Raw genomic sequence first — 57135 nt, 5'->3', positions numbered from 1 at the left:
CGCTCGTGCCGGAGCTGATCGCGAAGCATCAGCAGAAGATCGTCGAGCGGCTGCAGGAAGCGCTCGGCGTCGCGGCGCCGGAGGGCGGCGCGCCCGTCGTGTCGCGCGAGGAGGCGGCCGAGCGCATCCGCCAGGAAGTGACGATGTACGGCATCCGCATCGACATCGCGGAAGAATTGTCGCGCCTCACCGCGCATCTGAACGAGACGCGCCACGTGATCGAGAAGGGCGGCCGCGTCGGCAAGCGTCTCGACTTCATGATGCAGGAGCTGAACCGCGAGGCGAATACGCTCGGCTCGAAGGCGGCGGCGAAGGAGCTCGCCGACGCGTCGATGGCGCTCAAGCTGTTGATCGAGCAGATGCGCGAGCAAGTGCAAAACCTGGAGTAACGCAACATGACCGATTCGAACCACGACGGCGCGGTGGCGCATTCGCTGCACGCCGGCGTCTATCCCGGCAATCTCTTCATGGTCGTCGCGCCGTCGGGCGCGGGCAAGTCGACGCTCGTCAACGCGCTGCTGTCAAAGGATCCGGACATCTGTCTGTCGATTTCGTACACGACGCGCAAGCCGCGTCCGGGCGAGCAGGACGGCCAGCACTACCACTTCACGACGGTCGAGGACTTCCGCGAGCGTCACGCGCGCCACGAGTTTCTCGAGAGCGCCGAAGTGCACGGCAACTACTACGGCACGTCGCGCGTGTGGATCGAAGAGCAGATGAAGAACGGCCACGACGTGCTGCTCGAAATCGACTGGCAGGGCGCTCAGCAGGTGAAGAAGCAGTTCCACAACGCGGTGGGCATCTTCATCCTGCCGCCGTCGCTCGCGGCGCTCGAGGAGCGGCTGAAAAAGCGCGGACAGGACGAGCCGAACGTGATCACGCGGCGCCTGCTCGCCGCGGGCAGCGAGATCGCGCACGCGGCGGAAGCGGAGTACGTCGTCATCAACGAGACCTTCGCGCGCGCGCTCGCCGAGCTCGAGTGCATCGTCGCCGCGACGCGCCTGCGCTTCACGTCGCAATATGCACGGCATGCCGAACTATTCGTCGAGCTCGGCATTCATCTGCCGCATGCGGAGTGACGGCGGCGAACAAGGCACATAAGGTAGAATAAGCAACATATTCAGAAGGAATGACCCAACATGGCTCGCATTACCGTTGAAGACTGCCTGAAGCAGATTCCGAACCGCTTCGAACTGGCGCTCGCCGCCACCTATCGCGCGCGGCAGCTCGCGCAAGGCCATACGCCGAAGATCGAAAGCCGCGACAAGCCGACGGTCGTCGCGCTGCGCGAGATCGCGGCCGGCCAGGTCGGCGTGGAAATGCTGAAGAAAGTGCCCGTTTAAGGCGCACCCGGTTTCTTCAGCCATGTAGTCCCCCGCGCAACCGACGAGCGAACCAAGGAGGCGAAAATGAGCACTACACCATCGTCCGCCTCCTCGGAGGCCGGGCACGCCGAAGCCACCGCTGCGTCGCACGCGCGTCAATATATCGACGCGGTCCTCGAACAGTCGTTTCGCCATCTGTTCGGGCCGACCGCGACACCCGAGCAGCCCCGCAAGCACGGCGTCGTTTCCATCGCGAAACTGACCGCCGCGCTTGCCGATTACCTCAGCCCCGAGGAAATCAAAGAGGTCAAGGCGGCGTTCCACTTCAGCGACGAAGCCCACCTCGGCCAGTATCGCCAGAGCGGCGAACCCTACATCACCCATCCCGTCGCCGTCGCGGAAATCTGCGCCGGCTGGAAGCTCGACGCGCAGGCGATCATGGCGGCGCTCCTGCACGACGTGATGGAAGACCAGGGCGTGACGAAGAGCGAGCTCGCCGAGCGCTTCGGCCCGAAGGTCGCCGAGCTCGTCGACGGCTTGTCGAAACTCGACAAGATGGAATTCCGCAGCCGCGAGGAAGCGCAGGCGGAGAACTTCCGCAAGATGCTGCTCGCGATGGCGCGCGATGTGCGCGTGATCCTCGTGAAGCTCGCCGACCGCCTGCACAACATGCGCACGCTCGGCGCGGTGCCGATGGAGAAGCGCCGCCGCGTCGCGCGCGAGACGCTCGACATCTATGCGCCGATCGCGCACCGCCTTGGCCTGAACAATACGTATCGCGAGCTGCAGGACATGAGCTTCGCGAACTTCAATCCGCATCGCTACGCGACGCTCGAAAAGGCCGTGAAGGCCGCGCGCGGCAATCGCCGCGAAGTGATCGGCAAGATCCTCGAGTCGGTGCAGCGCGCGATGGCGGACGCGAAGATCGATGCCGAAATCACCGGTCGCGAGAAGACGATCTACAGCATCTACAAGAAGATGCGCGACAAGCAATTGTCGTTCTCGCAGGTGCTCGACGTGTACGGCTTCCGGATCGTCGTCGAACATCCGCTCGACTGCTACACGTGCATCGGCGTGCTGCACGCGCTTTACAAGCCCGTGCCCGGCAAGTTCAAGGACTACATCGCGATTCCGAAGGTCAACGGCTATCAGTCGCTGCACACGACGCTCGTTGGCCCGTTCGGCGCGCCGATCGAGTTCCAGGTGCGCACGCGCAAGATGCACGAGATCGCGGAAGCGGGCGTCGCCGCGCACTGGCTGTACAAGAACGGCGGCGCGGATCTGAACGACGTGCAAAAGCGCGCGCACCAGTGGCTCAAGTCGCTCCTCGACATCCAGAGCGAGGCGGGCGATTCGAGCGAATTCCTCGAGCACGTGAAGATCGACCTGTTCCCGGATGCGGTCTACGTGTTCACGCCGAAGTCGAAGATCATGGCGCTGCCGCGCGGTGCGACCGCGCTCGACTTCGCGTATTCGATCCACAGCGATCTCGGCAATCAGTGCGTTGCCGTGAAGATCAACAACGAGTTGCTGCCGCTGCGCACCGAGCTGAAGAGCGGCGACATCGTCGAGGTGATTACCGCGCCGTACTCGAAGCCGAACCCCGCGTGGCTCGGCTTCGTGCGCACCGGCAAGGCGCGCTCGGCGATCCGGCATTACCTGAAGACGATGCGCCTGAACGAATCGGTGCAGTTGGGCGAGCGGCTCGTCGATCAGAGCCTGAAGGGCTATGGGCTCGCGCTCGCCGACGTCGCGCCCGAGGTATGGGAAAAGCTCGTGCAGTGGACGGGCAACAAGAGCCGTCAGGAGATCTTTGCGGACATCGGCCTCGGCCGCCGCGTGGCCGCCGTGATGGCGAAACGGATCGAGGTGCTGACGAGCGGGCGCGATGCGGACGACGATCTGCCGCGCGCCGAGCGTCATGCGGCGAACCATGCGCCGCCCGTCGTCATCACCGGCACGGAAGGCATGTCGGTGCAACTGTCCGCGTGCTGCCGGCCGATTCCGGGCGACGACATCATGGGCTACATCGGCATCGGGCTCGGAATGGCGATCCACACGACCGCCTGCCGCGTCGCGCAGCGCATCCACCGGCGCGATCCGGGCCGCTGGATCGACGTCGCATGGGCGCCGCAGCCGGGCCGCCTGTTCGACGTCGCGGTGAAGGCGCTCGTGAGCAACACGAAGGGCATCTTCGCGCGCGTCGCGGCCGACATCACGTCGGCCGACGCGAACATCGTCCACATCGCGATGGACGAGGATCTGACGCACGAATCGACGGTGCTGCGCTTCGTGATCCAGGTGAGCGATCGCGTGCACCTCGCGAACGTGATGCGCCGCGTGCGCACGAATCCGGACGTGATGCGGATCATGCGTGAGCGCTCGAGCGACGATGTCGTGCATGCGCGCCACGATGGCGGGATGCGGATCGATCGCGAGCGGCAGGACTACTAGTGCGTGGGCGGCGCCCGGCGGTGGGGCGCATGCGCCGCGCTTGCCTCGGCGTGATGCCGGCGGGGCAGCGGGGTGCGTTTGTCCGAGAATGGGCAAAAACAAAGGGCCTTCCCGGAGGAAGGCCCTTCATAAATGGCGCGGCTGGCAGGATTCGAACCCACGACCCCTTGGTTCGTAGCCAAGTACTCTATCCAACTGAGCTACAGCCGCACGCAAAGCGGTACAACTTCAACTGAAAGGGCCTTCTCGGGAGAAGGCCTCGAAAAAGTGGCGCGGCTGGCAGGATTCGAACCCACGACCCCTTGGTTCGTAGCCAAGTACTCTATCCAACTGAGCTACAGCCGCACGCAGAAGTGAGATTATAGCAAACAAATTTGAAAAGGAAAGCCTTTCGTGATGATTTATCGGATGAGGCCGTTCGTGTAACCTTGCAGCATCCGATAGTCGTTGAAATTGCATCATGAACAAGGCGTTTGTGAAGGAGTCGGACGGAGACGACGACGACCTCGAACACGCGCAGGCGGCGATTCCGCCTGGCGCGAAGAACTACATCACGCCGGCGGGCCACAAGCGTCTGCGCGACGAGTTGCTGCACCTGATCGACGAAGAGCGTCCGGAGGTGGTGAAGCTCGTGTCGTGGGCGGCGTCGAACGGCGATCGCTCCGAGAACGGCGACTACATCTACGGCAAGCGGCGTCTGCGCGAAATCGATCGCCGCATCCGCTTTCTGACGAAGCGCCTCGATCTTGCCGAAGTCGTCGACGCGAGCCGCCAGGAGAACGCGGATCAGGTGTTTTTCGGCGCGACCGTCGATTACGCGACGCAGGACGGCACCGAGCACACGGTGACGATCGTCGGCGTCGACGAGGTCGATCTCGATCGCGGGCACGTGAGCTGGATCTCGCCCGTCGCGCGTGCGCTGCTGAAGGCGCGCGTCGGCGACACGGTCACGCTGTTGACTCCCGTCGGTCCTGAGCCGATCGACGTGCTCGACGTCCGCTACCCGTCGCCGGGTGCAGCGTGAGCGCCGCCGTGGGGCGCGCTTTGATTTCGTCGCGCATCGCAAGGGCGAGAATTCGCTCGGCGCGCGTGCCTGGATAAGCTTGCGAAGGCGCGAACGATCGTCGCGACGGCAGCACGCAAGACGCGCGGCGCAATAACGCGCGCGCGACCGGCTGGATACGATCGGATATAAAAAAAGCGCCCCGGGCGGGGCGCTTTGGATCGGTGCCGAAGAACCGATTAGAAGCGGTGGCGCAGGCCGGCCGTGACGGCGATCTGCTTTTCGCTCGACGACATGCCGCCGACACCGTTGATGTAGGCGCCGAGGCCCGTGCCGTCGCTGTTGACCTTCTGATACACGCCTTGCAGGTACACGTCCGTGCGCTTCGACAGCGCGTAGGCCGTTTGCAGGTTGAACTGGTTCCAGCCCGGGTGATGGTTCTCGATGAAGCCGGCGGTGTACGTGTACGAACCCGCTACCGTCCATGCCGGCGTGATCGCGTAGCGCCCGTTCACTTCGTAGTTGTTGAAGCGCATGAACGTGCCGTCGAGCGCGATGCCGCTCGAGATGCCCGATGCGCCCGCGCTGATCGCCGTCGCGCGGTTGACGCGCGATTGCGTGAACACGAAGCCGGCCGTCGCCGGGCCGTACGTGTAGTTCAGGCCGCCGCCGAACACGCGCTGGCGCTTGCCGACGAACGTGTTGTCGAGCGCGACCGCGCCGGCCGCGTTGGAGACCGTCGGGCCGAATTCGTTGTTCAACTGCAAGTAGCCGGCGCCGACGTTGAAGCCGGCGTAGCTGTACGATACGCCCGCGCTATATGCGCGGTTGTTCGTGAACTGATTGTTGTTCGAGAAGCCGTACAACGCGCCGAACTTCAGGCCGGCCCAGTTCACGCTCGTGTACTTGACCGCGTTGTTGATCCGGAACGAATTGTTCAGGTTGTCGTTGTCGAACGGGTGGGCGAACTGCGTGCCGCCGAACTGCGTGCCCGTCAGCGACAGCGGCCCGATGTAGTCGACAACGCTATCGTATTGGCGGCCGAGCGTCAGCGCGCCGTATTGCTCGTGCGACAGTCCGACGAACGCCTGACGGCCGAACTCGCGGCCGTTCTGCTTCAGCGTGCCGTTATTGATGCCGAAGCCGTTTTCCAACACAAAAATCGCCTTCAGGCCGCCGCCGAGATCTTCGGCGCCGCGCAGGCCCCAGCGGCTGCCGTTGACCGAGCCGGTGGACTGCGACCAAGCGCTGTGGCCGCCTTGGTTGTTCGTGTAGGTGATGCCGGCGTCGATCAGGCCGTACAGCGTCACGCTGCTTTGCGCGTGAGCGGCCGTCGCGAAAACGCCAGAGAGAGCGGCAACGATGAGGGTCTTTTTCATTGGGTTTATCTCCGTCCGAAACAGGGTGGATGACGATATCTGACCTGTCCTTCGATGTACCCGGCCGCTGCTGCGAGAAACGGAGCCGGGGTATGTCTCGGGCGTGTACCGACGCCCGTCATCACAAGCTATCCGCAGTGTAAAAGAGCGTTGCCGAAAGTCGATGAATTCAGTTTAAGAAATAATATATTTGCGTTTTAGAAATAATTGGGGTTGCGACGGAAACCCTTGTGGAGCAAGGCTTTGGCCCGAATCGAGGGAATATTTTTCCGTTTCCGAACCTGCCGTAGCGTTGCGTGACAGCGACAATCTGTTGGGGGAGGCGGCCGAGCTGCGTGCGTGGGAATGGGATTATTGACGCTTCGGCAATAGAGGTTTGTGGGGAGTATGACTAATGAAAGGGAGTCAACTCGTTATACTGCAACTTCTGCTTACCTAAGCAGACTTTTTCGTTGACGGAAAAGATCTCCAAACCTTTGTCAGCGCGACTTTCCGGTCGCGCTTTTTTTTGCCTGCCTATTGTTCATACCAGCGCGTGCGTCGCTTGGGCGGCGACGTGTCCGCCTGTTTGTCTCGCTCGGGCATGGCGGGTTGCGCCCAATCTTCCATCACGTAATGACGCGCATCGAGCGGCGAGGCGAGCAGGTTCTGCCAATGATCGCCGTGCCAAGTGGAATCGAATTCGCTGGCGAACATGTCGGATGCCGCCGGTGCGCGACCTGCCGCATTGCTGCGGCGCACAATACCGAGCCGGTGTGCGAAACGTTTGATGCCGTTCAGCATGACAGTCTCCAGCGCCTTTCTGGGCGAGGACCAGCATTGCAAAGCTTGTTGCGCACCGCAACCCGGACAAATACTGAGCCGTGGTCGATTCGCTTGATTGCGGTAGATTTTTCTTTTGCGGATTTAATTGATCGTTTTCCCCGGTAATAATGACAGGTGTTGTTGCGGTTAATTAATTTCTTGGCCCTAGTGTACCGATTCCAGTTGTATTCGTATCAAATCGCATAAGCGGTCATCAAAAATTTTCTTGACTGGATTGGATTTTCCAATTTATAAAAGCAACACCAAGCTTGCGGTGCTTCCAGCAGATCGTATGAGGGGTGGAGGAAGCGTCGGAGCTTTGTGTGACGGTATAAGGGCGTAGCCCGTGTGTTATTTTTATTTAGTGGGGAACTAGGAATATGGATACCGGTATCGTGAAATGGTTTAACGATGCTAAGGGCTTCGGCTTTATTACGTCGGACAATGGCGGCGAGGATTTGTTTGCCCATTTCTCCGAAATCAAGATGGAGGGGTTCAAGACCCTTAAAGAGAATCAGCGTGTGTCGTTCGAAGTGAAAACCGGCCCGAAGGGCAAGCAAGCCGCGAATATTCAGGCGCTTTGAACGCCTGAAACGCGCCGAGGGCCGTGCAAACCCCCGCTTCGGCGGGGGTTTTGGTTTTCCAGGCGGGTAGAATAAGGACTGCCAGTGCCGGGAGCCGCTCTCCCGGCTCCGTCCGACACAATACGAAGCGCCGTCCGCCCATCCATGTCCGCCTCGCCGCTGCTTCATCCCGCGATCGACACGCCGCTCGCGTTCGTCGACCTCGAAACCACCGGCGGCTCGGCCGCCGAGCATCGCATCACCGAAATCGGCGTCGTCGTCGTGAATGCGAACCACGTGTCGACGTGGACGACGCTCGTCGATCCGCGGCAGCCGATTCCACCGTTCATCCAGCAACTCACGGGCATCACCGACGCGATGGTGCGCGGAGCGCCGACGTTCGCCGACATCGCGTCCGCGTTGTTCGAGCGGCTCGACGGCAAACTCTTCGTCGCGCACAACGCGAGCTTCGACCGCGGCTTCCTGCGCGCGGAGTTCGAGCGCGCGGGCGTCGCGTTCAATCCCGACGTGCTTTGCACGGTGCGGCTGTCGCGCGCGCTTTTTCCGCGTGAGTCGCGCCACGGGCTCGACGCGCTGATCGAGCGGCACGCGCTCGCGCCGTCGGCGCGCCACCGGGCGCTTGCCGACGCCGATCTCATCTGGCAGTTCTGGCAAAAATTGCACGACGCGATACCCGCCGAGCGGCTGCGCGAGCAGATCGCGCGCACGACGCGCCGGTTCAGGCTCGCCGGGGAGTTGACGGAAGCGTATCTGGAAAGCGCGCCCGCCGGCTGCGGCGTCTACGCGCTGTTCGGCGACGACGATGCGCCGCTCTATGTCGGTCGCAGCGTTCGGGTCCGCCAGCGGTTGCGCGCGCTGTTGACGGGCGAGCGACGCTCGGCGAAGGAAATGCGGCTCGCTCAACTGGTTCGGCGCGTCGAATGGCGCGAGACGGGCGGCGAGCTCGGCGCGCTGCTGGCCGAGGCGGACTGGATCGCGTCGCTCGCGCCGTCGTTCAACCGGCGGCCGGACCGGAGCGCCGCGGGCGAGGCGCACTGGCCGTTCGATGGGCCGGTCGCGTTCGAGGAGCGCGGCGAGTCGAGCGTCTTCCATGTGGTCGACCGTTGGCGCTACGTCGGCGCGGCATCGTCGCTCGAGCAGGCGGCGGCGCTCGCGGCCGATGCGCGCGCGGCGGGCGAGGGCGTGTCGGACGCCGCGCCGGCGGTGCGCCGCATTCTGCAGACGCATCTCGCGCGCGGGCTCGAGCTGATTCCGCTCGCGGGCGCCGCGCCTGCCGCAGCCTAGCCGACGGCGCTGGCGCTGCCCGCCGTGCAGACGTGCGACAGTGCGGTGCCGAGCGCGTCCTTCTGACCGGAGTCGTAGCGCGTCAAGGTCTCCCAGTTCGCGATGCTGCGTGCGAGGCGCGACGGACAATCCGGCGCATCGCGCAGCGGCGCGACGCGCGCGAGCGCGGCGATCAGCGATTGCGTGAGCCGGTCGAGCTGCGGCCGCGTGCTCGTCGCCAGATCGGGCGCCGGGCCTTCGGGGCCGTGCGTTGCGCGCCATGTCGCGAAGAGCGTGTTCTGCACCTGCTTGCTCGCCGCGATCTGGTCGTCGAAGAACGCGCGGGCGTACGCGGGATCGACGCCGTTCGCCGTCGCGCGCTTCTCGACGTCGGCCAGGAGCGCCGCTTCGCGTGGCGGGTCCGAGATCGGCTTCCTGTTGATCCATTTCCAGTGAGCGACGGGTTCGGCAAGCGCAAGGCGCTGCGACGCGAGCGCGACGAGGTTCGTGAGCGCGGTGTCGTCACCGTCGGCGGCGGCGATGCGGGGCGCGCTCAGCACGGCGCAGCCGAGCAAGGCGGCGGCCAGGCTTGCGCGAAGCGACTGTTTCATGGCGAAAAATGACAATGCCGGCGTGCGGGAACCGGGCGATGGAAAAAACAGAAGAATAAGCGAAGACGTTGCGCAGCGACGTGGCGCAAGCGGGAGATCAGCGGACGCAACAACCTCGACCCGGCTCACGATGGCGGGCCGGATTCCGTGCGGCTTGCCGGGACGGCGAAGTGGTGGGGCACACGAAAGCGTTCGCGGACACGCGACGATTCACCGGCCCGCACGTGCCGCCAGCGGATGCACGGTCATTTCGGTGAGCACAGCTTGCGCTGCTCGTCGAAGAACGCGCGCACGTGCTCGGGCAACTCGGCGAGAAACTCGACGGCCACGGGCTCAGGGTCCGGGCTCATCACTTTCTCGGGAGGCGGAATGCGGGTGGGCCTTTCGTCCATGATTTCTCTCCTTGGTGAGACGATTATCGAACGCGAGCTTTGCTTTATGCCAGTGTTCAATCGTTAGATTTTGTCTCTGTTGCTTAAACAGCACATGCGTTTGCGTTGATGTGCAGCAACGCGTGATCCCGCACGGATGCGCCTCCTTCGAAGCGCGATCGCGAACCGCCTTGTTATACTGCGCGCCTCTTTTCCCCAAACTGCGATGAAACGTTCGACGCGATGGTTGAGCCTCGTCTGGCTGGCGCTGGTACTCAATGTACTGTCGCCCGTCATCGGCTATGCGCGCGCCGCCGCGAACGCGCACGACGTGCCGTTCGCGCTCGAATTGTGCAGCGCAGCGGGCGCGCAGCGCGTCGTCATCGGCAGCGGCGGGGCGACGCGCCAGGACGACGGTTCGCTCGCGCACGCCGCGCATTGCGTCTACTGTCCCGGCTTCGCCGCGAATGTCGCGCTCGGCTCGAGCGCGCCCGTGTTGCCCCGCTTCGTCCGCGCGTTCGTGTATGCAAACCGCGCCGAGCGGCCCGCCGTCTTCTTTCGCCGCGGCGTGCGCATCGCGCAGCCGCGCGCTCCGCCTGAAACCGTCCCGGTCTGATTTCCGCAGCCCGCTCGCGCATCGCCACGCGTGAGCGTCGTCGTGCGCGCGACGTCCGGCGTCGTGCCCGTTCTTCCTTGAAGACAGGCGCGGCGCGCGTTCGCCCGCGCGGCGATCCGCCGACCACGTTTCAGGATTCGCTTTTCCATGTCCCATGAACTTGCCGCGCATGTCGCGCGCAGGCGGCTCGCGGCCGCGTGCGCTGCGGCGTTCGCCTGGCCCGCCGCCCACGCCGCCACGACGGGCGCCGCCGTCCCTGCCGATTCAACGTCCGCCGCCGCCGAGCCGGCCGCATCCGGAAAGACCCTGGATGTCGTCAGGATCACCGCGCCGCGCCCCGCATTCGCGCCCGGCACGCCCGGCGTCGTCGAGACGCTCACGCGCGAGCAGATCGATTCGCACGTCAACGTGACGACCGAAGACGCGCTCAAGTACGCGCCGAACCTGATGGTGCGCCGGCGCTATATCGGCGATCGCAACTCCGTGTTCGCCGGCCGCGACTTCAACGAGTTGCAGAGCGCGCGCGGACTCGTCTACGCGGACGGCATCCTGCTGTCCAATCTGCTCGGCTCCAGCTATTCGTATCCGCCGCGCTGGTCGTTGATCCAGCCCGACGACGTCGCGCGCGTCGACGTGCTGTACGGCCCGTTCTCCGCGCTCTACCCGGGCAACGCGATCGGCTCGACCGTGCAGATCACGACGCGCAAGCCGGATCGGCTCGAGGCGTCGGTGTCGACGCAGTTCTTCACGCAGCGCTATCACGATGGCTATGGTTTTGCCGACAGCTTCGGCGGCAATCACCAGACCGCGCGCATCGCCGACCGCGTCGGGCGCTTCTGGTACGCGCTGTCGCTCGACCGGCTCGAAAACGATAGCCAGCCGATGCAATACGCGAGCCCGAACGGCGCGTTCGATCCGAGGCTCGGCGCGAGCGTGCCGGTGACGGGCGCCGTTTCCGACATCGGCCCGAACGGGCGGCCGCGGACAATCGTCGGCGCGCAGACGATCGAGCGCACCGAGCAGCTCAACGAAACGCTGCGCTTCGGCTATGCGTTCACCGACCACGTCGACGCGACGGTCACGCTCGGCCATTGGGAGAACCACTACCGGCAGCACGGCGACACGCTGCTGCGCGACGCGGCGGGTAATCCGGTGTACGGCGGCAACGTGTCGTTCGGCGGGCGCAATTACACGGTGTCGCCCACCGCGTTCGCGCCGCAGAACGGCGATCAGGAGAACTGGCTGTACGGCCTCGGGCTCGACGCGCGTCTCGCGTCCGGCTGGAAACTGTCGGCGACCGCGTCCGCATACGAGGTGTCGCGCGACGTGCTGCGCAGCGCGTCGAGCGCGCCGCCCGGCGCATGGGACGGCGGGCCTGGAACGGTGTTCCGCGGCGACGGCACCGGCTGGCGCACCGTCGACTTGCGCGCGGAGTCGCCCGACGCGCGTGGGCACCGCTTTTCGTTCGGCTATCACTTCGACGCTTATTTCCTGCGCAACGCGACCTACAACACGGCGGATTGGCAAAACGCCGTGCCGACGACGCTCGCGAACCGCTATCGCGGCAACACGCGCACGCAGGCGCTGTATGCGCAGGACGCGTGGCGTTTCGCGCCCGGCTGGCTCGCGACGCTCGGCCTGCGCTACGAGCGGTGGGACGCGTATGGAGGCGAGCTCGGCAACGCGAGCGCGACGCTCGGCTATGCGGACCGCGGCGCGACCGCGTTCTCGCCGAAGCTCTCGCTCGAATGGCAGCCGGCGGATGCGTGGCGCTTGAGGTTGTCGTTCGCGACGGGCACGCGTTTTCCGACCGTCGCCGAGCTGTTCCAGGGCACGATCTCGAACAACGCGATCGTCAACAACAACCCGAACCTGCAGCCGGAAAAGGCGATCGACTGGGACTTCACGGCCGAGCGCGACGTGGGCTTCGGCGTCGTGCGCGCGAGCGTGTTCCAGAGCGATCTGCGCCAATCGATCTACAGCCAGACGACGCTCGCGGGCGCTTCGACGTACACGAACATCTCGAATGTCGACCGCGTGCGGGTGCGCGGCGTCGAGCTCGCGTTCTCGGGGCAGGACGTCGCAATCAGGGGACTCGACGTCGACGCGAACGTGTCCGCGACGAATGCGCAGACGCTCGCCGACGCGGCGAACCCGAACTACGTCGGCGCGCGCTGGCCGAGGATTCCGCGGATGCGCGCGAACCTGCTCGCGTCGTACCGCTTCGACGAGCACTGGATGACGAGCGTCGGCGTTCGCTATTCGGGGCGGCAGTACAACGCGCTCGACAACAGCGACGTGAATCCGAACGTGTACGGCGGCACCAGCTCGTATGCGGTCGTCGACCTGAAGGCGCGCTACCGGTTCGATCGGCACTGGCTCGCGTCGTTCGGCATCGACAACGTGACCGATCGCCGCTACTACGTGTTCCATCCTTATCCGGGCCGCACTTTTTATGGAGAGTTGAAATGGTCGCTATGAAGCATCGATCGGCGGGCGTCGCGCTCGTCGTGCTTGTTGCGTTCGCGCGCGGTGCGCTCGCGCACGACGCGCAGCCGGCCGCGGGCGCATCGTCCGCGCATGCTGCGCACATGGAGATGGACGCTGCGCCGGCCGGCGCGGCGCAGAAGGCGCCGCTCGCGACGGGAGCCGCATTCGATGCGCGTCATCGGCTGTGGGTCGCGTGGGTCGAAGGGCAGCATGTCGTCGTCGCGCATTCGGACGACGCCGGGCGCACGCTGAGCGCGCCCGCGACGGTCAACGCGCTGCCCGAACCGGTCTACACGAGCGCCGAGAACCGGCCGAAGATCGCCGCGAGCCCGGACGGGCGCGCGATCTACGTCACGTGGTCGATGCCGCTCGATGCGCCTTACACCGGGATGGTGCGCTTCTCGCGCTCGCTCGACGGCGGCGCGACGTGGTCGGTGCCCGTCACCGTGCATCGCGACCGGCAGGCGATCACACATCGTTTCGACATGCTGACGATCGATCCGCAAGGCCGCATCTTCGTCGCGTGGATCGACAAGCGGGATCTCGTCGCGGCGCACCGGGCGGGGCGTTCGTACGACGGCGCGGCGATCTACTACGCGGTGTCGACCGACGGCGGCGCGACGTTCGAGCCGGAACGCAAGGTGAGCGACCACACGTGCGAATGCTGCCGGATCGCGATGGCGATCGATGCCGACGGCCGCGTGCAGGCCGCGTGGCGCAACGTGTTCCCAGGCCAGATCCGCGATCATGCGGTGGCGGTGCTGCCCGCGTCGGCGGACCGCGCGGTCGAGCCCGTGCGCGCCACATTCTCGAACTGGCATGTCGAGGCGTGCCCGGATCACGGGCCTGCGCTCGCGATCACGACGGATGGCGTGCGGCATCTCGCATGGTTCGGCGTCGTCGACGGCAAGGCAGACGTGTTCTATTCGCGACTCGATGCGAGCGGCGCGCCGCTCGGCACGCCGCTCGCGTTCGGCGACGATCCGGCGGCGCCGAACGAACAGGCGTCGCATGCGGCACTCGTCGCGCAGCGCGACACGCTATGGCTCGCGTGGAAGGCGTTCGACGGCGACACGATGCGCATCAGGCTGCGCCGGTCGGACGACGGCGGCATGCACTGGAGCGCGCCGCGCACGCTCGCGTACACGTCGGGCGCGAGCGACAACCCGCAACTGCTGGCCGACCGCGGACGCATCTATCTGTCATGGCGCACGCGCAACGACGGCTATCGATTGATCGACGTGGAGGCGCAGCAATGAAACGAATGGTTTTCGCACTCGCTGCGTTCGCGATTGTCGCGTCGGGCGTCGCGGGAGAAGTGCCGGCGCCGCAGCCGCTGCGCGCGTCGGAGGTCGCATCGCTCTATGCGAGCGGAAGCGGGGCGCCGCTCGTCGTCGAAGTGTGGTCGCTCGACTGCGGCTACTGCCGCGAGAACGCCGTGCATCTCGTCGAATGGCAGCGGCGGCATCCGCAGGTGCGCATCGCACTCGTCGCGCTCGACTCGCTCGACGAGCACGCGCAGGCGCTCGCCGGCGCGCTCGCGCAGATGCAACTGCCCGCAACGGTCAGGCAATACGCGAACGCGGAGCCGATGCCGGAACGATTGCGCGCGGCGCTCGATCCGGCGTGGCGTGGCGAACTGCCGCGCACGCTGTGGATCGGCGCGGACGGCACGCGGCGCGCGAAGAGCGGCTTGCTCACGCCGGCCGTGCTCGATGCTTGGCTGCAACATCGGGATTCCTGACGATCGGTGGGGAGGCGAAGGTCGTCGGCGCGAGTAAGCGATCCGGAATGCAGAAGAACGCGGCGCGCGGCCGCGAGAAAGGCGGGGGGAAGGCGAGAAAGCGCCCGGCGGCCATGCGGCGCGCCGGGCAACGTCGTTATACGTCAGGCTCGCTTGAATAGCCGGATCACGAACAGCAGGATGACTGCGCCGATGACGGCGACGATCACCGAGCTGATGAAGCCGCCGCCGATGTGAATGCCGAGAATGCCGGCGAGCCAGCCACCGATGACGGCGCCGACGATGCCGACGATGATGTCCACGAGCAGCCCGAAGCCGCCGCCCTTCACGAGCAGGCCGGCGAGCCAGCCGGCGATTGCGCCGATGATGAGCCACATAATCAAGCCATGAGCCATGGTGGTCCTCTCCTTTGTTAGTTCCCACGAATGAGCCGACGTCGGGCGCTGCCTGTGACGTGACGCGGATCGCACGCCGATCCCGGAGCGTCGCACACGCAATTTACTGCAATAGGCGGGTCAGGATCGTTAAGTAATGTTACGCATCCCGTCCGGATTGACCAAATATTTTTTGCCGGACGAATGCCGATGCGCGCATTGAAATAAAAGCGTAAGAAAACGTGTGCCCGATTGGCTTGCGATGACGCGCTGCGTTGCGAGCGGCGCGTGCGGCGGCGCAGCGAATGGTTTTGACGGTAGCCGACGGTGGGCATGCGCACAGTGCGGTACGGCACCGTTCAGGCGGACGAATGAACGCGCAAGTGCGCTTGAGTCGAAACATGTCGAAGGCGTGGCGATCGATTGCGATCGCGCTGGCATCGCGCCAACGACGTCGAGCCACGTGACGGTGCTGCTTTATTCGGGACCGTTATCGGCGATTGGTTCGGACTGCTGTCCGGTATCGCTTGGAGCGCGACGACGGTTGTCGTGAGGAGAACGCGGCTGTCGATCCTGCCGCTGCTCGCGACCGTGACATGCGGATGACGCGCGGCTTCGGCGAGGCTGTCGCCGCGCGCGGACGCTTCGAATGTGCGCAACGCCGACAGAGGCGGAAGCTTCGACGTGTCTTGCGGATCGGGCCGCATGGGCGGGCTTGATCGGATCGATAAATGAAAAGGGCTGCGATGCTTTCGCATCGCAGCCCTTGAATCTGTTGGTGCCGGAGATAGGAGTCGAACCTACGACCTTCGCATTACGAATGCGCTGCTCTACCAACTGAGCTACACCGGCAACAAAGAAATGAAATTATAGGGAGCTACTGGAGGCTTGGCAAGAGGGTTGGCGAAAAAAATTCGATGTTTTTTGCCGCGCGGATAACGGCCCGATTCGTCGATATTTCGCGCAACCGATTCGCGCCGGTTCGCCGTCATTCGACGAGTGCACATCGAACGGAGCGCGCCGGATGCGGCAGGGCGGTGCCGGCGGCGGCGCCCCGGCGCCCGCGGTCGTGCGTCAAGACTGCGCTTCCTGGTGATAGCGCGCGACGCGCTCGACTTCGTTCTTCGAGCCGAGAATCACCGGCACGCGCTGGTGCAGGCCCGTCGGCTGCACGTCGAGGATCCGCTGCAGGCCCGTCGTCGCCGCGCCGCCCGCCTGCTCGACGATGAACGACATCGGATTCGCCTCGTACATCAGCCGCAGCTTGCCCGGACGATCCGGCGTGCGCTTGTCGGCGGGGTACATGAAGACGCCGCCGCGGTTCAGGATCCGGTGCACGTCGGCGACCATCGACGCGATCCAGCGCATGTTGAAGTTCTCGCCGCGCGGGCCTTCGACGCCTGCGTTCAGCTCGTCGACGTAGCGCTTCACCGGGTCGTACCAGTGGCGCGCGTTCGACGCGTTGATCGCATATTCGCGCGTGTCCTCCGGAATCCGCAGGTTGCTCTGCGTGAGCACCCACGAGCCGACTTCGCGGTCGAGCGTGAAGCAGTTCACGCCGTTGCCCGTCGTCAGCACGAATACGGTCTGCGGGCCGTACACCGCGTAGCCTGCCGCGACCTGCTCGGTGCCCGGCTGCAGGAACGACTGCTCGGTCGCCAACTGGCCGTCCGGGCAGCGCAGCACCGAGAAGATCGTGCCGATCGACACGTTCACGTCGATGTTCGACGAGCCGTCGAGCGGATCGAACACGAGCAGGTATTCGCCGCGCGGGTAATTTTCCGGGATCGGGAAGAACGTCTCCATTTCCTCCGACGCCATCGCGGCGAGATTGCCGCCCCATTCGTTCGCGTCGAGCAGGATCTCGTTCGACAGGATGTCGAGCTTCTTCTGCACCTCGCCCTGGACGTTCTCGCTGCCGGCCGTGCCGAGCGCATCGCCCAGCGCGCCCTTGCTCACGTTGTAGCTGATCGCCTTGCACGCGCGCGCGACCACTTCGATCAACAGGCGCAGGTCGGCGGGGAGGTTGTGGGTCTCACGCTGCTGCTCGATCAGATACTTGGACAGCGTGGTGCGTCGGGTAATGGACATGGGGAACTCCGAGAGGCTGAAGAATGCGTTGGATGTTGGGATAGGAATAGGCTCGATTTTACCCGTCGCGACCCGTGGCAGACGGTTTTTCGGCGAAAACGGGCCGCAAGCGGCGGGCGGCGCGCCGCCTACAGCAGCTCGATCTCGGGCAGCGACGCCGCGCTCGTCTCGCGCATCGTCGCGACGAAGTCGGCCGCGTACGCGCGCGTCGAGAACGCGGGCAGCGTCGCCGCGTAGAGCTCGCCCGACAGCGTCGAGCCGTCGGCGCGCAGCACCGGGCGCGCGCTCACGTAACGCTTGTCGAGGTAGGTCGCGACCGCCCACAGCGGCAGTGCCGCGACGCCGCGCCGGCTCGCGACGAGCTGCAGGATCGCGATCGTCAGCTCCGACGTGCGCCGCTTCGGCTCGATGCCGGCGGGCTTCAGCACCTGCCGGACGATGTCGAGCATCTCGTCGGGCACCGGGTACGTGATGAGCGTTTCGTCGCCGAAGTCGGCGGCCGCCAGCGACGGTTTTTGCGCGAGCGCGTGGTCGTTGCCGACGAGCCCGACGATCTGGAAGCGAAAGAGCGGGTGATAGTCGACCGCTTCGTCGGCGTCGGCCTCGGCGACGATCGCGAGATCCGCGCGGTCCTGGTGCAGAAGGCCGATCGGGTCCGCGTGAAAGCCCGACACGATGTCGAGCTCGACTTCCGGCCAGCGCTGCCGGAACGCGTCCATCGCGGGCATCAGCCAGTCGAAGCAGGTATGGCATTCGACCGCGATCCGCAGCGCGCCGCCCGTGCCGAGCGCGAGGCGCGCGATGTCGCGCTCGGCTTCCTCGATCGCGGGCACGACCTGCTCGGCGAGCGCGAGCAGCCGCTTGCCGGCCGCGGTGAACGTGAGCGGCGCGGACTTGCGCACGAAGAGCGGCAGCCCGAAGTGCGTCTCGAGCGCCTTCAACTGATGCGACAGCGCCGACTGCGTGAGGCACAGCACCTGCGCGGCGCGCGACAGGTTGCCGGTATCGCGCAGCGCGACGAGCGTCTGCAGATGCCGGAATTCGAGCGGGGAGCGGATCATCGCAGTGCGCGTCGCAGGGTTTGAAGTTGAAAAATATTCATGTTGTTCGGCAAAAACTTTCGTTTGAGTAATGATAGGGCAAATCCGATACTGCTGGTCACTTCTGGAGGATCGAGATGAGCACCGCACATATCCTGGGTTTTCCGCGCATCGGCGCGCAACGGGAACTGAAGTTCGCCCTCGAACGCTACTGGCGCGACGGTGCGTCGGCCGACGCCGAGCGCGCGCTCGTCGACACCGGCCGCGCGCTGCGCGCCGCGCACTGGCGCACGCAGCGCGACGCCGGGCTCGACTGCGTGACGGTTGGCGATTTCGCGTGGTACGACCACGTGCTGACGACGCTCGCGCATGTCGGCGGCCTGCCGCCGCGCTTCGGCTTCGACGCGCGCGCGCTCACGCTCGCCGATCACTTCGCGGCCGCCCGCGGCAACGCCGCTCAGCCGGCGATGGAAATGACGAAGTGGTTCGATACGAACTACCACTACCTGGTGCCCGAGTATTCGCCCGCGACGACGTTCGGGCCGGGCGTCGAGTGGCTCTTCGACGAGGTGCGCGAAGCGCGCGCGCTCGGCCACCGCGCGAAGGCGGCGCTCGTCGGCCCGCTCACGCTGCTCTGGCTCGGCAAGGCGCGCGACGGGCTCGCCGAGCGTCTCGATCTGCTGCCGCGCCTCGTGCCCGCGTATCGCGCGCTGCTCGCACGGCTGAAGGAAGAGGGCGTCGACTGGGTGCAGATCGACGAGCCGATCTTCGCGCTCGATCTGCCCGCCGCGTGGCGCGACGCGGCGCAGCCCGCGTACGAAGCGCTCGCGCCCGGCGCGCCGAAGCTGCTGGTCGCGACGTACTTCGACGACGCGAGCGAGCACGCGGCGCGGCTGAAGGCGCTGCCCGTCGCGGGCCTGCACATCGACCTCGTGCGCGGCGACGCGCAGCTCGACGCATTCGTCGCGGATTATCCGGCCGACAAGGTGCTGTCGTGCGGCATCGTCGACGGCCGCAACGTGTGGCGCAACGACCTCGACCGCTCGCTCGCGCGGCTCGCGCCGGTGCGCGACGCGCTCGGCGAGCGGCTGTGGGTCGCGACGAGCTGCTCGCTGCTGCACGCGCCCGTCGATCTCGCGCACGAGCCGAAGCTCGACGACGAGCTGAAGGCGTGGCTCGCGTTCGCGGCGCAGAAGACGCGCGAGGTCGCGGCGCTGCGCGACGCGCTCGTGAAGGGGCGCGCGGCGGTCGCGGCGGAGTTCGACGCCGCTGCTGCGGCGGCGGCCGCGCGCCGCACGTCGGCGCGCATCCACAATCCGCTCGTCAAGCGCCGCGTCGCGGCGCTGACCGACGCCGACGCGCGCCGCGCGAGCGCGTATCCGGCGCGCGCGGCCGCGCAGCGCGCGCGCTTCGACTTGCCGCCGCTGCCGACGACGACGATCGGCTCGTTCCCGCAGACGCCGGAGATCCGCCGCGCGCGCGCCGCGTTCAAGCAGGGCGTGCTCGATCACCTTGGCTATCTGGAGGCGATGCGCGAGCAGGTGCGCATCGCGATCGACAAGCAGCTCGCGTACGGCCTCGACGTGCTCGTGCACGGCGAGGCGGAGCGCAACGACATGGTCGAATACTTCGGCGAGCTGCTGTGGGGCTTCGCGATCACGAGCAACGGCTGGGTACAGAGCTATGGTTCGCGCTGCGTGAAGCCGCCCCTCGTCTATGGCGACGTCTATCTGCCGGAGCCGATGACGGTGGGCTGGGCGTCGTATGCGCAGAGCCTGACGACGAAGCCGGTGAAGGGGATGCTGACGGGGCCCGTGACGATGCTGCAATGGTCGTTCGTGCGCGACGACCAGCCGCGCGCGACGACGGCGCTGCAGATCGCGCTCGCGCTGCGGCAGGAGACGCTCGATCTCGAGAAGGCCGGCATCGGGATGATCCAGATCGACGAGCCGGCGCTGCGCGAGGGATTGCCGCTGAAGGCGCGCGATCGCGCCGCGTATCTGGAGTGGGCGGTGCGCGCGTTCAGGATCGCGGCGTCGGGCGTCGCGGACGCGACGCAGATCCACACGCACATGTGCTATTCGGAGTTCGGCGACATCCTGCCGTCGATCGCGGCGCTCGACGCGGACGTGATCTCGATCGAGACGACCCGCTCGAACATGGAGCTGCTCGACGCGTTCGAGACGTTCGAGTATCCGAACGAGATCGGGCCGGGCGTCTACGACATCCATTCGCCGCGCGTGCCGCACTCGGACGAGATCGAGCGGCTCATCCTGCTCGCGCTCGAGCGGATTCCGGCGCAGCGCCTGTGGGTGAATCCGGACTGCGGGCTGAAGACGCGCGAGTGGGGGCAGGTCGACGCGGCGCTCACAGCGATGGTCGACGCGGCGAAGCGCGTGCGGCAGACGGTCGAGCAGACGGCGCTGGCCTGACGCGATTCGGCTGGGTTCGATCGAATACGGTCCGATAAGAAAGCCGGCATCGCATGGCGCGATGCCGGCTCGTTCGTCCGCGGCCGCCGGGAAAAGAGCCGCGGCCGCCCGCATCGTCCGTCAGGCGAGCGCCTTCTCGACGATCTCCCGCACGTCGCGCGACTGCGCGTTCGCGGCGACGCGTTCGAGCGCGTCGCGCATCCTGTCGCGCAGCGCCGGCGTGAAGCGGCGCCACAGCTCGAGCGCGCGCGCGAGCCGCGCGGCGACCTGCGGATTGAGCGCGTCGAGCGCGAGCACCTGGTCGGCCCAGAATGCATAGCCCGAGCCGTCGGCCGCATGGAACTGCGCGGGATTCGCCGAGCAGAAGCCGAAGATCAGCGAGCGCGCGCGGTTCGGATTCTTCAGGTTGAACGCCGGATGCGCGAGCAGCCTGCGCACGAGGTCGAGCGTCGGATGCTCGGGCGTGCCGCGCCGCGTCGCCTGCATCGAGAACCACTTGTCGATCACGAGCGCTTCCTTCTCGAAGCGGCGATAGAAATCGTCGAGCGCGCGATCGGCGTCGCGCGCGGCGTCGGCCGACGCGGTCGCCGCCGACAGCAGCGCGACGAGCGCGGCCGCGCGGTCCGTCATGTTGTTCGAGGCGTCGTATTGCGCGGTGGCGAGACGGATCGCGTCGGCCGGCTCGTCGAGCTCGGCGAGGTAGGCGAGCGCGAGGTTCTTCAGCGCGCGGCGGCCCGCGTCGTCGGGCGTCGGCGTATACGCGCCAGGCGTCTGATGGCGCTCGTAGACCGCGAGCCAGTCGGCGGCGAGCGCGGTCGCGAGCTGGCGGCGCACGAACTGGCGCGCGCGATGGACGGCGGCCGGATCGGCTTGCGTCATCTGGTCGGCGAGATAGGCCTCCGACGGCAGCGTGAGCGCGAGCTCGCGGAACGCGGGCGACAGCGTGTCGTCCGTCAGCACGCGCCTGAACGCGGCGACGAACGCGTCGTCGAGCGCGAGCGGCTGCTGCGCGGCCGCGCGCGCGGCGAGCGTGAGCAGCGCGCGCGTCGCGAGGCGCTGGCCCGCCTCCCAGCGGTTGAACGGATCGCTGTCGTGCGCGAGCAGGAACGCGAGCTCGTCGTCGCGGTAGTCGTATTCGACGATCACGGGCGCCGAGAAATTGCGCAGCAGCGACGGCAGCGGCGCTTCGTCGATGTCGGCGAACGTGAACGTCGTCTCGGTCTCGGTCAGCTCGAGCACGCGCGTCGTGCCCGACGCAGCCGCTTCGCCGTCGAGGCGCAGCGGCAGGTCGCGGCCGTCGGCGCCGATCAGGCCGATCGCGAACGGGATCAGGAGCGGCCCCTCCTGCGTGTCGCGCGCGGCGGGCGAGGTGTCGCCGTAGCCTTGCCGCAGCGTCACCGCGTAGCGTTTCGCGGCGGCGTCGTAAGCGGTGCGAACCGTCACGCGCGGGGTGCCCGCCTGGCTGTACCAGCGCTCGAACAGCGCGAGATCGCGGCCGTTCGCGTCGGCCATCGCGTGGCGGAAGTCGTCGCACGTGACGGCTTGTCCGTCATGACGCCGGAAGTACAGGTCCATCCCCTTGCGGAAGCCGTCGCGGCCGAACAGCGTCTGGTACATCCGCACGACTTCCGCGCCTTTCTCGTAGACGGTCATCGTGTAGAAGTTGTTGATCTCGACGTAGCTCTCGGGCCGCACCGGATGCGCCATCGGGCCCGCGTCCTCGGCGAACTGAAGCTGGCGCAGCACGCGCACGTCCTCGATGCGCTTGACCGCGCGCGCGGCGTCGTCGTCTTCGGCGCCCGCCGACATGTCGGCCGAGAATTCCTGGTCGCGGAACACGGTGAGGCCTTCCTTCAGGCTCAACTGGAACCAGTCGCGGCAGGTCACGCGGTTGCCCGTCCAGTTGTGGAAATACTCGTGGCCGACGACCGATTCGACGTTCGCGAAGTCGACGTCGGTCGCCGTCTCCGGATTCGCGAGCACGTACTTCGTGTTGAAGATGTTGAGCCCCTTGTTTTCCATCGCGCCCATGTTGAAGTCGCCGACGGCGACAATCATGAAGCGGTCGAGATCGAGTTCGAGGCCGAAGCGCCGTTCGTCCCAGCGGATCGAATGGATCAGCGAATCCATCGCGTGGCGGGTCTTGTCGAGATCCTGCGGCTCGACCCACACCTGAAGGAGCTTGTCCTTGCCGCTCGCCGATTTGATCGTCTCCTCGAGCTTGACGAGCGTGCCCGCGACGAGCGCGAACAGATAGCTCGGCTTCCTGAACGGGTCTTCCCACTTCGCGAAGTGGCGGCCGTTCGGCAGATCGCCGGAATCGACGAGATTGCCGTTCGACAGCAGCACCGGATACGCGGCCTTGTCGGCGCGCAGCGTGGCCGTGTACGACGCCATCACGTCCGGACGGTCGACGAAGTAGGTGATGCGCCGGAAGCCTTCCGCCTCGCACTGCGTGAAGAAGTTGCCGCTCGATACGTACAGGCCCGAGAGCGTCGTGTTCGATTCGGGCGCGCACGCGCTCTCGATCGTCAGCTCGAACGCGTCGGGCACGTTCTCGACGGCGAGGCCATGCTCGTGCACGCGCACCGCGTCGTACGGCTTGCCGTCGAGACGCGCGCCGGCGAACGCGAGCGCCTCGCCCATCAGCTCGAAGTGCGGCGCGGGCGCGGCGTCCGGGTTGCGGCGCACGCGCATCGTGTTCTTGACGATCGTGCGCGCCGGCTCGAGATCGAACTCGAGCGCGACGGTATCGATCAGGAACGCAGGCGGCGTGTAGTCGCTGCGGCGGATCACGGCGGAGGGAGCGGCGATGTCGGACATGGCGATCGTGGGCGTAGGAAAAGTATGGACACGCGCCGGGCGGGCGGCGCGGCGGCAAGGGCCCATTGTACAAAGCCTTTGCGCAAGGCGCGCGGGACGAACTTTTCGGCGGCGCGGGCGGTCTTCGTCATATCGGCGCGGTGTCGGCGCGACGGCGTATGATCCGGTCATCGCGCCGCCCGGCCAGCCCGCGCGGCGCCATTGACCCAGAGGACGAACATGAAACGCATTTCCTTCATCCGCGGCACGGCGCTCGTCGCGGGCGCCCTGATCGTGCTGCTGTCCGGCTGCACGTCCTACGTCACGACGCAGGTCACGGCATTCTCGAACTGGAGCGGCAACGACGCGACGCGCACCTACGCGTTCGCGCGGACCGCCGAGCAGCAGAACAGCCTCGAGCAATCGACCTATGAGCAGATCGTCGGCAACGAGTTGTCGACCTATTCGTTCAAGCGCGTGCCGACGAAGGACGCGCGCTATCTCGTCCGGCTCGCGTACGGGATCAAGAGCGACTGGGTGTCGGTGCCTCAGCCCGTCTACTACGACCCGTGGTTCGGCCCCGGCCCGTACTGGCGCGGCGGCCCGTGGGGGCCATACGGCCCGTGGGGACCGTTTCCAGCGGGCTACGTGAATCAGAGCTACCAGATTTTCCAGCGCTCGCTCGAGATCCGGATCACCGAGCGCGCGACGGGCACGGAGGTCTATAACGTCGCCGCGCGCAACGCGGGCGAAGGCTCGTCGCTGCTGCAGGCGATGCCGTATCTCGCCCGCGCGGCGCTCGCCGACTTCCCGCTCGGCAACGGCACCGTGCGCGCGGTGCGCCTGCCCGTCGACAAGAACGGCGCGCCCGCGCCGATGCCGTCGAACGAGCGCGCGGTGCCGGCCGCGCCCGCATCCGGCGCAGCCGTCGCGCCGGCGCGTTGAAACGGCGAGCCGACGAATCGGCGAGCCGGCTCGCCGGCGCAGTGAAAGGGGAGCCGGGAAAAAGGCGAAGCGGCGAACCCGTGAAACGGCGCGATGCCGAACCGGGCGCCACGCCGGTTCGACAGCCGGCCGTCAGTTGCCGCGGCTGTTGCCGCTGTTGCCGCAGCCGCCGTGACGAGCGGCTGCGATGCGCGGGGCGCGCGAACGTCTCGACGGCGGGCCGGCGGTTCCCTTCGCGCCGTCATACGTCGCCGTGGATGAACGCGAGCGCGCCGAGCACGATGAACAGCACGGCCGCGATGCCGTGAACGAGCTTCGTCGGCAGCCGGTGCGCGAAGCGGTCGCCGAGCAGGATCGCCGGCACGTTCGCGAGCATCATCCCGAACGTCGTGCCGGCGACGACGCCCACGTAATCCTGGAAGCGCGCGGCGAGCGCGACGGTCGCGATCTGCGTCTTGTCGCCCATTTCCGCGAGGAAGAACGCGACGAACGTCGCGCCGAACACGCCGAGCCGCGAGCGGTTCGCGTTCGCCTCGTCGGCGTCGAGCTTGTCCGGCACGAGGGTCCACAAGCCCATCCCGATGAACGAGATCGCGAGCGCCCAGCGCATCACCGTCGGCGTCAGATAGACGCCGAGCCACTCGCCGAGCGCGCCGGCGAAGCCGTGGTTGATCAGGGTCGCGGCGAGGACGCCGGCGATGATCGGCAGCGGCTTGCGGTAACGTGCGGCGAGGACGAGGGAGAGCAGTTGGGTCTTGTCGCCGATTTCGGCGAGGGCGATGGCGCCCGTCGAGATCAGGAAGGCTTCAGTCACGGAACGAATATCCCAGGGCCAGGTTGAACGCGAGCGACGATTCGCCGCGCGCCGGGCCCATCTGCGGCGTGCGGTGAACCATCGGTCTCGCCAGGCCCTGCGGGCTGCGTCCGCCATGGCCGCGACGGCCAAGTCTGTTGACGGACGCCCCCGTCACGAGCGCGCCGGGCGGCGTCGGCTCGAGCGGAGCGGCTACTCCCCAATGAGGAGCGGATTCTAGCACGCCTTTTTTGCACGAAGGGGGCGATTGTTGCGATCCACCTGCCGCCTGCCGCGCCGCGCCGGGCCGCGGTCCCGGCGGCCTTCGCGCGCTCAGCCCGCGTCGGCGGCGTCGCGCCGGTGCACGCAGCGGCCCGCCGCATACGTGCGATAGACCGCGCGATCGTCGCCGAGCAGCGCGAGCGCGAACAGCAGCTCCTCGAGCGATTCCGCGCGCGCTGTGCGGCGCGCGAGCAGCGGCGTCGCGGCCGGATCGAGCACGACGAAGTCCGCCTCCGCGCGCGGCGCGAGCGTGCCGATCGTCTCCGCGAGGTCGAGCGCGTGCGCGGCGCCTGTCGTCGCGAGCCAGAACATTCGCGTCGCGCTCAGATGATGGTCCGTCATCCGCGCGATCTTGTGCGCCTCGTTCATCGTCTGCAGCATCGAGAACGACGTGCCGCCGCCGACGTCGGTCGCGAGCGTGACGGCCATCTGCCGCGCGTTCGCGCGATCGAAGTCGAACAGGCCGCTGCCGAGGAACAGGTTCGACGTCGGGCAGTGCGCGGCGATCGCGCCCGTTTCGGCGAAGCGCCGGCGATCGTCGTCGTCGAGATGGATGCAGTGGCCGTAGACCGCGCGTCGGCGCAGCAGGCCGTAATGATCGTAGACGTCGAGATAGCTGCGCCGCTCGGGGAACAGCTCGGCCGCCCAGCGGATCTCGTCGAGATTCTCCGCGACATGGCTCTGGATGAACACGTCCGGATGAAGCTTCGCGAGCGCGCCGCACGCTTCGAGCTGCTCGGGCGTCGACGTCGGCGCGAAGCGCGGCGTGAGCGCGTACGACTGCCGGCCGCGGCCGTGCCAGCGGGCGATCAGCTCGGCGCTGTCGTCGTAGCCCGATTGCGCGGTGTCGCGCAGGAACTCGGGGCAGTGGCGGTCCATCAGCACCTTGCCCGCGACCATTCGCAGGCCGCGCGCGTCGCTCGCGTCGAAGAACGCGTCGGCTGACTGCTTGTGCACCGTGCAGTAGACGAGCGCCGTCGTCGTGCCGCACGCGAGCAGGGTGTCGAGGAAAAACTCGGCGATGTCGCGCGCGTGCGCGGAATCGGCGAAGCGCCGCTCGGTCGGGAACGTGTAGCGGTCGAGCCACGGCAGCAAGCCCGGCGCCGGCGACGCGATCATTTCGGTCTGCGGATAATGGACGTGCGTGTCGATGAAGCCGGGCACGATCAGCTTGTCGCGCATCTCGACGAGCGTCGCGTCGGGGGCGAGACGCGGCGCGAGCGCCGCATGGGCGCCCGCCGCGACGACGCGTCCGCCGTCGACGATCAGGAGGCCGTCTTCGTCGTACGCGATCGCATCGTCCGATTGCGCGGGATCGCCGTCGAACCTCAGCAGGCGGGCGCGGAAAGCGGTTTGAGTCATCGTTTGGAATCCGTATCGATTGAAATCAGAGCTGCGCGACGAGCAGCACCGACAGCGCGGCGACCACCCACATCGCGGGCTTCACGTCGCGGCGGCGGCCGGTGAAGAGCTTCAGCACGACGAACGCGAGAAAACCGTATGCGATGCCTTCGGTGATCGAGTACGTGAGCGGAATCAGGATCATCGCGAGGAACGCGGGGATCGCCTCGTCGAAGCGGTGCCATTCGATCTTCGTGATCGATTCCATCATGAACACGCCGACGAGCACGAGCGCGGGCGCCGTCGCGATCGCGGGCACGAGCGACAGGAGCGGCGACAGGAACAGGAACGGCACGAAGCACAAGCCCGCGATCACCGCGACAAGCCCCGTGCGGCCGCCCGCCGAGATGCCGGCCGCCGATTCGATGTACGCGTTCGCGGGGCTCGTGCCGAGCGGCGCCGACACGACGGCCGAGAACGCGTCGACGATCATCGACTGGCGGATGTTGCGCGGATTGCCGCCGGCATCGCGCAGGTTGCCCGCCTCCGAGATCGCCATGAAGGTCGACAGTGCGTCGAAGAACGCGGTGAACAGCATCACGAAGATGAACGGCCAGTACGCGAACTTCAGCGAACCGAGCAGATCGAGCTGGCCGAGCGCCGAGAAGTCCGGCGCGGCGACGAAGCCGTTCCAGTTGACGAGCGTCTTCGTCGCGATCGCGGCGGGCCAGTACGCGCTGCCGTCGCCCCACACACGGCCGATCGGGATCGCGAGCAGCGTCGTCGCGACGATGCCGAGCATCAGCGCGCCCGTCACGCGGCGCACGACGAGCACGGTCGTGATCGCGAGGCCGGCGAGAAACGTGACGATCACCGGATTGAGCGACGTCGCATGGACGATCGTCACCGGGTCGCCTACGATGAACTTCGCGTTCACGAGACCGATCAGGCTGATGAACAGGCCGATGCCGCACGACACCGCGTGCCGCAGGCTGGCCGGAATCGCGTCGACGACGAGCTTGCGCGCGTTGAACGCGGCGAGCGTCGCGAACAGCACGCCCGCCCAGAACACGCAGCCGAGCGCGGTCTGCCAGGGCATCTTGCCGCCGTGGACCATCACGAACGTGAAGAGCGCGTTCATGCCCATGCCTGGCGCGACGAGCACCGGATTGCGCGCGTACAGGCCCATTGCGCAACTGCCGAGGAAGCTGACGATCACGGTCGCCGTCAGCGCGGCCGGAAACGGCACGCCCGCCTGCGACAGGATGCCGGGATTCACGACGATGATGTACATCGCGGTCAGGAACGTCGTCACGCCGGCGACGATCTCGGTGCGCAGCCGCGAGCCGGACTCGCGGATGCCGAAATGGCGCTCGAGCGCCGAGCGTTTCGCGGGCGCGGCGGTGCCTTGATAGAGATCCATCGTTAAGCTCTCCTCAGAGTCTCGCGTCGGGCGCGCCGCGTCGCAGCGCGCGCGCGTCGTGCGGCTGTCAGGCCGCGTGCCAGTGCGCGTCGAGCTTCGCGATCAGCGCCGCGCGTTCGTCGGCGCTCACGAACGACGCTTCGAAGCCGTTCCTGATCACCGTGTAGACGTCGGCCTCGCCAAGCTGCAGCGCGTCGACGGTCGCGAAGTAGTTTTCGTTGACGTAGCCGCCGAAATACGCGGGATCGTCGGAGTTGATCGTCACCGCGACGCCGCGATCGAGCAGCGCCTTCAGCGTGTGCTTCGTCAGGTCGTCGAACACGCGGAGCTTCAGGTTCGACAGCGGGCAGACGGTGAGCGCGATCTTCTCGCCGGCGAGGCGCGCGACGAGCGCCGCGTCCTCCGCGCTGCGCACGCCGTGATCGACGCGATCGACCTTCAGCACGTCGAGCGCTTGCGTGACGTATTCGGGCGGGCCTTCCTCGCCCGCGTGCGCGACGAGCTTCAGGCCCCGCTCGCGCGCCTTCGCGAACACGCGCGCGAACTTCGACGGCGGATTGCCGCGCTCGGACGAATCGAGGCCGACGCCGACGAGGCGCTGCGCGTAGCGCTCGAAGAGGGGCAGTGCCGCCTCGAATGTCGCGAGCGCGTCTTCCTCGGACAGGTGGCGCAGGAAGCACAGGATCAGCTTGCTCGAGAAGCCGCGCGCTTGCGCATCGGCGAGCGCGCGATCGATGCCGGCGACGACCGTCTCGATCGGCACGCCGCGCTCGGTGTGCGTCTGCGGATCGAAGAAGATCTCCGCGTGCGCGACGTGATCGGCGAGCGCGCGCTCGACGTACTCGGCCGTCATGTCGTAGAAATCCTGCTCGGTGAGGAGCACGCTTGCGCCTGCGTAATAGATGTCGAGGAACGACTGCAGATCGGTGAACGCGTACGCGGCGCGCAGCGCGTCGATCGACTCGTACGCGAGCTTCACGCCGTTGCGCTGCGCGAGCTTGAAGATCAGTTCGGGCTCGAGCGAGCCTTCGATGTGGATGTGCAGTTCGGCCTTCGGCGCGCGGGCGATCTTGTCTTTGAATGTCGGGGTCATTGTGGTGTCGGTGGTCGTATCCTGGTTTGAATGATGGCGATTCAGCACGCGCTTGCGCCGGATGGCGAAGGCGACGCGGCCGCACGCTCGTTCGCGCGGCGCGCGTCGACGGTCTGCAGGATCTGCGCGGCGACGGCGATCGCGATCGCCTCGGGCGCCTTGTCGACGATGCCGGGCACGCCGACCGGGCATTGCATCCGCGCGATCTGCAGCGGATCGATGCCGCGCGCGGCGAGCCGGTGCTCGAACTGCATCCGCTTCGTGCGCGAGCCGATCATGCCGAAGTACGCGTAGTCGCCGCGCGCGAGAATCCGGTGCGCGAGCTCGAGATCGCGGGCGTGATTGTGCGTCATCACGACGAAGTACGCACCGGGTGGCGCTTCATCGACCGCTTCGTCGGGCGCGTCGTTCGCGTTGAGCGACAGGTTGCGGATGCCCGCGATCGCGTCGGGCGGCGGGAATTGCGCGTCGCGTTCGTCGACCCAGCGCACGTGGCAGGGCAGCGTGCCGAGCACGCGCACGAGCGCCGCGCCGACGTGCCCCGCGCCGAACAGCACGACCGAGAACGTGTGCGGCGCGATCGTCTCGGTTAGCAGCGGCGCGTCGCCCATCTCCCACAACAGGCAGTCGGCGCGCGCGGCGTTCGGCCCCGACCCCGGCTCGGGCTCGCTCAGCATCACCGCGTCGGGGACGGGGCCGAACGACACGCTGCGCACGGTTGGCGCGCCCGCCGCCGTGCGCTTCGCGAGCGACGTGATCCAGCCGAGATCGGCGATGTCGAGCCGCTCGAATGCGAGCACGACCGCGCCGCCGCAGCATTGGCCGAGGCTCGGACCGAGCGCGAGCCGTTCGAGCCGGCGTGCGTGCGGCGTGTGCGCGCCTTCCTTCAGCAATTGTCGAGCGATCTCGATCGCCTTCCATTCGAGATGGCCGCCGCCGATCGTGTGGCGCGCGGCCTCGCGCGTGACGAGCATCTTCGTGCCCGCGTCGCGCGGCGCGGAGCCGTCGACGCGCGCGACCGTCACGAGGACGGCCGCGTCGCCGCGGGCGAGCAGATGCTGCAGGTCGGTGAGCCAGGTTTCCATCCGGCGTTTCTCCTGATCGTGAATCAGGCCGTGGCGGCCGGGCGGGCGGCGGTTGCCGCGTGAAGCGCGCATCGCGCGCGGGCGCACTTCATGTCGCGGCGCGGCGAACGTGCGATTGCAGCGCGAGCCCACGGCATGCGGCGCGCGAAGCCCGTGCGGCCGGCTTGCTCGCTGTGGCCGAAGCCGATGCGGGAAACGTCGTCGATGCGGCAAGGACGAGCGGCGGCGCGGACGAAGCCGCGGCGGGACATGCGGATGGTTTGCGTTGTCATGGCGAATCCACGGGACATTGCGGATCAGGCGCGCGTTACGCAGGGTCGAGAGGCTCCCGCCTCGCGCACGTAGATCGCCATCCGGAAACGAAGATAGCACCGCAAAAAAGCGGCGGTATGGCCTGGCAATGATGCGGGCTATTCGGCGGCGATCATGATGCACGTAGGATTCGCGCGCCGGGCCGAAGTTGCCGGCGGCGGGAAACCGTTGCCCCGCGCGGGTCGCGGCGGGGCGGGAGGCGGCCCCGGCGCCGACGGGTGTGTCGGCGCCGGGGCCGTCGCGCCCGGGAAAACGAGCAGTGGCGGCGACGGCCGCGCGGCGCAATCCATCGCGATTGCGCCGCGCCGGCGCGCCGACGCCGATCAGCGCAGCCGGCCGCGGTGGCGCAGCAGGCTCACGGCAACGGGCACGACGATCAGCACGAACGCGATCAGCGCCCAGCCGGGCAGCAGGATGCCGAAGATCGGCGGATAAACGGTCTCGCACAGCCCGGCGACCTTGAACACGCCCGGCAGCCAGTGCGCGGGCGGCAGGCTGTCGACGACGGGCTGCAGCGCGTCGAAGCCGCAACTGAAGCCCGGATTGAGCTGCACGTACAGGTGGCGCGCCGCGGTGCCGACGCCCGCGGCGGCTGACAGCACGATGAGCGCCTCGGCCACCGCGATGCCCGCGCCGCTCGTCACCCCCGCGCCGATGAACGCGAACACCGCGATCAGCACGAAGAAATAGCGCTGGATGATGCACAGCGGGCACGGGTCCTCGTTTTTCACGTACTGCAGATAAAGCGCGCCGGCGAGAAGCGCGAGGCATACGAGGCCCAGCAGCACGAGCAGGCGTCGTTCGCGGCGCAGCGAGAGCGTCAGATGGTTCATCGAAACGGAGTTCCTTCGAGCGGTCGGGAAAATCAATCGTCGGATTTTAACGCGAACGCCGCGCCGCTTTCCGACGGCGCGGCATCCGGTGCGCAAGCGGCGCTCAGCGAATCGTCGCGAGCACCGCTTCGACCGCCTGGCCGATCGCGAGCAGCGCGTCGTCGTGGTGCGGCGCGGCGGCGAGCATCAGGCCGACGGGCGCCGTGTCGCGCGGATGGCACGGCAGCGACAGCGCGCACGCGTCGAGAAAATTGAACGCGCTCGGGTTGCGCAGCACGAGCGCGTTCATGCGCGTGAACGCGTCGTCGTCCTGTTCGAGCTCGGCGATGCGCGGCGGCGCGATGGGCACCGTCGGCGCGACGAGCGCGTCGAAGCGCTGCCATACGGTGCGCGCCGCCTCGTCGATGAGCGCCGCGCGCGCGGCGACGAGATCGAGGTAATCGGCGGCGCTCGCCGGCTCGCCCCTCAGGATGCGCGCGAGCACGCGCGGATCGTACGCGTCGCGGTGGCGCGCGACGAGCGGGCGATGCCACGCGTACGCCTCGATCGAAGCGAAACCGAAGCGGTTGATGTCGGGCAGCGTGTCGAGCGGCGCGAAGCGCGCGTCCGACACGATCGCGCCCGCCGCCTCGAGATGCTTGAGCGCGGCGTCGAGCGACGCCGCGACGTGCGCGTCGACGCCATCCGTCACGTAGTTCGTCAGCAAGCCCAGCCGTACGCCTTCGAGCGGCCGCGCGGCGCTCACGTGCGGCTCGAGGCCCGCGAGAATCCGGTCGACGAGCGCGCAGCACGCGACCGATACGCCGATCGGGCCGAACGAATCGAGCGTCGTCGACAGCGGCACGCCGCCTTGCTTCGGAATCCGGCTCGCGGTCGGCTTGAAGCCCGTCAGCCCGCAGAGCGCGGCGGGAATCCGGATCGAGCCGCCCGTGTCGGTCGCGAGCGCGACGGCCGCCATGCCGTCCGCAACCGACGCGGCCGCCCCCGACGACGAGCCGCCCGCGATCCGCTCGTCGCCAGGCACGCCGCGCCGGTACGGCGAGCGCGGCGTGCCGTAGTGCGGATTCAGGCCCAGGCCGGAGAACGCGAACTCGCTCATGTTCGTGCGGCCGACGAGCACGGCGCCCGCGCGCTTCAGGCGGGCGACCGTGACGGCGTCGGCGGCCGCCGGGGGCGCGTCGGCTAGCACGCGGGAGCCCGCGCGCGTCACCTGGCCCGCGACGTCGAACAGGTCTTTCACCGACACCGGGATGCCCGCGAGCGGCGACAGCACGGTGCCCGCCGCGCGCAGGCGATCGTGCGCGTCGGCGGCGGCGCGCGCGCCTTGCGCGTCGACCTCGGTGAATGCGAGCGCGCCTTGTCCCGCCGGATCGGCGATCCGTTCGAGCGCGGCTTCGACGAGCGCGCGGCTCGTCGTCGTGCCGGCGGCGAGGTCGGCGGCGAGTCGGGCGAGCGGCGGGAAGGGGGCGAAAGTGGTCATGGCGGTATCGGGCTGGATCGGGTTGGCGAAGCGCCGCGCGAAGCGGCCCGGAACGCTCCGGCGCGTCGCGAAGCCGCGCGACGGAGGGCGGCGGGCGGCTTCGCGCATTGTAGAACAGCGGTGCGTCGCGGAGGCGAGGGCCGCGAGCCGGGCATGAAATCGCGAAGTCGATGCGCTCGCGTGGCGCACCTTGTCGCGCCGCTGCCGTTGCGATGCCGCCGCGCGTCGTTTCGTCGGTCGAATCGCACGTCGAATCGTGCGTGTCGTCGCGCAATTGCAACGCGCGTCGGCGTGAATTCGACACAGCGTTGCAACAATATTGACGAAATTCTGTCGGTTTGCCGTCGATCGTGTACTGAAGCATAATGAATTTTTGTTGATTCTCCGCGTGACCGACGCGCCAGACCTTCGTCATGAGCGAAAACACGTCCGCAAGAGCCGACCAGTCCGGTTCTTCCTCTTCTTCCGCCGCGACGCCCTCCGGGCACGCCGGCCCGGCTTCCGCACCGTCTCCCGTCTCCGACAAACCGCCCGCGGGCGCGACTGTTCACGTCGGCGCGTTCGCCGCGCAGATCGCCGCCGCGCAGGACGTCGGCGATCCCGGCTCGGCGCCGACCGGCACGATCGCCGAGCCCGGCGCGCCCGGCATTGCGGCGGGCGGCGCGGCCGTGGAGCCGGCGGCAACCGCGCACGGCGCGCCTGCCGCCGCGCCCTCTGGCGCGACGAGCGCAGGCGCATCGGCGGCGGGCGCCGCGGGCTCCGCCGCGCACGCGAAAGCCGGCTCGCCGCCGCCGGGCTTCGGCGCGCAACCCGATTTCGAGACGTCGCGCCCGCCGCCCGCGAGCGCGGCCGCGCCTGCGCCGCCCGCCTACCTGAAACAGAGCGACACGCCGTGGTCGGTGTTCGGCCGGATCATCGCGGCGCGCGCGCGGCGGCTCTTCGACCGCGCCGGGCAGCGAATCACGCAGCGCACGCTGCGCATCGGCGTGTCGGCGCGCATCTTCCATCCGGAGGTGGGCGCGCCGGGGCTGCGCGGCAAGACGCTGCAGTATCTGGAGGAATCGATTGCGCACTGGGTGATGTCGCGCGACGTGCTCGTGTTCATGATTCCGACGGTCGGCCATCAGGGGATGCTGCATCCGAGCAACATCCGGCTGCGCGACTACGCGAAGCATCTCGACGGTCTGTTGCTGCAAGGCGGCGCCGACGTGTCGCCGCAGACCTACGCGGCGTCCGACGCGCGTCCCGAATGGCCCGGCGATCGCGTGCGCGACATGTACGAGCTCGAGCTGCTGCACGAGTTCATCGAGTCGGGCAAGCCGGTGCTCGGCGTGTGCCGCGGCTGCCAGCTCATCAACGTCGCGTTCGGCGGCTCGCTCTATCAGGACATCGCGACCGACGTGCCGACCGCGGGCGCGCACGTCAGCGAGCACTACGACCAGCACCGGCACGCGATCCGCTTTCCGGACGGCTCGACGCTCGCGAACATGTTCCCCGGCCGCCGCGAGGCGATCGTCAATTCGATCCACCATCAGGCGATCCGCGACATCGGCCGCGATCTGAACATCGAGGCGGTGTCGGCGGAAGACGGGATCATCGAAGGGGTCCGCTATCGCCGCGCGCCGTTCGTCGTCGGCGTGCAATGGCATCCGGAGTTTCATCGCGCGGGCGGCCCGGAGCTGCTCGACTGCACGCCGCTTCTCGACACGTTCCTGCGCGCGGCGCGCGAGACGCGGCTGTAGCCGGCGCGACGCGATTTCCCCGCGAGCAGGAAAGAGACGGGCCGCACTTCGGTGCGGCCCGTCGTTCGTTCGGCGTCCGGAGCGTCGGCCGGATGATCGCGCGATCGCGCCGCGCGTAAGAAGACGTGTAAAAGGACTCGAAAAGCGCTTTTTTTCAAATGCCTTTCGGATTGCTTCGCAAGCGGCGCTTTGACGCATCTCGCCGTCGTTCGCAGTAAGATGGCGGACGCCGCGCAGCGCATCATCGATCTGCGCGGCCCCCGGCGCGCCGGGGCAAGAAACACGATGTGACATGCGCCGTGCGCCGCCCTCGGGGCAGCCGCGGCGCAGCCTTATCGAGAGAGACATGACTACCGCGTCCCCCGCAATCCAGCAGGAATCCAAGGCCAGGACCGTGTTCCGCGTCGTCAGCGGCAACTTCCTGGAAATGTACGACTTCATGGTCTACGGCTACTACGCGTCCGCGATCGCCAAGACCTACTTTCCGAGCGGCAACGCGTTCGCCTCGCTGATGCTGTCGCTGTCGGTGTTCGGCGCGGGCTTCCTGATGCGTCCCGTCGGCGCGATCGTGCTCGGCGCGTACATCGACCATCACGGCCGCCGCAAGGGCCTCATCCTGACGCTCGCGTTGATGGCGCTCGGCACGCTGACCGTCGCGACGATTCCGGGGTACGCGACGATCGGCGTGCTCGCGCCGGTTCTCGTGCTGCTCGGCCGCCTGCTGCAGGGCTTCTCGGCGGGCGTCGAGCTGGGCGGCGTGTCGGTGTACCTGTCGGAGATCGCGACGAAGGGCAACAAGGGCTTCTACACGTCGTGGCAGTCGGGCAGCCAGCAGGTGGCCGTCGTGTTCGCCGCGTTCGTCGGCGTGCTGCTGAACCGCGCGCTGCCCGTCGAGCAGATGACGTCGTGGGGCTGGCGCATCCCGTTCCTGATCGGCTGCCTGATCGTGCCGTTCCTGTTCCTGATCCGCCGCTCGCTGAAGGAGACCGACGAGTTTCTCGCGAAGCGCCGCCGTCCGAGCATGGGCGAGATCATGAAGTCGATGCTCGAAAACTGGGGCGTCGTGCTCGCCGGCATGGGGATGGTCATCATGACGACCGTGTCGTTCTACATGATCACCGCGTACACGCCGACGTTCGGCAAGGAAGTGCTGCACCTGTCGGCGACCGACGCGCTCGTCGTGACCGTCTGCGTCGGGCTGTCGAACCTGGTCTGGCTGCCGCTGTCGGGCGCGCTGTCCGACCGGATCGGACGTCGCCCGGTACTGATCGCGTTCACGGCGCTCACGATCCTCACCGCGTATCCGGCGATGCAGTGGCTCGTCGGTTCGCCGTCGTTCCTGCGGCTGCTGACCGTCGAGCTGTGGCTGTCGTTCCTGTACGGCTCGTACAACGGCGCGATGGTCGTCGCGCTGACCGAGGCGATGCCGGCCGACGTGCGCACCGCGGGCTTCTCGCTCGCGTACAGCCTCGCGACGACGATCGGCGGCTTCACGCCGGCGATCTCGACGCTGCTGATCCACGAGACCGGCAACAAGGCGGCGCCGGGGCTCTGGCTCGGCCTCGCCGCGATCTGCGGGCTGATCGCGACGCTCGTGCTGTACCGGTCGCCGGAAGCGCGCAAGCAGTACAAGACGACTTGAGCGGACGGGCGGCCCGCCGCGAGCGGGCCGTCGTCGGCGAATCGGAAAACGGAGCGCGTCGCGCTCCGTTTTTGTTCGGGCGAAGCGTTGGCGTGGGCGCGCAGCGAAGACGCCGGGGCAAGCCGCGAGCCGTGATGGCGTGCGAGCGCAGCATCGACGAATCGATCATGTCGCGGCGAGAGGGCGAGAGGGCGAGAGGGCGAGAGGGCGAGAGGGCGAGAGGGCGAGAGGGCGAGAGGGCGAGAGGGCGAGAGGGCGAGAGGGCGAGAGGGCGAGAGGGCGAGAGGGCGAGAGGGCGAGAGGGCGAGAAGGCGAGAAGGCGAGAAGGCGAGAAGGCGAATCCCGTCGGACGCATCGTGGACGCGAAGCTCATACGGTCAAAAGGAGCACGCACGAATGCGCGCGCGCCGTCACCCGCGTGCGATCTCGCCCGCGACAGCCGCGACCACGTCGTCCCAGCGTCCCGGCTCCGATTGCCGGACGAGCCGCGCGCGCGGATACCACGGGCTGTCGTTGCCCGTGCTCCAGCGCCAGTCGGCGGCGACGGGCAGCATCAGCCACAGCGGCTTGTCGAGCGCGCCCGCGAGGTGGGCGACCGCCGTGTCGATCGAGACGACGCCGTCGAGCCGATCGACGAGTGCGGCCGTCGCCGCGAAATCGGTCAGGCCGTCGAGCCGATGGATGCGAGCCGCATCCGGATGCGCGTCGAGCGCCGCGCGCTCGGTATCCGTCAGCGTCGGCTGCAGCACGATCCAGTCGATGCCGGCGAGCGCGAAGAGCGGCGCGAGCGCATCGAGCGGCAACGCGCGATTCTCCTGCACCTGCGCGCTACCGGACCATGCGATGCCGAGCTTGCGCTTCGCCTGCCCGCCGAGCGAGCCGCGAAAACGGCGGCGCGCGGCGTCGGGCACGTCGAGATACGGCGTGTGAGACGGGATCGAGTCGTATTCGAGCCCGAGCGCGAACGGCAGGCTCAGGAGCGGGCAGACGAGGTCGGCGGCGGGCGTTTGCGCCGCATCGGCCGACACGACGCTCACGCGCCAGCGCGCGGCCATCGGCGCGACGAGCGGCAGCAGCGTGGGCTGGACTTGCAGGATCAGCCGCGCGCAGCGCGCGCGCGCGAGCGGCACGAGCCGCACGAACTGCAGCGTGTCGCCGAAGCCCTGCTCGGCGCGCACGAGCAGCGTGCGGCCCGCGATCGGCTCGCCTTGCCAGCGCGGCAGCGGCCCGAGCGGCGCCGCGCCCGGCAGCGCATGCCGCGCTTCGTACGCGGGCAGGCCGCGTGCGAAGTCGCGCAACGTGAGCAGCGTGACCGCGCGATGCATTTGCGCGAGCGCGTGCGACGGATCGAGCCGCAGCGCCTGATCGAACGCGCGCAGCGCCATCTCGTGCGCGCCGAGCGCGTGATGCGCGGTGCCGAGGTTGAGCCAGGCGAGCACGAACGACGGATCGAGCCCGACCGCGCGCTCGTAATGCGGCAGCGCGTCGCGATGGCGGCCGAGCGCCGCGAGCGCGTTCGCGAGCCCGAACAGCGCGAGCGGGAAGCGCGGCTGCAGCGCGAGAGCGGATTCGAACGCGTGCAGCGCCTGCGCATGCCGGCCGACCGCGTCGAGCGCGTTGCCGAGATTGAAATGCGCGGCGACGAAGCGCGGCTCGGCGGCGAGCGCCGCGCGAAAATGCGCGACCGCCTCGTCGGTATCGCCGAGCGCGGCGAGCGCCATCCCGAGGTTGTTGTGCGCGCCCGCGTGGCCGGGACGCAGTGCGAGCGCGCGGCGAAACGCCGCAAGCGCGCCGTCGTGCCGGCCGAGCGCGTTGAGTGCGTTGCCGAGGTTGTTGTGGATCGACGCGTCGCCGGGCGTGAGCGCGAGCGCGCGCTCGAACGCGTCGACCGCGTCGTCGTGGCGCTCCTGCGCCGCGTACGCGTTGCCGAGGTTGTAATGCGCGAGCGGAAACTCCGGCGCAAGCGTGAGCGCGTTGCGAAAGCGCTCGATCGCTTCGTCGAGCCGGCCGAGCGCCTTGAACGCGTTGCCGAGGTTCAGTTGCAGCGCCGCGTCGTTCGGGCGCAACTCCACCGCGCGGCCGACGAGATCGGCTGCTTCTTCGTGCCGGCCCTGCTGATGGCGCAGCACGCCGAACAGGTGCAGCGCGTCGGCATCGGCGGGATTGGTGGCGAGCGCCGCCCGGTAGCCGTGCTCGGCATCGTCGAGCCGGCCGGCGCGGTGCGCGGCGAATGCGCGGTCGAAAGCGGATTCCATGACGCGGGACAAACGGGAAACCCCGCATTTTCCCATACCTCGAACCGCGCCGGCCGAATCCACCGGTGCGGCCGCCCGCTATGGATGCGGTGCGGCGGCGGGCGTAGACTGCGGATGTTGCGTATCGACGAGGTCCTTATGGCAGTCGTTCCGCTCGCCACGCCTCCCGTGCTGATCGTCGGCGCCGGGCCGACCGGGCTCGCCGCCGCGCTTTGCCTTGCGCGCGCCCGCGTGCCGTTGCGAGTCGTCGACAAGGCGGCGCAGCCCGCGCGCTATTCGCGCGCGATCGGCATCCAGGCCCGAACGCTCGAGCTCCTCGAGCAGCAGCGCGTCGTCGACCGGTTCGTCGAGCTCGGCCATCGCGCGCGCGTCGCGATCCTGTACTCGGCCGGGCAGCGTATCGCCGAGCTCGACTTCGATCCGCTGCAAACGCGCTATCCGTACCTGCTGTTTCTCGACCAGACCGTCACCGAGCGTTTGTTGGCCGAGCATCTCGCGACGTTCGGCGTCCACGTCGAGCGCGGCGTGACGCTCACGCACTGCGAAGAGCCGGAAGGCGCGCTCGACGTCCGGCTGCGCCACGGCGACGGCCGCGACGAGCGTCTGCAGCCGTCGTACGTCGTCGCGGCAGACGGCGCGCACAGCACCGTCCGGCGTCTGCTCGACGTCGATTTCGTCGGACATGCGTTCGAGCAGACGTTCATGCTCGCCGATCTCGACGTCGGCGCCGACTGGCCGGACGACGAGATTCATTTGTTCACGACGGGCGACGGCATTGCCGGATTGTTTCCGATGGGCAACGGCCGCTACCGGCTCGTCGCCGATCGGCCGCCGCGCAACGGCGCGCTCGACGACGAGCACGGGCCGTCGCTCGACCTGTGCCGCGAAATCGTGCGCGCGCGCGTGACGCCGGATCTGAAGATCGGCGATCTTGCGTGGTCGTCGTATTTTCATCTGCACAGCCGAATGGTCGCGAAGCTGCGCGTCGGGCGCGTGTTCTTCGCGGGCGACGCGGCGCACGTGCACAGCCCGGCGGGCGCGCAGGGGATGAACACGGGTATCCAGGAGGCGTTCAATCTCGGCTGGAAGCTCGCGCGCGTGCTGGCCGGCAACGCGCCCGAGCGGCTGCTCGACACGTATCACGCGGAGCGCCATCCGATCGAGCGCGACATGCTGCGGCAGACGAGCTTCGCGACACAGCTCGTCGAGGCGGACCGCGGGCCGCTCAAGCTGCTGCGCGATCACGTCGTGCCGATCCTCGCGTCGTTCGGGCCGCTGCGCGATGCGGCGCGCCGCACGGTCAGCGAGCTCGCGATCCAGTATCGGAAGAGCCCGCTCACGCTCGAGCGCGTGCTCGACGGCGGGCCGCGCGCAGGCGAGCGCGCGCCGGACGCGCTCGTGCAGGTACTCGACGGGCCGCTGGGCAAGGCGCCCGGCGTCGCGCGCCTCTTCGATCTGCACGATCCCGCGCATTTCACGCTGCTCGTGCTCGAGCCGCGCGAGGCGATTGACGACACGTTGCCGTCGGACCCCGGCGAGGACGGCCGCACGCTCGCCGACGCGCTCGAGCGGATCATGCCGGGCGCGGTGCGCTGCTGGCGCGTGACGGATGCGCAAGGCGAGGGCGCGCCGCTGCTGGCCGATGCGTACGGGCGCGCGCGGCCCGTGTTCTACCTGCTGCGCCCGGACGGCTACGTCGCCGCGCGCGGCCGCCCGGCGACCGATGCGAACGCGTTGCTGCGCCATTGCGAGACGTGGTTCTCGGGAATGCGGCTCGAAGCCTGAAGACGACGGCGCGCCCGGCGGGCGCAGCGCCTGCGCCCGTCCTACGCGGCGTGCGGCGCGACGGGCGAGGCAGGCGCCGGCTCGAGCGACGCGCGGTGCCTGTCGATCGCCTCGCGAACGATCGGTGCGACGCTTTGCGCGGTCTCGTCATGCGGATCGTCGAGCGCGGCGAGGAGCGCGCGGCGCATCCGCGGCTCCCAGAAGCGCCGGATGTGGTCGGCGATGCCCGCGACCGCCTCGTCGTGATCCGGCATCGACGCGAAGAACGCGCCGATCTGGTTCGCCATGTCGATCAGATGTCGGCTTTCCATGTCGACCTCACTTGCCCGATGCCGTTGCCGTTGCCGTTGCCGTTGTCGGCGCGCCCGCCGCCGTGCGCCGCTCGAGCAGCGCGAGCTGCTCCGCGCGAAAGCGCGTGTACGCGCGCTGCCACTCGGACGGTTGCGCGACGGGCGCGACCTGCACGGCCGTCACCTTGTACTCGGGGCAGTTGGTCGCCCAGTCGGAGCTGTCGGTCGTGATCACGTTCGCGCCGGATTCCGGGAAGTGGAACGTCGTGTAGACGACGCCCGGCTGCATCCGCTCGGTGACGAGCGCGCGCAGCACCGTCTGCCCCGCGCGCGATTCGACGCCGACCCAGTCGCCCGTCCTGATCCCGCGATCGTTCGCGTCGTGCGGATGGATCTCGAGCCGGTCCTCGCCGTGCCAGCGGACATTTTCCGTGCGGCGCGTCTGCGCGCCCACGTTGTACTGCGACAGGATCCGGCCTGTCGTCAGGATGAGCGGATAGCGCGGCGTGACCTTCTCCGGCGAAGCGATGTACTGCGTGATCATGAACTTGCCCTTGCCGCGCACGAAGTGATCGACGTGCATCGTCGGCGTGCCTTCGGGCGCCGCGTCGTTGCACGGCCACTGGACGCTGCCCAGCTCGTCGAGCAGCGCGTACGACACGCCCGCGAACGTCGGCGTGAGACGCGCGATCTCGTCCATGATCTCGGACGGATGCGCGTAATGCATGTCGTAGCCGAGCGCGCGCGACAGCATCAGCGTCACCTCCCAGTCCGCGTAGCCGGAAAGCGGCTTCATCGCGCGGCGCACGCGCGAGATCCGGCGCTCCGCGTTCGTGAACGTGCCGTCCTTCTCGAGGAAGGTCGCGCCCGGCAGGAACACGTGCGCATACTTCGCGGTTTCGTTCAGGAAGATGTCCTGCACGACGAGGCATTCGAGCGACGACAGCGCGGCCGCGACATGCTGCGTGTTCGGGTCCGACTGGACGATGTCCTCGCCCTGGCAGTAGAGGCCCTTGAAGCTGCCGTCGAGCGCCGCGTCGAACATGTTCGGGATGCGCAGGCCGGGCTCCGGCTGCAGCGTCGTCGACCACGCTTCGTCAAAGAGCGCGCGCACCGCGGCGTCGCCGATGTGCCGGTAGCCGGGCAGCTCGTGCGGGAACGAGCCCATGTCGCACGAGCCCTGCACGTTGTTCTGCCCGCGCAGCGGGTTCACGCCCGCGCCCTCGATGCCGAGGTTGCCCGTCGCCATCGCGAGATTCGCGATGCCCATCACCATCGTCGAGCCCTGCGCGTGCTCGGTCACGCCGAGCCCGTAGAAGATCGCGGCGCGTCCGCCCGTCGCATACAGGCGCGCGGCGGCGCGCACCGCGTCGGCCGGCACGCCGGTGACGTCCGCGGTTGCCTCGGGCGAGTTCTCGGGCTGCGCGGCGAACGCGCGCCACACGTCGAACGCATGCGGCTCGCAGCGCTCGGCGACGAATGCCTCGTCGACGAGGCCCTCGGTGACGATCACGTGCGCGAGCGCGTTGACGAGCGCGACGTTCGTGCCGGGGCGCAATTGCAGATGATGGACGGCCTTCACGTGCGGGCCATCGACGAGATCGATCCGGCGCGGATCGACGACGATCAGCTTCGCGCCCTCGCGCACTCGGCGCTTCAGGCGCGAGCCGAACACCGGATGGCCGTCGGTCGGATTCGCGCCGATCACGACGATCACGTCGGCCGAGCCGACCGACGCGAACGTCTGCGTGCCCGCCGATTCGCCTAGCGTGACCTTCAGGCCATAGCCCGTCGGCGAATGGCAGACGCGCGCGCAGGTATCGACGTTGTTGTTGCCGAACGCCGCGCGCACGAGCTTCTGCACGAGGTACGTCTCCTCGTTCGTGCAGCGCGACGACGTGATGCCGCCGATCGAATCGCGGCCGTGCCTGTCCTGGATGCGGCGGAACCGCGCGGCCGCATGGCCGATCGCTTCGTCCCAGCTCACTTCGCGCCAGGCATCGGTGATGTTCTCGCGGATCATCGGCTTCGTGATGCGGTCCTTGTGCGTCGCGTAGCCCCACGCGAAGCGGCCTTTCACGCACGCGTGGCCTTCGTTCGCCTGACCGTTCTTGTGCGGCGTCATCCGCACGACCTGCTCGCCCTTCATCTCCGCCTTCAGCGAGCAACCGACGCCGCAGTACGCGCAGGTCGTCACGACCTCGTGCTCGGGCTGGCCGAGCCGCACGACGCTCTTCTCGACGAGCGTCGCGGTCGGGCACGCGGCGACGCATGCGCCGCACGACACGCATTCCGAATCCATGAACGCCTCGTCCGCGCTCGCCGCGACGCGCGATTCGAAGCCGCGCGCGGCGATCGTCAGCGCGAACGTGCCCTGCGTTTCCTCGCACGCGCGCACGCAGCGATTGCAGACGATGCACTTCGACGGATCGTAGCTGAAGTACGGATTCGATTCGTCCTTCGCGTCGTTCAGATGGTTCTTGCCGTCGAAGCCGTAGCGCACCTCGCGCAGCCCGACCGCGCCCGCCATGTCCTGCAGCTCGCAATCGCCGTTCGCCGCGCACGTGAGACAGTCGAGCGGATGATCGGAGATGTAGAGCTCCATCACGTTGCGGCGCAGGTCCTGCAGCCGGTCGCTTTGCGTGCGCACCTTCATGCCGGCCTCGACGGGCGTCGTGCACGACGCCGGATAGCCGCGCCGGCCCTCGATCTCGACGAGGCACAGGCGGCATGAGCCGAACGGCTCGAGCGAATCGGTCGCGCAGAGCTTCGGCACGTTGATGCCGGCCTCGATCGCCGCGCGCATCACCGACGTGCCGGCCGGCACCGTGACCGTGCGGCCGTCGATGTCGAGCGTGACGTCGGCGTCGGCGTGGCGCTTCGGGGTGCCGTAGTCGGTGTCGTCGAACGGATCGGCGCGGCGCGCTTGCGCCGCGCTCTTGCACGCGCACTGGCCGGAGCCGCAGCCTTGCCGGGACGAATCGAATGCGGAAGAGGTCATCGGGGCTCCTGCTGTCAGGCCGTGGCGGGCGCCGCGCCGCTCGCGTGCGCGGCGAGGCCGAAATCTTCGGGGAAGTGGTCGAGCGCGGACAACACCGGGTACGGCGTCATGCCGCCCATCGCGCAGAGCGAGCCCGCGGTCATCGTGTCGCACAGGTCGCGCAGCAGGCGCACCTGCTTTTCCGACGTGTCGCCCGCGCGGATCTTCGCGATCGTCTCGACGCCGCGCGTCGAGCCGATCCGGCACGGCGTGCACTTGCCGCACGATTCGAGCGCGCAGAAGTGCATTGCGTATTCGGCGAGCGCGGCGAGGTTCGACGTGTCGTCGTGCAGCACGATGCCGCCGTGTCCGACGACGGCGCCGACGGCCGCGTATGCCTCGTAGTCGAGCGGGGTGTCCCACTGGCTGTCGGGCAGGTAGGTGCCGAGCGGGCCGCCCACCTGCGCGGCGCGCGCCGGGCGGCCGCTCGCGGTGCCGCCGCCGAAGTCGAACAGCAGCTCGCGCAGCGTGACGCCGAATGCGAGCTCGACGAGCCCGCCGCGCTTCACGTTGCCCGCGAGCTGGAACGGCAGCGTGCCGCGCGAGCGGCCCATCCCGTAGTCGCGATAGAACGCCGCGCCGCGCGCGAAGATGACCGGCACGGTCGCGAGCGTGATCACATTGTTGATGACGGTCGGCTGCCCGAAGAGCCCCGACAGCGCGGGCAGCGGCGGCTTCGCGCGCACGACGCCGCGCTTGCCCTCGAGCGATTCGAGGAGCGCCGTCTCTTCGCCGCAGACATACGCGCCCGCGCCTTTCGCGACGTGCAGCTCGAACGCGTGCGCGGTGCCGAGCACGCTCGCGCCGAGCCAGCCGGCCGCGCGCGCGCGGGCGATCGCTTCGCCCAACGCCGCGATCGCGTGCGGATATTCGCTGCGCACGTAGATATGGCCGACCGTCGCGCCCGTCGCGACGCCCGCGATGATCATCCCTTCGATCAGGCAGTACGGATCGCTTTCCATCAAGAGGCGATCGGAGAACGTGCCGGAATCGCCTTCGTCTGCGTTGCAGACGATGTATTTCTGCGCGGCCGCGGCTTCGCGCACGGTCCGCCACTTGATGCCCGCCGGAAACGCGGCGCCGCCGCGTCCGCGCAGGCCCGATTCGACGAGCGTCTCGCACGCGACGGCGCCGTCGAGCGCGAGCGCGTTCTTCAGGCCCGCCAGGCCGCCGTGCGCGACGTAGTCGTCGATCGACACGGGATCGGTGATGCCGATGCGCGCGAACGTGAGCCGCTGCTGGCGCTTCAGATAAGGAATTTCGTCGACGATGCCGACGCGCGCCGGATGTTCGCCGCCGTCGAGCCAGCCGGCGTCGAAGAGCGCGGGGACATCGGCCGGCGTGAGGTTCGCGTAGCCGACGCGGCCCGCCGCGGTGCCCACTTCGACGAGCGGCTCGAGCCACAGAAGGCCGCGCGAGCCGTTGCGCACGAGTTCGATCGCGACGCCGCGCTTCGCCGCCTCCGCCTCGATCGCGCGCGCGAGCGCGTCCGCGCCGACCGCGAGCGCCGCGCAATCGCGCGGCACATGGATGCGCGTGCTCATGCGTGCTCCTCCGTGCGGACGGCCGCGTCGAAGAGCGCGTCGAAGCGCGCGGGCGACATCTTGGCATGCGGCTCGTCGTTGATCGTGAGCGACGGCGACTGCGCGCAAAGGCCGAGGCAATAGACCGATTCGAGCGCGACCTCGCCGCCGTGCCCGCCGTCGATCCGGCAGCCGGCGCGCGCCTGCGCGTGCGCGACGAGCGCCTCGCCGCCCATGCTGCGGCACGCTTCCGCGCGGCAGAGCCGGATCGTCACGCGCGCGGGCGGCGCGGTGCGGAAATGGTGGTAGTAGGTCAGCACGCCGTGCACTTCGGCGCGCGACAGGTTGAGCGCTTTCGCGAGCGGCTCGACGCACGCGGGCGGCACGTAGCCCGCGTCGTCCTGGATCGCGTGCAGGATCGCGACGAGCGACCTGCCGGGTTGCGCATGCGCGCGCACGAGCGCGTCGGGCGCGACGGAACTGGGGGACATCCTGTTGCCTCCTCCGAAGCCATATATGCGCTTATGGTTCATATAGAGCGCAAACAGACCTTGAGATATTGATGTGTATCAACGATAAATCGATAGAATGGCGGTCGCAATAGGAAACAGGATTGCATAAATGATTCGAGTCGAATGCGACGCGCATTTGATCGTGCGCGACACCGACGGCCGTACGGCGAGCCTGACCGATGTGGCGCCGCTCCTCGAGCTCGTCGCGACGGCGGGCAGCATCGCGCAGGCGGCCGACGCGAGAGGGCTGTCGTACCGGCACGCGTGGGGGCTGCTGCGCGCGTTCGAGGCGTGCGTCGGCGGCGCGCTGATCGAAACCGTGCGCGGCAAGGGTTCGTCGCTGTCCGAGCTCGGGCAGGCGGTCGTCGATGCGCAGCGGCTCGCCCGCGAGCGTCTCGACGGCAACCTGCGCGCGCTCGCGGCGGAAGTCGCGAGCGGGCTCAACCGGCGGCTCGCGCGTCACGCGGGCGCGCTGCGGATCCACGCGTCGCACGGCTACGCGGTTGCGGCGCTCGTGTCCGCGCTCGTCGACGCCGGTTCGCCCGTCGACATCAAGTACCGCGAGAGCGTCGAGGCGATGCGCTCGCTCGCGGGCGGCGAATGCGATCTGGCGGGCTTTCATCTGCCGCGCGGCGCGTTTCGCGCGCCCTGCGCGCAGATCTACCGGCCGTGGCTCGACGATGCCGATCACGTGCTGATCCACCTGACGCGCCGCCAGCAGGGCCTGTTCGTGCCGCGCGGCAACCCGAAGCGGGTGGCGGGCCTCGCCGACCTCGCGCGCGGCGACATCCGCTTCGTCAACCGGCAGCCGGGCTCCGGCACGCGTATGCTGCTCGATCTCGCGCTGCGCGACATCGGCGTCGATCCGGAGCGGATCGACGGCTATGCATCGGCGGAGCTCACGCATTCGGCGATCGCCGCGTTCGTCGCGAGCGGGATGGCCGATCTCGGCTTCGGCGTCGAGCCGGCGGCGCGCCACTTCGGGCTCGACTTCATTCCGATCGTCGACGAGGATTATTACTTCGCGTGCGAGCGTTCGCGGCTCGGCGGCGCGCCGCTCGCGGGCGCGCTTGCTTTGCTGCGCGACGACGGCTACCACGCTGCCGTCGCGCGGCTCGACGGCTACGATCCGAGCGTGTGCGGCACGCTCGTCGATGTGGCGGCGGGCCTCGCGGGCACGGCCGACGATGCGCGCGCCGGCGGTCATCTGCTGTAACGAAGCGGCTGCGCGAACAGCGCTGCAAGGCGCGCGCATTTGCGTTACGCTTGCCGCTTCCTTTCGTGTGATCCAAAGCGCCGACAGGCGTTCGACATCGATGAAGCTCCTGACCCAACTCGCCGTCGCGTCCGCAGTGGCGGGCGCGCTTGTCGCGGCCGCCACGGCCGCGTTCGCGCAGAACTCGCCCGGCGTGCCGGGCGGCATCCTGAACGACCAGTTCCGGCTGAACGAGCATCCGCAAATGCAGTTCGCCGCGTCGGCGCCGACGAAGAAATATCAGAGCGGCAAGAAATCGGACCTGCGCAGGAAGGGCGACATGGGCGACCCGAACGGCTGCAACCTGAAGTGCCCGATGAACTGACGATGCGCATGCGCGGCGCGACGTCACGCGGCCGTCGAGGGCGGCTGCGCGCGCGGCCACGAATGGCCGATCGACGACGGGGACCCCGAGAAGTCCGCGTAGCGCTGCAGCCGATAGACGGCTGCGGGCGGCACGTTCGCCCACGCGATGCCGATGCGCTCCGCACGAATGCCGATCGCCGCGAGCCGGCGGGCGGGAATCGGGCAGCGGGGCAGATAGGTGAACTGATAAAACGCGCCGCCCGGGCCGAGGTGCATCGCGAACGCGCCGTGCACGATCGCGATCGCCTGCTCGACCGGCATTGCGACGAGCGGCAGGCCGCTGACGACGGTGCTCGCGCGCGCGTCGCCGAACAGGCCGTGCGTGATGCCGAGTTCGGCTGCATCCATGTTCATGACCCGCAGCGCGGGGAAGCGGCGGCGCAGTGTCGCGGCGAAAGCGGGATCGGCTTCGACGAGCACGAGCCGCTCCGCTGCGACGCCGCGCGACAGCAACTCGCGCGTGAAGACGCCCGTGCCCGCGCCGAGCTCGATCACGCGCGCGCTTTCGCCGGGGATCTGGGCGGTCATCAGGGCGGCGAGCGCGGGGCTGGACGGCGCGAGCGCGCCGACCTGCCGCGGATTGCGCAGCCAGGCACGCAGGAAGAGCGCGAGTTCGGGGATTCGCATGATTCATTCCTGAGGAATTGAGCGGCAAGCGGAACGCGGCATCGTTCGGACGAAATCGGTTCCGACGCTACGACCGGCAAGCTAGCCTGCCACGTTCAAAAACACCGGCCATCGTGTATTACCCGCTGTATTGCGCTCGCGCATGAAGCGAGGCGATGGCGCGAAGCGGCGGCGCGCAAGCCGCGCCATTGCGCCGGCCGATGATGGCGCGGCGTGAATCGCCGGAGCCGGATAAAAGAGCGTGGCGGAGAGTGGTGAAAAAGCGCGGCAAAAAGAAAAAGCCCTTGTTGAACAAGGGCTTTCGGGGTGTCGGGTGGTGGAGGCGGCGGGAATCGAACCCGCGTCCAGAAGCGGTCCACGACCAGTTCTACATGTTTAGTTCTGTCATTTGATTTAACCGTGACGTCGCGGACGAACACGCTCCGTTACGGCGATTCACTCGATTTTCGACCCGGCCGTCGTGACGCCGGACAGGCTTAACTGACGTATATGACCTCTGTCGGTATTGCTACCGGTCTTGCGACACTAGCCCGTCAGTGAACTAGGCAGAGGACGGCGGCCCTTAGGCTGCCAGTGCGAACGTATCGTCGTTTGCAGTTACGTTTTTCCCATTGATTAACGAGGTGACGGGTCCTCGACATGCCCTAGCCGCTTCACAACCCCTGTCGAAACCAGGTCGCCCCCAGCGGATCAGACATTATAGCGCAACACGCGCAGCAGCCGCTGCAGGTCGTCCGTCGTCTCGGCGAGATGCTGCGCCTGCCAGTCGGCGGGCGCGGCGCCTTCGCCGCAATAGCCGTATGCGGCCGCGACCGTCGACATGCCGGCCGCGCTGCCCGCCTGGATGTCGCGCAAGTCGTCGCCGACGTACACGATCCGTTCAGGCGCGAGCGACAGCCTCCGCGCGGCATGGAGCAGCGGCGCCGGATGCGGCTTCGGGTGCGACGCCGTGTCGCCGCTGACGACGCACGCCGCGCGCGCCGCGAGGCCGAGCAGCGCGACGAGCGGATCGGTGAATCTCGCGGCCTTGTTGGTCACGATGCCCCAGCGCACGCCGCGCGCGTCCAGGTCGTCGAGCAGCGCGCCGATGCCTGGAAAGAGCGTCGTGTGCACGCACAGGTCCGCCGCGTAGTTGGCGAGGAATTCGTCGCGCAGCGCATCGAATTCCGCGTCCGCGGGCACGATGCCGAACGCGCTGCCGATCAGGCCGCGAGCGCCCGCCGACGCGAGCGGACGCAGCGCATCGAGCGGCGTTTGTGCGGCGCCGCGCGAGCGCTGCATCTTGTTGATCGCGGCCGCGAGGTCGGGCGCGGTGTCGGCGAGCGTGCCGTCGAGATCGAACAGCACGGCCTCGCAGGCGTCGAGGTGCGGCCCGACGGACGGCGGGGCGGCGAAGGAGGGCGACGAAGAGCTCATGAACGCGGATCGGTGCGGGTGGCGGGTCAGGTGCTGCGGCGGCATGCGACGAGGTAATTGACGTCGGTGTCGTTCGACAGCGCGAAGCGCTTCGCGAGCGGATGGTAAGTGATGCCCCTGATTTCGACGAGCTGCAGGCCGGCCGCGCGCACGAAGCGCGCGAGTTCGGACGGGCGGATGAAGCGCGCATAGTCGTGCGTGCCCTTCGGCAGCATCTGCGCGATGTATTCGGCGCCGACCACGGCGAGCAGGTACGACTTGAGGTTGCGGTTCAGCGTCGAGAAGAACACCCAGCCGCCCGGCTTCACGAGCGTCGCGCACGCGGCGACGATGTTCGCGGGCGACGGCACGTGCTCGAGCATTTCCATGCACGTGACGACGTCGTATGCGCCCGGCTCGCGCGCGGCGAGCGCTTCGGCCGCGATCGCCTCGTAATCGACGCTCACGCCGCTTTCGAGGCTGTGCAGATCGGCGACGCCGAGCGCTTCCGTCGCAAGATCGATGCCCTTGACCTGCGCGCCGAGCGACGCCATCGATTCCGACAGGATGCCGCCGCCGCAGCCGATGTCGACGACGCGCTTGCCGGGCAGATGCGCGTGCGCGTCGATCCAGTTCAGGCGAACCGGATTGAGGTCGTGCAGAGGCTTGAATTCGGCGTTCGGATCCCACCATTTGTGAGCGAGGTCGCTGAATTTCTGGAGTTCGTGCGGATCGGCGTTCGTCATGTCGGCAAGCGGATGCGGGAAAGAGGGCGGCGGCGCGCCCGTCAAGCCACGAGTATATAAGCTAAGCGGGCGAGGTCGCCAGGAACGCGGCCGCGCGATGCCCGGGCCGCGTCAATGAAAAAGCCCCGCCGAAGCGGGGCTTTTGAAGCAGATGCGTTCGATCCGGGGCTTACTGCGCCGGAACGGTCGTCTTCTGCACTTCCTGCGTGCCGACCACTTCGACTTCCACGCGGCGGTCCGGTGCGAGGCAGGCGATGAGCTGCTTGCGGTTCTTCTGCTTGCACGTGTTGCCCGTGACCGGGTTGCGCTTGCCCTTGCCTTCCGTGTAGACCTTGTTCGCCGGGACGCCCTTGCTGACGAGGTACGACTTGACGGCTTGCGCGCGGCGCAGCGACAGGCGGTCGTTGTACTTGTCCGAACCGATGCGGTCGGTGTAGCCCGTGGCCACGACCACTTCGACGTTCATGCCCTGGATCTTCGAGGCCAGTTCGTCAAGCTTCTGCTTGCCGGCCGGCTTCAGGATGGCCTTGTCGAAGTCGAACAGCGTATCGGCTTGGTACGTAATCTTCTGGCTCGTGATGACCGGAGCAGCCGGTGCGACCGGGGCCGGTGCCGGTGCCTGGGCGACCAGTGCGCCATCGCACTTCGCGTTGGCGGTGGCCGGCGTCCAGAACGCATCGCGCCAGCAGAGCTCGTTCGTGCCGTTCATCCACACCCATTCGCCCGTGCCATTCACCCAGTTGTCATTCACGGCTTGTCGCGACGCCGGCACCGACTGTGCCGAAGCGGATGCAGCCATAACTGCGGTAGCTGCAATGAACGCGAGCTTTGAAAGTTTATTCATATTTCTCCTCTCGAAATTGAGATTACCGCAGGTTTACTGCGAGCCTGTTGACGATGACAAGTCATACATTGCTCGAAGTATAACATTGGTGCGGCACAAAAAACGCGGCACCGCTCTGTGTAGACTTCGAGCAGCGTCTAACTTTCAGTGCGTTGGCATTTTGCCATATCGTTCCCTTCCCACGAAAAAAAATCCTCCCCACCCTAACATCGCTCTATCGATTGTGGCGCGAGTGCAACACCGCTTGCCGCATGTTTCGAAAATTGTCAAGTCTGTTGGCGGGAAATTGCGGATTTTTTGAAGTGCGAACCTTTCGCCAATCGTTTTGTGTTTTTTTGTGCGCGCATCGGCGGGCGAGGGAGCGAGGCGGCGGGCGATTCACTCGCGCGAGTTTCGCCTTTCTTATATAGAGGGGCCCGCGTTGGGGCGGGTTGGGGCGCATGTTAGAATTGCGTGTTGCGTCGCGCGAGCGGCGCCCACGCGAAAGGCGGCCCCGTCTTCGCTCCGAAAAGATACGGATACATGGATCAATTCGCCAAAGAGACCCTGCCCACCTCCCTCGAGGAGGAAATGCGCAAGTCGTATCTCGATTACGCCATGAGCGTGATCGTCGGTCGTGCCCTTCCGGATGTTCGCGATGGCTTGAAGCCCGTGCACCGGCGCGTGCTGTTCGCGATGCACGAACTGAACAACGACTGGAACCGGCCGTACAAGAAGTCCGCGCGCATCGTCGGCGACGTGATCGGTAAGTACCATCCGCACGGCGACACCGCGGTCTACGACACGATCGTCCGGATGGCCCAGGACTTCTCGCTGCGCTACATGCTCGTCGACGGTCAGGGCAACTTCGGCTCGGTCGACGGCGACAACGCGGCCGCGATGCGCTACACCGAAATCCGGATGGCCAAGATCGGCCACGAACTGCTCGCGGACATCGACAAGGAAACCGTCGACTTCGGCCCGAACTACGACGGCAGCGAGATGCAGCCGCTCATCCTGCCGTCGCGGATTCCGAATCTCCTCATCAACGGTTCGTCGGGGATCGCGGTCGGCATGGCGACCAACATTCCGCCGCACAACCTGAACGAGGTCGTCGACGCATGCCTGTACCTGCTGAACAATCCGCAGGCGAGCGTCGACGAGCTGATCGAGATCATCCCCGCGCCCGATTTCCCGACGGCCGGCATCATCTACGGCGTCGCCGGCGTGCGCGACGGCTATCGCACCGGCCGCGGGCGCGTCGTGATGCGCGCGGCCACGCACTTCGAGGAGATCGACCGCGGCCAGCGGATGGCGATCATCGTCGACGAGCTGCCGTACCAGGTCAACAAGCGCTCGCTGCTCGAGCGGATCGCGGAGCTCGTCAACGAGAAGAAGCTCGAGGGCATCTCCGACATCCGCGACGAGTCCGACAAGAGCGGCATGCGCGTCGTGATCGAGCTCAAGCGCGGCGAAGTGCCCGAGGTCGTGCTGAACAACCTGTACAAGGCGACGCAGTTGCAGGACACGTTCGGCATGAACATGGTCGCGCTCGTCGACAACCAGCCGAAGCTCCTCAATCTGAGGGAGATCCTGCAGTGCTTCCTGTCGCATCGGCGCGAAGTGCTGACGCGACGCACCGTCTACGAACTGCGCAAGGCGCGCGAGCGCGGCCACGTGCTCGAAGGCCTCGCCGTCGCGCTCGCGAACATCGACGAGTTCATCGCGATCATCAAGGCCGCGCCGACGCCGCCGATCGCGAAGCAGGAGCTGATGGCGAAATCGTGGGATTCGTCGCTCGTGCGCGACATGCTCACGCGCGCCGAAACCGAGAACGCGGCGGCCGGCGGGCGCGACGCGTACCGGCCGGAGGGCCTGAGCCCGGCGTTCGGCATGCAGGGCGACGGCCTGTACCGGCTGTCCGACACGCAGGCGCAGGAAATCCTCCAGATGCGCCTGCAGCGCCTGACGGGCCTCGAGCAGGACAAGATCATCGGCGAATACCGCGACGTGATGGCGCAGATCGCGGATCTGCTGGACATCCTGGCTCGCCCCGAGCGGATCACGGTGATGATCGGCGAGGAGCTGACCGCGGTGAAGGCGGAGTTCGGCGACGCGCGCCGCTCGAAGATCGAGCTGAACGCGACCGAGCTGAACACCGAAGACCTGATCACGCCGCAGGACATGGTGGTCACGATGTCGCACGCGGGCTACGTGAAGTCGCAGCCGCTGTCCGAATACCGCGCGCAGAAGCGCGGCGGCCGCGGCAAGCAGGCGACGCAGATGAAGGAAGACGACTGGATCGAGACGCTCTTCATCGCGAACACGCACGACTACATCCTGTGCTTCTCGAACCGCGGCCGCGTGTACTGGGTCAAGGTCTACGAGGTGCCGCAGGGCTCGCGCAACTCGCGCGGCCGCCCGATCGTCAACATGTTCCCGCTGCAGGACGGCGAGAAGATCAACGTCGTGCTGCCCGTGAAGGAATTCTCGGCGGACAAGTACGTGTTCATGACGACGGCGTTGGGCACCGTCAAGAAAACGCCGCTCGAGGCGTTCAGCCGCCCGATGAAGAAGGGCATCATTGCGGTCGGCCTGGATGACGGCGACTACCTGATCGGCGCGGCGATCACCGACGGCGCGCACGACGTGATGCTGTTCTCCGACGCCGGCAAGGCGGTGCGCTTCGACGAGAACGACGTGCGGCCGATGGGCCGCGAGGCGCGCGGCGTGCGCGGGATGCAGCTCGACGACGCGCAGCAGGTGATCGCGATGCTCGTCGCGGGCGGCGAGGAGCAGTCGGTGCTGACCGCGACCGAGAACGGCTACGGCAAGCGCACGCCGATCACCGAGTACACGCGCCACGGCCGCGGCACGAAGGGGATGATCGCGATCCAGACGTCCGAGCGCAACGGCCGCGTCGTCGCCGCGACGCTCGTCGATGCCGAGGATCAGATCATGCTGATCACGACGGCGGGCGTGCTGATCCGCACGCGCGTGTCGGAGATTCGCGAAATGGGACGGGCGACGCAAGGTGTTACACTCATCAGCCTCGATGAAGGCACCAAGCTTTCGGGTCTGCAGCAGATCGCCGAGGCGGACGCCGATACCGACGACGACGCGTCGGAGGGCGGCGACGCCTGAGTCAGGTTGTGACCGTCGAGCCGCCGCCCGGCGCGCACGCAAAGATGTGGCGTGAAGGGCGCGGCGTATAAACTGTACATATTTCCATGAGGGAGTGATGATGCAAAAACGATTCAAGCAACTGGTCCTGCTGGCGGCGATGGTTCCGGCATTCGCAATGGCGCAATCGCTGTCGAATCAGTCTTCGGCTCCGGCGGCCGCTGCTCCGATCGACGCAGACAAGAAGGCGGCGATCAAGGATCTGCTCGACGCAATCGACGCGCCGAAGCTCGTGTCGGCGATCGCGAACAGCGCCGAGATGCAGTCGAAGCAGCTCGTGCCGGCGATCCTGTCGGACGCGCTGTCGGAGAACAAGACGCTGAACGACAAGCAGAAGCAGGCCGCCGTGCCGACGCTGCAGAAGAACGCGGTGCCGAAGCTCGTCGACGGCGCGGGCAAGGTGTTCGGCACGCAGCAGTTCACGAGCGATGCGATGCAGGCCCAGTACGACGCGTATGCGAAGTACTACAGCACGTCGGAGATCAAGGATCTGACGACGTTCTACAAGAGCCCGACGGGCCGCAAGTTCATTCAGGTGCAGGATCAGGTCGGCCGCGACGTCGTGAACGGCCTGATGCAGAAGTACATGCCGCAGGCGATCAAGGCGACGCGCGACCAGGCCGACAAGGAAGTCGCGGCAGTCAAGCCGGGCAAGTAAGCCGCATAGGCTGAGGCTCGCCGGCCCGGGCGGCGTTCGTCGCGCGGGTTTGGCGGGTTCGTCAGGACAGTGCGATAATGGCCGTTTGCGCGATAGCGCAAGCGGCCATTTCCTTTTCCCGCGCGGCATTCGGCCGGTTCGAAGCGGCCGGGTCCCTTCCGAGGTTTTTCACGATGCGCGTCTTTAATTTCTCCGCCGGTCCCGCGGCGCTGCCCGAGGAAGTGCTGCGTCAGGCGGCCGCCGAAATGCTCGACTGGAACGGCAGCGGCATGAGCGTGATGGAAATGAGCCATCGCGGCAAGGAGTTCATGTCGATCCACGAGGCCGCGCTCGCCGACCTGCGCGAGCTGCTCGACGTGCCCGCGAACTACCGGATCCTGTTCCTGCAGGGCGGGGGGATCGCCGAGAACGCGATCGTGCCGATGAATCTGCTCGGCTCGCGCGCGACGGCCGACTTCGTCGTCACGGGCTCGTGGTCGCAGAAGTCGTTCAACGAGGCGAAGAAATACTGCACGCCGCATCTCGCCGCGACGGGCAGGACGGACGCGGGCTTCACGCGCGTGCCGGCGTTCTCCGAATGGCAAATGTCCGACGATCCGGCGTACGTGCACCTCTGCACGAACGAGACGATCGACGGCGTCGAGACGTTCGACATCCCCGATCTCGGCAACGTGCCGCTCGTCGCCGACGTGTCGTCGCACATCCTGTCGCGCCCGATCGACATCGAGAAGTACGGCGCGATCTTCGGCGGCGCGCAGAAGAACATCGGGATGGCGGGCGTGACGCTCGTGATCGTGCGCGAGGATCTGCTCGACCGCGCGCTGTCGATCTGCCCGTCGGCGTTCGAATGGAAGACGGTCGCGCTCAACAATTCGCTCTACAACACGCCGCCCACCTACGCGATCTACATCGCGGGGCTGGTATTCAAGTGGCTGAAGGCGCAGGGCGGCCTGGCCGAGATCGAGGCGCGCAACATCGAAAAATCGAAGCTGCTGTACGGCGCGATCGACGCGAGCAGCTTCTATCTGAACAAGGTCGAGAAGTCGGCGCGTTCGCGGATGAACGTGCCGTTCTTCCTCGCCGACGAATCGCGCAACGAAGACTTCCTCGCCGGCGCTAAGGAGCGCGGGCTGCTGCAGTTGAAGGGCCACAAGTCCGTCGGCGGCATGCGGGCGTCGATCTACAACGCGGTGCCGCTCGCGGGCGTGCAGGCGCTCGTGGAGTACATGAAGGATTTCGAGCGGCGCTGCGCGTGACGCGCGCCGCTCCTTACGCATTGCTGGCCAATTCATGGACGACGAACTCAATTCCCGCCTGAAACCCCTGCGCGAGCGCATCGACGCGATCGACTCGCAGCTCATCGCGCTGCTGAATCAGCGCGCGGCGGTCGCGCTCGAGGTCGGCGAGGTCAAGAAGCACTTCAACGCGCCCGTGTTCCGGCCGGAGCGCGAGCAGCAGGTGATCGCGCGCTTGCAGGACATGAGCGCCGGGCCGCTCGCGAGCGAGCACATCAGCGCGATCTGGCGCGAGATCATGGCGGCGAGCCGCGATCTCGAACAGACGATCCACGTTGCGTTCCTCGGGCCCGTCGGCACCTACAGCGAACAGGCGATGTTCGACTACTTCGGGCAATCGATCGAAGGGCTGCCTTGCCCGTCGATCGACGAAGTGTTCCGCTCGGTCGAGGCGGGCGCCGCGACGTTCGGCGTCGTGCCGGTCGAGAATTCGTCGGAAGGCGCGGTGTCGCGCACGCTCGATCTGCTGCTGCATACGCAGCTTCTGATCGGCGGCGAGCTGTCGCTGCCGGTCCACCACAACCTGCTCACGCAGACGGGCAAGCTTGACGGCGTGAAGCGCGTCTGCGCGCACGCGCAGGCGCTCGCGCAGTGCCAGCAATGGCTCGCCTCGAACGTGCCGCATCTCGAGCGGCAGGCGGTGGCGAGCAACGCGCAAGCCGCGCGGCTCGCGGCCGATGACGCGGCGATCGCCGCGATCGCGGGCGACCGCGCGGCGACGCACTACGGGTTGCAGATCGCGTATGCGCTGATCCAGGACGACCCGCACAACCGCACGCGCTTCGCCGTGATCGGCAAGGAGCCGGCCGGGCCGAGCGGGCATGACCAGACGTCGCTCATCGTATCGGTGAAGAACGAGCCGGGCGCGGTGTTCAAGCTGCTCGAGCCGCTCGCGCGGCACGGCGTGTCGATGACGCGCTTCGAGTCGCGCCCGGCGCGGGTCGGCACGTGGGAGTATTACTTCTACATCGACATCGAAGGGCACCGCGACGACGCCGCCGTCCAGCGCGCGCTCGCGGAGCTCGGCA

Annotated in this window: 49 protein-coding genes, 3 tRNA genes, 1 other RNA gene and 1 riboswitch (2 of these 54 cut by a window edge); of the genes, 23 read left to right on the top strand and 30 right to left on the bottom strand. The window is 67.7% G+C overall.

Going from position 1 to position 57135, the window contains the following annotated elements; genetic code table 11:
- From WS92_RS24135 to WS92_RS24120, 4 genes are all read left to right on the top strand, one after another.
- Window positions 1-389: the 3' end of a YicC/YloC family endoribonuclease gene (locus tag WS92_RS24135; protein WP_006025618.1), read on the top strand. It extends 535 nt beyond the left edge of the window; 389 of the gene's 924 nt are visible here — the last part of the coding sequence; the start codon falls outside the window, past its left edge; its stop codon occupies window positions 387-389.
- 6 nt (window positions 390-395) lie between these two features.
- Entirely contained in the window at window positions 396-1079 is a 684-nt protein-coding gene (gene gmk, locus WS92_RS24130; protein WP_059934083.1) for a guanylate kinase, read from the top strand.
- Between the two features lie 60 nt (window positions 1080-1139).
- Window positions 1140-1343: a DNA-directed RNA polymerase subunit omega gene (rpoZ, locus tag WS92_RS24125; protein WP_006025620.1), complete on the top strand. Its 204-nt coding sequence runs from the start codon at window positions 1140-1142 to the stop codon at window positions 1341-1343.
- 66 nt (window positions 1344-1409) lie between these two features.
- On the top strand, window positions 1410-3779 hold the full coding sequence (locus WS92_RS24120) for a RelA/SpoT family protein (protein WP_006025621.1): 2370 nt from the start codon (window positions 1410-1412) through the stop codon (window positions 3777-3779).
- Between the two features lie 133 nt (window positions 3780-3912).
- Here WS92_RS24120 and WS92_RS24115 read toward each other — a convergent pair.
- Together WS92_RS24115 and WS92_RS24110 are read right to left on the bottom strand one after the other, a co-directional pair.
- Window positions 3913-3989 (bottom strand) — tRNA-Arg (locus WS92_RS24115).
- Between the two features lie 58 nt (window positions 3990-4047).
- Window positions 4048-4124: transfer RNA gene (locus WS92_RS24110), tRNA-Arg, on the bottom strand.
- A 115-nt stretch (window positions 4125-4239) separates the two neighbouring features.
- Between WS92_RS24110 and greB the strand changes: the two genes are divergently transcribed.
- Window positions 4240-4803: a transcription elongation factor GreB gene (greB, locus tag WS92_RS24105; RefSeq protein ID WP_015600480.1), complete on the top strand. Its 564-nt coding sequence runs from the start codon at window positions 4240-4242 to the stop codon at window positions 4801-4803.
- 218 nt (window positions 4804-5021) lie between these two features.
- On the opposite strand, the gene WS92_RS24100 is transcribed toward greB, so the two are convergent.
- Both WS92_RS24100 and WS92_RS24095 read right to left on the bottom strand, forming a co-directional pair.
- Window positions 5022-6161: a porin gene (locus tag WS92_RS24100; RefSeq protein WP_006025623.1), complete on the bottom strand. Its 1140-nt coding sequence runs from the start codon at window positions 6159-6161 to the stop codon at window positions 5022-5024.
- Between the two features lie 516 nt (window positions 6162-6677).
- Window positions 6678-6944 carry a hypothetical protein gene (locus WS92_RS24095; RefSeq protein ID WP_059934081.1) on the bottom strand — a complete coding sequence of 89 codons (267 nt, stop codon included), beginning with the start codon at window positions 6942-6944 and terminating at the stop codon, window positions 6678-6680.
- 401 nt (window positions 6945-7345) lie between these two features.
- Here WS92_RS24095 and WS92_RS24090 point away from each other — a divergent pair, with 401 nt between their 5' ends.
- Together WS92_RS24090 and WS92_RS24085 are read left to right on the top strand one after the other, a co-directional pair.
- Window positions 7346-7549: a cold-shock protein gene (locus tag WS92_RS24090; protein WP_009913299.1), complete on the top strand. Its 204-nt coding sequence runs from the start codon at window positions 7346-7348 to the stop codon at window positions 7547-7549.
- Between the two features lie 144 nt (window positions 7550-7693).
- Window positions 7694-8833: an exonuclease domain-containing protein gene (locus WS92_RS24085; RefSeq protein WP_059934079.1), complete on the top strand. Its 1140-nt coding sequence runs from the start codon at window positions 7694-7696 to the stop codon at window positions 8831-8833.
- Here the strand turns inward: WS92_RS24085 and WS92_RS24080 are convergent.
- The gene (locus tag WS92_RS24080; RefSeq protein WP_059934077.1) at window positions 8830-9423 is read right to left on the bottom strand and encodes a chorismate mutase; all 594 of its coding nucleotides are present in this window, start codon (window positions 9421-9423) and stop codon (window positions 8830-8832) included. The two genes, WS92_RS24085 and WS92_RS24080, sit on opposite strands and share 4 nt — an antisense overlap.
- A gap of 245 nt (window positions 9424-9668) precedes the next feature.
- Window positions 9669-9815, bottom strand: a complete 147-nt coding sequence (locus WS92_RS35960) for a hypothetical protein (protein WP_006025628.1) — start codon at window positions 9813-9815, stop codon at window positions 9669-9671.
- Between the two features lie 205 nt (window positions 9816-10020).
- Between WS92_RS35960 and WS92_RS24075 the strand changes: the two genes are divergently transcribed.
- From WS92_RS24075 to WS92_RS24060, 4 genes are all read left to right on the top strand, one after another.
- Window positions 10021-10410 (top strand): DUF2946 domain-containing protein, encoded by a 390-nt coding sequence (locus tag WS92_RS24075; protein ID WP_015600174.1) that lies wholly within the window; start codon window positions 10021-10023, stop codon window positions 10408-10410.
- Window positions 10411-10557: 147 nt separating this feature from the next.
- Window positions 10558-12891 (top strand): TonB-dependent receptor, encoded by a 2334-nt coding sequence (locus WS92_RS24070; protein ID WP_059934075.1) that lies wholly within the window; start codon window positions 10558-10560, stop codon window positions 12889-12891.
- A complete protein-coding gene (locus WS92_RS24065; RefSeq protein WP_059934072.1) occupies window positions 12879-14159 on the top strand; it encodes a sialidase family protein in 1281 nt (426 codons plus the stop codon). The genes WS92_RS24070 and WS92_RS24065 overlap by 13 nt, the downstream gene beginning before the upstream one ends.
- Window positions 14156-14644, top strand: a complete 489-nt coding sequence (locus tag WS92_RS24060) for a TlpA family protein disulfide reductase (protein WP_006025632.1) — start codon at window positions 14156-14158, stop codon at window positions 14642-14644. Before WS92_RS24065 ends, WS92_RS24060 begins: the two co-directional genes overlap by 4 nt.
- Window positions 14645-14787: 143 nt before the next feature.
- Here the strand turns inward: WS92_RS24060 and WS92_RS24055 are convergent, their stop codons facing one another.
- The 4 genes from WS92_RS24055 to WS92_RS24040 all read right to left on the bottom strand — a co-directional run bounded on the left by WS92_RS24055 (window position 14788) and on the right by WS92_RS24040 (window position 18170).
- Window positions 14788-15039 (bottom strand): GlsB/YeaQ/YmgE family stress response membrane protein, encoded by a 252-nt coding sequence (locus WS92_RS24055; RefSeq protein ID WP_004197795.1) that lies wholly within the window; start codon window positions 15037-15039, stop codon window positions 14788-14790.
- A 755-nt stretch (window positions 15040-15794) separates the two neighbouring features.
- Window positions 15795-15870, bottom strand: a tRNA-Thr gene (locus WS92_RS24050).
- Between the two features lie 222 nt (window positions 15871-16092).
- A complete protein-coding gene (locus WS92_RS24045) occupies window positions 16093-17109 on the bottom strand; it encodes a class 1 fructose-bisphosphatase (RefSeq protein ID WP_015600187.1) in 1017 nt (338 codons plus the stop codon).
- Window positions 17110-17237: 128 nt separating this feature from the next.
- Window positions 17238-18170 (bottom strand): LysR family transcriptional regulator, encoded by a 933-nt coding sequence (locus WS92_RS24040; protein ID WP_006025636.1) that lies wholly within the window; start codon window positions 18168-18170, stop codon window positions 17238-17240.
- Between the two features lie 116 nt (window positions 18171-18286).
- Here WS92_RS24040 and metE point away from each other — a divergent pair, with 116 nt between their 5' ends.
- Window positions 18287-20581 (top strand): 5-methyltetrahydropteroyltriglutamate--homocysteine S-methyltransferase, encoded by a 2295-nt coding sequence (metE, locus tag WS92_RS24035; RefSeq protein ID WP_006025637.1) that lies wholly within the window; start codon window positions 18287-18289, stop codon window positions 20579-20581.
- Window positions 20582-20701: 120 nt separating this feature from the next.
- On the opposite strand, the gene pepN is transcribed toward metE, so the two are convergent.
- Complete coding sequence (gene pepN / locus WS92_RS24030; protein ID WP_059934070.1) at window positions 20702-23404, bottom strand: aminopeptidase N; 2703 nt, start codon at window positions 23402-23404, stop codon at window positions 20702-20704.
- Window positions 23405-23428: 24 nt separating this feature from the next.
- On the opposite strand from pepN, the gene WS92_RS37290 reads away from it, so the two are divergent.
- Complete coding sequence (locus WS92_RS37290; RefSeq protein WP_082743917.1) at window positions 23429-23566, top strand: branched-chain amino acid ABC transporter ATP-binding protein; 138 nt, start codon at window positions 23429-23431, stop codon at window positions 23564-23566.
- A 57-nt stretch (window positions 23567-23623) separates the two neighbouring features.
- Window positions 23624-24328: a DUF4136 domain-containing protein gene (locus WS92_RS24025; protein ID WP_006025639.1), complete on the top strand. Its 705-nt coding sequence runs from the start codon at window positions 23624-23626 to the stop codon at window positions 24326-24328.
- A gap of 241 nt (window positions 24329-24569) precedes the next feature.
- Here WS92_RS24025 and WS92_RS24020 read toward each other — a convergent pair whose 3' ends face one another.
- The 8 genes from WS92_RS24020 to WS92_RS23990 all read right to left on the bottom strand — a co-directional run bounded on the left by WS92_RS24020 (window position 24570) and on the right by WS92_RS23990 (window position 32970).
- Window positions 24570-25142: a TMEM165/GDT1 family protein gene (locus WS92_RS24020; RefSeq protein WP_006025640.1), complete on the bottom strand. Its 573-nt coding sequence runs from the start codon at window positions 25140-25142 to the stop codon at window positions 24570-24572.
- 76 nt (window positions 25143-25218) lie between these two features.
- Window positions 25219-25355: riboswitch (yybP-ykoY riboswitch) on the bottom strand.
- Window positions 25356-25454: 99 nt separating this feature from the next.
- Window positions 25455-26765, bottom strand: coding sequence for a guanine deaminase (guaD, locus tag WS92_RS24015; protein ID WP_059934068.1), 1311 nt, complete (start codon window positions 26763-26765; stop codon window positions 25455-25457).
- Between the two features lie 25 nt (window positions 26766-26790).
- Window positions 26791-28167: an NCS2 family permease gene (locus WS92_RS24010; protein WP_015601816.1), complete on the bottom strand. Its 1377-nt coding sequence runs from the start codon at window positions 28165-28167 to the stop codon at window positions 26791-26793.
- 67 nt (window positions 28168-28234) lie between these two features.
- Window positions 28235-29260 carry an adenosine deaminase gene (locus tag WS92_RS24005; RefSeq protein WP_006025644.1) on the bottom strand — a complete coding sequence of 342 codons (1026 nt, stop codon included), beginning with the start codon at window positions 29258-29260 and terminating at the stop codon, window positions 28235-28237.
- A gap of 41 nt (window positions 29261-29301) precedes the next feature.
- The gene (xdhC, locus tag WS92_RS24000) at window positions 29302-30345 is read right to left on the bottom strand and encodes a xanthine dehydrogenase accessory protein XdhC (protein WP_059934135.1); all 1044 of its coding nucleotides are present in this window, start codon (window positions 30343-30345) and stop codon (window positions 29302-29304) included.
- A gap of 23 nt (window positions 30346-30368) precedes the next feature.
- A complete protein-coding gene (locus WS92_RS35955) occupies window positions 30369-30617 on the bottom strand; it encodes a hypothetical protein (protein WP_167359293.1) in 249 nt (82 codons plus the stop codon).
- Between the two features lie 363 nt (window positions 30618-30980).
- Window positions 30981-31490, bottom strand: a complete 510-nt coding sequence (locus tag WS92_RS23995; protein ID WP_059934066.1) for a disulfide bond formation protein B — start codon at window positions 31488-31490, stop codon at window positions 30981-30983.
- A gap of 103 nt (window positions 31491-31593) precedes the next feature.
- Window positions 31594-32970 carry an amidase gene (locus WS92_RS23990; RefSeq protein ID WP_059934134.1) on the bottom strand — a complete coding sequence of 459 codons (1377 nt, stop codon included), beginning with the start codon at window positions 32968-32970 and terminating at the stop codon, window positions 31594-31596.
- 413 nt (window positions 32971-33383) lie between these two features.
- Here WS92_RS23990 and WS92_RS23985 point away from each other — a divergent pair, with 413 nt between their 5' ends.
- On the top strand, window positions 33384-34712 hold the full coding sequence (locus WS92_RS23985) for a gamma-glutamyl-gamma-aminobutyrate hydrolase family protein (protein WP_059934063.1): 1329 nt from the start codon (window positions 33384-33386) through the stop codon (window positions 34710-34712).
- A gap of 346 nt (window positions 34713-35058) precedes the next feature.
- Window positions 35059-36354: an MFS transporter gene (locus WS92_RS23980; protein ID WP_006025650.1), complete on the top strand. Its 1296-nt coding sequence runs from the start codon at window positions 35059-35061 to the stop codon at window positions 36352-36354.
- A 410-nt stretch (window positions 36355-36764) separates the two neighbouring features.
- Here the strand turns inward: WS92_RS23980 and WS92_RS23975 are convergent, their stop codons facing one another.
- Window positions 36765-38609, bottom strand: coding sequence for a tetratricopeptide repeat protein (locus WS92_RS23975; protein ID WP_059934061.1), 1845 nt, complete (start codon window positions 38607-38609; stop codon window positions 36765-36767).
- Window positions 38610-38747: 138 nt separating this feature from the next.
- On the opposite strand from WS92_RS23975, the gene WS92_RS23970 reads away from it, so the two are divergent.
- Window positions 38748-40394 carry an FAD-dependent monooxygenase gene (locus WS92_RS23970; protein ID WP_059934060.1) on the top strand — a complete coding sequence of 549 codons (1647 nt, stop codon included), beginning with the start codon at window positions 38748-38750 and terminating at the stop codon, window positions 40392-40394.
- A 41-nt stretch (window positions 40395-40435) separates the two neighbouring features.
- On the opposite strand, the gene WS92_RS23965 is transcribed toward WS92_RS23970, so the two are convergent.
- From WS92_RS23965 to WS92_RS23950, 4 genes are read right to left on the bottom strand one after another with little or no spacing between them, the layout of a single operon-like run.
- A complete protein-coding gene (locus WS92_RS23965; protein WP_059934058.1) occupies window positions 40436-40705 on the bottom strand; it encodes a formate dehydrogenase subunit delta in 270 nt (89 codons plus the stop codon).
- A 7-nt stretch (window positions 40706-40712) separates the two neighbouring features.
- Window positions 40713-43685, bottom strand: a complete 2973-nt coding sequence (fdhF, locus tag WS92_RS23960) for a formate dehydrogenase subunit alpha (protein ID WP_059934056.1) — start codon at window positions 43683-43685, stop codon at window positions 40713-40715.
- Between the two features lie 14 nt (window positions 43686-43699).
- A complete protein-coding gene (locus WS92_RS23955) occupies window positions 43700-45268 on the bottom strand; it encodes a formate dehydrogenase beta subunit (RefSeq protein ID WP_059934053.1) in 1569 nt (522 codons plus the stop codon).
- On the bottom strand, window positions 45265-45738 hold the full coding sequence (locus tag WS92_RS23950; protein ID WP_059934052.1) for an NAD(P)H-dependent oxidoreductase subunit E: 474 nt from the start codon (window positions 45736-45738) through the stop codon (window positions 45265-45267). The genes WS92_RS23955 and WS92_RS23950 overlap by 4 nt, the downstream gene beginning before the upstream one ends.
- 130 nt (window positions 45739-45868) lie before the next feature.
- Here WS92_RS23950 and WS92_RS23945 point away from each other — a divergent pair, with 130 nt between their 5' ends.
- Complete coding sequence (locus WS92_RS23945; RefSeq protein ID WP_059934050.1) at window positions 45869-46975, top strand: substrate-binding domain-containing protein; 1107 nt, start codon at window positions 45869-45871, stop codon at window positions 46973-46975.
- A gap of 100 nt (window positions 46976-47075) precedes the next feature.
- Window positions 47076-47339 (top strand): hypothetical protein, encoded by a 264-nt coding sequence (locus tag WS92_RS23940; RefSeq protein ID WP_006025658.1) that lies wholly within the window; start codon window positions 47076-47078, stop codon window positions 47337-47339.
- A gap of 23 nt (window positions 47340-47362) precedes the next feature.
- On the opposite strand, the gene WS92_RS23935 is transcribed toward WS92_RS23940, so the two are convergent.
- From WS92_RS23935 to ompA, 6 genes are all read right to left on the bottom strand, one after another.
- Window positions 47363-48007 (bottom strand): class I SAM-dependent methyltransferase, encoded by a 645-nt coding sequence (locus WS92_RS23935; protein WP_006025659.1) that lies wholly within the window; start codon window positions 48005-48007, stop codon window positions 47363-47365.
- A gap of 118 nt (window positions 48008-48125) precedes the next feature.
- A complete protein-coding gene (locus tag WS92_RS35950; protein ID WP_156443018.1) occupies window positions 48126-48302 on the bottom strand; it encodes a hypothetical protein in 177 nt (58 codons plus the stop codon).
- Window positions 48303-48321: 19 nt separating this feature from the next.
- Window positions 48322-48691: a transfer-messenger RNA gene (ssrA, locus tag WS92_RS23930) on the bottom strand.
- A gap of 6 nt (window positions 48692-48697) precedes the next feature.
- Window positions 48698-49423, bottom strand: a complete 726-nt coding sequence (gph, locus tag WS92_RS23925; RefSeq protein WP_009916803.1) for a phosphoglycolate phosphatase — start codon at window positions 49421-49423, stop codon at window positions 48698-48700.
- Window positions 49424-49449: 26 nt separating this feature from the next.
- Window positions 49450-50148 carry a bifunctional 2-polyprenyl-6-hydroxyphenol methylase/3-demethylubiquinol 3-O-methyltransferase UbiG gene (gene ubiG, locus WS92_RS23920; protein ID WP_015601871.1) on the bottom strand — a complete coding sequence of 233 codons (699 nt, stop codon included), beginning with the start codon at window positions 50146-50148 and terminating at the stop codon, window positions 49450-49452.
- A gap of 169 nt (window positions 50149-50317) precedes the next feature.
- Window positions 50318-50992, bottom strand: a complete 675-nt coding sequence (ompA, locus tag WS92_RS23915; RefSeq protein WP_006025709.1) for an outer membrane protein OmpA — start codon at window positions 50990-50992, stop codon at window positions 50318-50320.
- 522 nt (window positions 50993-51514) lie between these two features.
- Between ompA and gyrA the strand changes: the two genes are divergently transcribed.
- The 4 genes from gyrA to pheA all read left to right on the top strand — a co-directional run.
- Entirely contained in the window at window positions 51515-54115 is a 2601-nt protein-coding gene (gene gyrA, locus WS92_RS23910; protein ID WP_059934048.1) for a DNA gyrase subunit A, read from the top strand.
- Between the two features lie 100 nt (window positions 54116-54215).
- Window positions 54216-54812, top strand: coding sequence for a DUF2059 domain-containing protein (locus WS92_RS23905; protein WP_009916801.1), 597 nt, complete (start codon window positions 54216-54218; stop codon window positions 54810-54812).
- A 173-nt stretch (window positions 54813-54985) separates the two neighbouring features.
- Window positions 54986-56068, top strand: coding sequence for a 3-phosphoserine/phosphohydroxythreonine transaminase (gene serC, locus WS92_RS23900; protein ID WP_015602168.1), 1083 nt, complete (start codon window positions 54986-54988; stop codon window positions 56066-56068).
- Between the two features lie 34 nt (window positions 56069-56102).
- Window positions 56103-57135: the 5' portion of a prephenate dehydratase gene (pheA, locus tag WS92_RS23895; protein WP_059934045.1), read on the top strand. The gene runs 50 nt beyond the window's last position; only the first 1033 of its 1083 coding nucleotides appear in the window; it begins with the start codon at window positions 56103-56105; its stop codon lies off the right edge, out of view.

It is taken from the genome of Burkholderia sp. MSMB1588 (assembly GCF_001546925.1).
GTDB lineage: Bacteria > Pseudomonadota > Gammaproteobacteria > Burkholderiales > Burkholderiaceae > Burkholderia > Burkholderia humptydooensis.
The sequence above is the reverse complement of the archived record's forward strand: the minus strand, read 5'-3'. Positions and strand labels throughout refer to the sequence as shown.

Coding starts and splice junctions, on each gene's coding strand:
- gmk (WP_059934083.1), top strand. CDS start 396: ATGACCGATTCGAACCACGACGGCGCGGTGGCGCATTCGCTGCACGCC.
- rpoZ (WP_006025620.1), top strand. CDS start 1,140: ATGGCTCGCATTACCGTTGAAGACTGCCTGAAGCAGATTCCGAACCGC.
- WS92_RS24120 (WP_006025621.1), top strand. CDS start 1,410: ATGAGCACTACACCATCGTCCGCCTCCTCGGAGGCCGGGCACGCCGAA.
- greB (WP_015600480.1), top strand. CDS start 4,240: ATGAACAAGGCGTTTGTGAAGGAGTCGGACGGAGACGACGACGACCTC.
- WS92_RS24100 (WP_006025623.1), bottom strand. CDS start 6,161: ATGAAAAAGACCCTCATCGTTGCCGCTCTCTCTGGCGTTTTCGCGACG.
- WS92_RS24095 (WP_059934081.1), bottom strand. CDS start 6,944: ATGCTGAACGGCATCAAACGTTTCGCACACCGGCTCGGTATTGTGCGC.
- WS92_RS24090 (WP_009913299.1), top strand. CDS start 7,346: ATGGATACCGGTATCGTGAAATGGTTTAACGATGCTAAGGGCTTCGGC.
- WS92_RS24085 (WP_059934079.1), top strand. CDS start 7,694: ATGTCCGCCTCGCCGCTGCTTCATCCCGCGATCGACACGCCGCTCGCG.
- WS92_RS24080 (WP_059934077.1), bottom strand. CDS start 9,423: ATGAAACAGTCGCTTCGCGCAAGCCTGGCCGCCGCCTTGCTCGGCTGC.
- WS92_RS35960 (WP_006025628.1), bottom strand. CDS start 9,815: ATGGACGAAAGGCCCACCCGCATTCCGCCTCCCGAGAAAGTGATGAGC.
- WS92_RS24075 (WP_015600174.1), top strand. CDS start 10,021: ATGAAACGTTCGACGCGATGGTTGAGCCTCGTCTGGCTGGCGCTGGTA.
- WS92_RS24070 (WP_059934075.1), top strand. CDS start 10,558: ATGTCCCATGAACTTGCCGCGCATGTCGCGCGCAGGCGGCTCGCGGCC.
- WS92_RS24065 (WP_059934072.1), top strand. CDS start 12,879: ATGGTCGCTATGAAGCATCGATCGGCGGGCGTCGCGCTCGTCGTGCTT.
- WS92_RS24060 (WP_006025632.1), top strand. CDS start 14,156: ATGAAACGAATGGTTTTCGCACTCGCTGCGTTCGCGATTGTCGCGTCG.
- WS92_RS24055 (WP_004197795.1), bottom strand. CDS start 15,039: ATGGCTCATGGCTTGATTATGTGGCTCATCATCGGCGCAATCGCCGGC.
- WS92_RS24045 (WP_015600187.1), bottom strand. CDS start 17,109: ATGTCCATTACCCGACGCACCACGCTGTCCAAGTATCTGATCGAGCAG.
- WS92_RS24040 (WP_006025636.1), bottom strand. CDS start 18,170: ATGATCCGCTCCCCGCTCGAATTCCGGCATCTGCAGACGCTCGTCGCG.
- metE (WP_006025637.1), top strand. CDS start 18,287: ATGAGCACCGCACATATCCTGGGTTTTCCGCGCATCGGCGCGCAACGG.
- pepN (WP_059934070.1), bottom strand. CDS start 23,404: ATGTCCGACATCGCCGCTCCCTCCGCCGTGATCCGCCGCAGCGACTAC.
- WS92_RS37290 (WP_082743917.1), top strand. CDS start 23,429: ATGGACACGCGCCGGGCGGGCGGCGCGGCGGCAAGGGCCCATTGTACA.
- WS92_RS24025 (WP_006025639.1), top strand. CDS start 23,624: ATGAAACGCATTTCCTTCATCCGCGGCACGGCGCTCGTCGCGGGCGCC.
- guaD (WP_059934068.1), bottom strand. CDS start 26,765: ATGACTCAAACCGCTTTCCGCGCCCGCCTGCTGAGGTTCGACGGCGAT.
- WS92_RS24010 (WP_015601816.1), bottom strand. CDS start 28,167: ATGGATCTCTATCAAGGCACCGCCGCGCCCGCGAAACGCTCGGCGCTC.
- WS92_RS24005 (WP_006025644.1), bottom strand. CDS start 29,260: ATGACCCCGACATTCAAAGACAAGATCGCCCGCGCGCCGAAGGCCGAA.
- xdhC (WP_059934135.1), bottom strand. CDS start 30,345: ATGGAAACCTGGCTCACCGACCTGCAGCATCTGCTCGCCCGCGGCGAC.
- WS92_RS35955 (WP_167359293.1), bottom strand. CDS start 30,617: ATGACAACGCAAACCATCCGCATGTCCCGCCGCGGCTTCGTCCGCGCC.
- WS92_RS23995 (WP_059934066.1), bottom strand. CDS start 31,490: ATGAACCATCTGACGCTCTCGCTGCGCCGCGAACGACGCCTGCTCGTG.
- WS92_RS23990 (WP_059934134.1), bottom strand. CDS start 32,970: ATGACCACTTTCGCCCCCTTCCCGCCGCTCGCCCGACTCGCCGCCGAC.
- WS92_RS23985 (WP_059934063.1), top strand. CDS start 33,384: ATGAGCGAAAACACGTCCGCAAGAGCCGACCAGTCCGGTTCTTCCTCT.
- WS92_RS23980 (WP_006025650.1), top strand. CDS start 35,059: ATGACTACCGCGTCCCCCGCAATCCAGCAGGAATCCAAGGCCAGGACC.
- WS92_RS23975 (WP_059934061.1), bottom strand. CDS start 38,609: ATGGAATCCGCTTTCGACCGCGCATTCGCCGCGCACCGCGCCGGCCGG.
- WS92_RS23970 (WP_059934060.1), top strand. CDS start 38,748: ATGGCAGTCGTTCCGCTCGCCACGCCTCCCGTGCTGATCGTCGGCGCC.
- WS92_RS23965 (WP_059934058.1), bottom strand. CDS start 40,705: ATGGAAAGCCGACATCTGATCGACATGGCGAACCAGATCGGCGCGTTC.
- fdhF (WP_059934056.1), bottom strand. CDS start 43,685: ATGACCTCTTCCGCATTCGATTCGTCCCGGCAAGGCTGCGGCTCCGGC.
- WS92_RS23955 (WP_059934053.1), bottom strand. CDS start 45,268: ATGAGCACGCGCATCCATGTGCCGCGCGATTGCGCGGCGCTCGCGGTC.
- WS92_RS23950 (WP_059934052.1), bottom strand. CDS start 45,738: ATGTCCCCCAGTTCCGTCGCGCCCGACGCGCTCGTGCGCGCGCATGCG.
- WS92_RS23945 (WP_059934050.1), top strand. CDS start 45,869: ATGATTCGAGTCGAATGCGACGCGCATTTGATCGTGCGCGACACCGAC.
- WS92_RS23940 (WP_006025658.1), top strand. CDS start 47,076: ATGAAGCTCCTGACCCAACTCGCCGTCGCGTCCGCAGTGGCGGGCGCG.
- WS92_RS23935 (WP_006025659.1), bottom strand. CDS start 48,007: ATGCGAATCCCCGAACTCGCGCTCTTCCTGCGTGCCTGGCTGCGCAAT.
- gph (WP_009916803.1), bottom strand. CDS start 49,423: ATGAGCTCTTCGTCGCCCTCCTTCGCCGCCCCGCCGTCCGTCGGGCCG.
- ubiG (WP_015601871.1), bottom strand. CDS start 50,148: ATGACGAACGCCGATCCGCACGAACTCCAGAAATTCAGCGACCTCGCT.
- ompA (WP_006025709.1), bottom strand. CDS start 50,992: ATGAATAAACTTTCAAAGCTCGCGTTCATTGCAGCTACCGCAGTTATG.
- gyrA (WP_059934048.1), top strand. CDS start 51,515: ATGGATCAATTCGCCAAAGAGACCCTGCCCACCTCCCTCGAGGAGGAA.
- WS92_RS23905 (WP_009916801.1), top strand. CDS start 54,216: ATGCAAAAACGATTCAAGCAACTGGTCCTGCTGGCGGCGATGGTTCCG.
- serC (WP_015602168.1), top strand. CDS start 54,986: ATGCGCGTCTTTAATTTCTCCGCCGGTCCCGCGGCGCTGCCCGAGGAA.